The sequence below is a fragment of the Anthropogastromicrobium sp. genome (assembly GCF_037349415.1).
Taxonomy (GTDB): domain Bacteria; phylum Bacillota; class Clostridia; order Lachnospirales; family Lachnospiraceae; genus Anthropogastromicrobium; species Anthropogastromicrobium aceti.
Genome location: NZ_JAXWCK010000012.1, coordinates 57,672 through 115,342, shown reverse-complemented (window position 1 = coordinate 115,342; position 57,671 = coordinate 57,672). Strand labels below are relative to the sequence as shown.

Here is a 57,671-nt window from a genome sequence, read left to right as displayed (position 1 = left end):
TATGCTCGGTTCTGCACCGATGAAACTTCTGCTGGTTCAATGGGATGATACCATCGGAACAGTTTACAGCGACCTGAACTACGAAAATGATTATGGACATAAATACGATTTGTATGTTCCTTCCAACATTGATAAAGGAAAAGCACAGCAGCTCATTCTCTATATCCACGGCGGCAGTTTTAATTCAGGAACCAAAGAGGACGGCGAGGTTTGGTGTAAATACTACGCTTCAAAGGGCTATATTACGGCTTCACTTGACTATTCTTTGCAAACTGTTCAAGAGGACGCAAGCCTTGTGAGAATGAACACGGAAATCAAAGAATGTGTAAATGCAATAAATGAAAAATGCATAGAACTCGGATACACCCTTGATGGTATGGCAACCTGTGGTGTTTCAGCCGGTGGAACGCTGGCGATGAATTATGCCTACACTTGTGCAGATTCATCTGCCATACCTGTAAAATTTGTGTTCCAGCTTGCCGCACCTGCTGATTTCGAACCCGACGATTGGAATATTCTGAAAAAGGTCGACAATCTTGATACTGATGCAGAATTTCTTTCTATGATGACAGGCGTGGATATTACAGAGAAAGCCATCCACAGCGGCGAATATAAGCAGTATGTAGATATGATTTCACCGGCAAGGCTTGTGAGTGAAAACTCTGTTCCTACTCTGATGGGATATGGACTGAAAGACCACCTTGTGCCGGGGAAATTGAAATACAAGCTGGTTTCCGCATTGGAGGAAAATGGCGTACAATACGATTATTTTGAGTTCCCGCACTGCAACCACGGAATGTATCGTGATCTCAATATATTGGAACAGTTTTTGAAACAATCTCTGGTATATTGCAAAACATATTTTTGAAACAATATTCTTGACATTAAAGCAAACAATAGTTAAGCCATGGACAATGCTGATTTTTGCATCATCCATGGCTTTCTATTTAACAATAAATCAATTGGGCCCGTCGACAAAGTCATTCGTCGAAGCACCTTTCGGTAAAACTTCCGGGTTACACTGCTACACTTCTAATCGCTTTCATAAAACTTCCGGGTTGCATATTACTACAGTTCACCAGACGCCCATTCGCATATTTTAGTTGATTTTTAAAAGTCTGTATGGTAAGATACTGATATATGTATCTGGGTGAAACGATAACCAAAGATACAACCCACAGAAAGGACGAGACAAACATGGAAAAACAGCGCAGAGTTATGCTTAAGCTCAGCGGAGAAGCATTAGCTGGTGAAAAAAAGACTGGTTTTGATGAAGAAGTTGTAAAGGACGTTGCAAGACAGGTAAAGCTGTCAGTTGACCAGGGCGTACAGGTTGCAATTGTAATTGGCGGCGGAAACTTCTGGAGAGGCCGTTCCAGCAACGCAATTGATCGACCAAAGGCAGACCAGATTGGTATGCTGGCAACTGTTATGAACTGTATCTATGTATCTGAAATCTTCCGTACCACAGGCATGAAGACTGAAATCTTCACACCATTTGCCTGCAGCACCTTTACAAAGCTGTTCTCTAAGGATGCAGCAAATGAAGCACTTGCACAGGGAAAGGTTGTTTTCTTTGCAGGCGGTACCGGACATCCATATTTTTCTACTGACACTGGTGTTGTACTGCGTGCCATTGAGATGGAGGCAGACGTTATCCTTCTTGCAAAGGCAATCGACGGTGTTTATGACAGTGATCCGGCAAAGAATCCAGATGCTGTCAAGTATGATACCGTAACTATTAAAGAGGTCGTAGATAAGCGCCTTGCTGTTATTGATATGACGGCATCTATCATGTGTATGGAAAACCATATGCCGCTTGCTGTATTTGGCTTAAACGAAGAAAACAGCATTGCAAATGCATTAAACGGCAAGATTACAGGAACTCATGTAACAGCCTGAGAATTTAAAAACTATTAAATTTAAAAACCATAAAACCGAAGGAGCGTAACTATGAAGGAAGTTATTAAAAAATGTGAAGAGAAGATGACAAAAACCTGCGAAAATCTGGATGGCGAGTTTGCCAATATCCGTGCAGGACGTGCAAATCCAAATCTGTTAAACAGAATTATGGTTGAATATTATGGAACTCCGACTCCTATGCAGCAGGTAGGAAATATTTCAGTTCCGGAGCCGAGAATCATCCAGATCAATCCGTGGGAGAAGAGTCTGTTAAAGGCTATCGAGAAAGCTATTCTGGCATCTGATCTTGGAATCACACCAACAAATGATGGTACAAGCATTCGCCTTGTATTCCCAGAGCTTACAGAGGAAAGACGTAAGGAATTAGTAAAGGACATTAAGAAGAAGGGTGAGGCTGCAAAGGTTGCTGTCCGCAATGTTCGCCGTGATGCTAACGATACCTTAAAGAAGATGGAGAAGTCAACTGACATTACTGAGGATGAGCGCAAGGAAGGCGAAGAGAAAATCCAGAAGATGACAGACAAATATGTTGCAAAGATAGACAAGAGTGTTGAGAATAAATCAAAGGAAATCATGACTGTCTAATAATAAGAAATTTTCAGGGCAGGCGTTTTGCCTGTCCTGTTTTGTGTAACAAGATAAAATAAGATTATACCTGTGAGGTACTCATATGGATGAACAAAAAAAGATTCCGCGTCATGTCGCGATCATTATGGACGGAAACGGCAGATGGGCTGAGCGCAGAAAGCTGCCACGAAAAATGGGTCATGCAGAAGGCTGTAAGGTACTAGAGCAAACTGTGCGCGATGCAGCTGATCTTGGTATTGACTATTTGACTGTTTATGCGTTTTCCACTGAAAACTGGAAGCGCTCTGAGGAAGAGGTTTCGGCGCTTATGGTTCTTATGGGCTTTTACATTAAAAAGCTTTTAAAGGTAGCCGAAGAGGAGAATGTACGTGTTAAAATTATAGGAGAGCGAAGCCGCTTTGCACCAGATCTGGTGAATGGTTTAAATAAGCTTGAATATGAGACAAGAAATAATACACGCATGGTATTTGCCATTGCGATCAACTATGGTGCAAGAGACGAGATGCGCCGCGGAATGATTCGCATGGCAGAGGATGTGAAAGCAGGAAAGCTCGAGCCTACAGCTATTACGGAGCAGACAATTGGCTCTTATCTGGATACTGCAGATATGCCAGATCCAGATCTTTTAATTCGCACAAGCGGTGAGCTTCGTCTGTCAAATTTCTTGCTCTGGCAGCTGGCTTACACAGAAATTTATGTGACAGATGTTTTGTGGCCTGATTTTAACAAGGAAGAGCTGCAAAAGGCAGTAGATTCATTTGGAAAGCGTGAGCGCCGTTATGGAGGTCGTCTGACCAAATAAGATTTATATAACATTTTACTTACAGAAAGGCATAAAAATTTATGTTTATTACAAGAACAATCAGCGGAATTGTGCTGTTGGCAGTGACTATGTGTGCAATCATCGCCTCGGGCCCGCTTCTGTATTTATTTATGCTTCTGATCAGCCTGGTTGGCATGTATGAGCTGTACCGTGTTTTTCAGATGGAAAAAAAGATTCCTGCGCTTGTTGGTTATCTGACAGCAATCGGAATAGAATCTGTCATTCTGGCAGGAAAAAATGATCTTGTTGTTCTTATACTTGTCTTAGGATTTTTGGCAATGATGGTCTCATATGTGGCTACTTATCCAAAATTCACGGCAGAAGAGATTGCAAAAGCAACATTTGGAATGGTATATGTGGCATTGATGATGTCATTTATTTTCCAAACAAGAATAAGCAATGATGGTGCCTACACAGTATGGCTGATCTTTATCAGCGCATGGGGTTGTGATACATGTGCATATTTAGTTGGACGTGCGATTGGAAAACATAAAATGACACCTGTATTAAGTCCAAAAAAATCAATCGAGGGTGCAGTCGGCGGAATTATAGGAAGTGCATTAATTGGTGCGCTTTATGGAACAATTTTCAAGACAAATCTGACTGAATTTTCAAATCCGGCTGTTTTTTGTGCTATTATTGGTGCATGCGGTGGCTTTATTTCCATGTTTGGAGATCTTTCCGCTTCTGCGATCAAACGCCAGTACCAGATTAAGGATTATGGAAATCTGATTCCGGGACACGGCGGAATCATGGATCGTTTTGACAGTATTATTTTTACAGCACCGTTAATCTACATTCTCGTAACGCTACTTCAGCGTATTGCGTAAGCGAAGAATAATTAACGAAGAAAGGCAGGTTTTTATAATGAAAAAAATTGCCATTTTAGGATCTACAGGTTCTATTGGAACACAAAGCTTAGAGGTTATTCGCAGCCAGCCAGATATGGAAGCAACTGTGTTAGCCGCCGGAAGTAATGTTGAACTGCTTGAAAAGCAGATTCGCGAATTTCATCCAAAGCTTGTATGTGTTTATAAAGAAGATGCGGCAAAACTATTAAAACAGGCTGTTGCCGACCTTGATGTAACGATTGTAAGCGGAATGGATGGTCTTATTGAGGCAGCTGCATTCCCGGAAACACAGATCGTTGTTACTGCAGTTGTCGGAATGATTGGAATACGTCCGACTATAGCAGCTATTAAGGCAGGCAAAGATATCGCACTTGCAAATAAGGAAACACTTGTTACTGCCGGTCATCTGATTGTTCCAATGACCAAGCAGTACGGGGTGCGCCTGCTTCCAGTAGACAGTGAGCATTCTGCTATTTTCCAGTCACTTATGGGAAGCTTTCCAGAAGGATCAACTGGTCACAAGATTGATAAAATTCTTCTGACAGCATCTGGCGGACCGTTCCGTGGATGGACGAAAGAACAAATGAAAAATATTCGCCCTGAGGATGCATTAAAGCATCCTAACTGGGTAATGGGAAGAAAGATTACAATTGATTCTTCTACCATGGTAAATAAGGGATTAGAGGTAATGGAAGCAAAGTGGCTTTTTGGCGTTGAATATGATCAGGTTCAGGTTGTGATCCAGCCACAGTCTGTTATCCATTCAATGGTACAGTTTGAGGATGGTGCTATTATTGCCCAGCTTGGCACACCTGATATGAAGCTTCCTATTCAGTTAGCACTGACATATCCAGACAGAAGATATCTTCCTGGAAAACGCCTCGATTTTGCAGAACTTGGAAGCATCAGCTTCTTTGCACCTGATTTTGAAAACTTCCCTGGACTGGCACTTGCTTATAAAGTTGGAAAAGAAGGTGGAAACAGACCAACAATATACAACGCAGCTAATGAGTTTGCTGTCAGCCGTTTTCTTGATCACAAATTGTCATATCCGGGCATTATTGAGGCAATTGAAGCCTCTCTTGATCATGTTGGCTTTGTTCAAAATCCGAATGTCGACAACATTTTAGAGACTGAGGCAGCTGTATACGAATTTTTACAGTCAGCGTTGGCATAGATTACAACAGGGTAAGAAACTAGTACTAAAAGAAAGAGGAAAGTATGAATCCATTCAGCATTATTGCACTTTTTTTAATTATCGGATTGGTTGTATTCATCCATGAATTTGGCCATTTCCTTCTTGCAAAAAAGAACGGGGTAGGGGTAATTGAGTTTTCAATTGGCATGGGACCGAGACTTTTGAGCACTGTTCATAAGGGAACACGATATTCTCTTAAATGGATACCTTTTGGCGGCTCCTGCCTGATGCTGGGGGATGACAATGGAATAGTTGATCCGGACGCAGAAGAAATTACAGACAAGGCGCATAGTCTTGCTGAGAAGAATGTCTGGGCACGTATTTCAATTATTGCAGCAGGACCAATCTTTAATTTTTTGCTTGCCTTTGTGCTTGCTGTTATTGTGATCGGTTTTGCCGGAAGCGACAAACCATATGTGCAGGGAGTTATTGATAAGTATCCTGCACAGGAGGCAGGTCTTGAGAAAGGCGATTTAATCACCTCAGTGAATGGCTCACGTGTCCATTTGTTTCGTGAAATTCAGATCTATATGGCAATGAACCCTGGCAAATCACTTGACGTTACTTATGTAAGAGATAACCAGACTCATGAAACAACACTTGTTCCAAAGTATGACGAGGCAAATAATACGTATTACATGGGTATTTACTCTGGTGCTCGCTATGGCTTAAAATGGTATGAGACACTCCAATATGGTCTTTACGAGGTGAAATATAACGTTGTTACGGTAATCAAAAGTCTTGGTATGATATTTACCGGAGACCTTCCGATGACGAGCTTTTCTGGTCCTGTTGGCATTGCGACTACAGTAAATGATATGGTTGAAGAGGTCAATACCTCTATGGCCGATGAATCGTTTTCAGACCGTGCGATGACGATGTTTTTAACGCTTGCAAATTTTGTTGTCATGATCAGTGCCAACTTAGGCGTCATGAATCTGCTTCCGATTCCGGCATTAGACGGCGGAAGATTACTGTTTTTACTAATTGAAGCAGTGCGGGGCAAGCCGGTGCCAAAAGAAAAAGAGGCAATCGTTCACATCGCAGGAATTATTTTCCTCTTCATTTTTATGATATTCATTTTGTTTAGCGATATTATAAAGATTTTCCAGTGAGGAATCATTTATATGTGAGGGGTAAAAAATGGAACAAAATACAAAGCAAATTCGAGAACTTACAAAAGAAATACGAATAGGAAACCGTGTGATTGGCGGCAGTTATCCTATTTTGATTCAATCTATGACAAATACAAAGACACAGGATGTTGATGCAACTGTTGAACAGATTCTTCGTCTTGAAGATGCTGGCTGCGAGATTATTCGCTGTACAGTGCCTGATATGGAGGCAGCAAAGGCAATTGGTGAGATTAAAAAGCGTATTCATATTCCGTTAGTAGCCGATATTCATTTTGATTACAGGTTGGCAATTGCCGCTATGGAAAATGGTGCTGATAAGATTCGCATTAATCCTGGAAATATCGGAAGTGATGAGCGTGTGCGTGCTGTTGTCGAGAAGGCAAAGGAATATCATGTTCCTATCCGTGTCGGTGTTAATAGTGGTTCTCTTGAAAAAAAATATATTGAAAAATATAATGGCGTGACGGCAGAGGGTTTGGTAGAGAGTGCTCTTGAAAAGGTGGCAATGATTGAACAGTTTGGTTATGATCAACTTGTCATCAGCATTAAATCATCGGATGTTATGATGTGCGTAAAAGCGCATGAATTAATTGCCGATAAAACACCTTACCCGCTTCATGTGGGCATCACTGAGGCTGGAACAATTATTTCAGGAAATATTAAGTCATCTATTGGTCTAGCATTAATTTTAAATCAGGGAATTGGAAATACCATCCGCGTATCACTGACTGGTGACCCTGTTGAAGAGATTCGTTCAGCTAAGATCATTTTAAAGACACTTGGTATTCGAAAGGGTGGTGCAGAGATTGTATCCTGTCCAACCTGTGGACGTACACAGATTGATCTGATTCGTCTGGCAAATGAGGCAGAAACGCTTGTCAGCCGTTATCCATATGATATTAAGGTTGCTGTTATGGGCTGTGTTGTAAATGGTCCAGGTGAGGCAAAGGAAGCTGATCTTGGCATTGCAGGAGGTGTTGGCTGCGGTGTTATCATAAAAAAGGGTGAAATCATCCGAAAGCTTCCGGAAGAGGAGCTGCTTGCCGGATTAAAGGAAGAATTGGATAACTGGCAGGCATAATAATTCAGAAAGGAACTTTCATGGCAAAGCGCTTTTTTGAAACATTTCCAGCGCTTATCCTAGAAGATGAGCTGAAGGATCTGTTTGAATTTGCAGAAGTAACTGCATTAAAATATAATCGTGACAGGACGGCGATTCATGTATATCTGCTTTGTCGCCGTCTGATTTCAAAGCCGCAGATTTATGCGGTGGAATCTAAAATTGAAAAGCAGATGTTTCCTGATGGTGATATGAAGATTCGTATATTTGAATCTTTTTCACTGTCAGAACAATACACACCGTCATATCTTGTTGATGTCTATAAGGACAGTTTATTTGCAGAAATTAAGCGTCGAAGTGATCTGGATTATCATATTTTGATGCGCGCTGACTGGAAGGTAGCTGATGATGATTCTCTTTTGCTTACATTAGAGGATAGTCTTTGGGCTAGAAATCGTGCTGGCGAGCTGCGTGAATGGATTCAGATGGTTTTTTATGACCGCTGTGCAATATCAATTCCTGTAGCAGTATCATTTAAAGAGCGTGATACAACAGCAATTGAGGAAGAAAAAAAGCGCGCAGAGGCACAGGCTATCGCACGTATCATGAAAGCCAACAGCGTGGCTTCCAAAGAGAAAGAGGATGAATTTATTGATACAGCCTCTGCTGATACGAAAAAAGGCAGTGAAAAAACTACTCTTAGAAAAGGAGATCCCTCAAAAGCTACCAAATCAGCTGGCGAAAAAAACGTTCAGACACCGCGCGAAATTCCAGGCGGCAATTTTCAAAAATCATCCTATAACAAGGGTAATAAAGGCGGATACAGCGCCAAGCGTCCTCTTCGTTCAGACGATCCAAACATGGTATATGGACGCAATTTTGAGGATGTCACACCAATGAAAATTGTTGAGATTCAGGAGGAGATCGGAGAAGTTGTCATAAATGGAAAGATTATTGCTGTAACTGAGCGTGAGCTTAGAAATGGCGAGAAAACTATTATTTCCTTTGCTGTAACTGATTACACAGATACGATCATGGCAAAAATCTTTGTTCCAAATGAGTTTTTATCCGAATTAAAAAAGGATGTGGCTGTTGGCAAGGCTGTAACTGTTAAGGGCATCGCCATGATGGATAAGTTTGACCATGAAGTAACGATTTCCTCTGTATCAGGTATAAAGCGTGCGGAATGGAAGGAAGAAAAACGCGAAGATCACGCTCTTGTAAAACGAGTTGAACTTCACTGCCATACAAAGTCCTCAGAGATGGATGCTGTATCTGATGCGCAAGCGCTTGTAAAAACAGCAAAGGGCTGGGGACACACTGCTCTTGCCATAACAGATCATGGCTGTGCGTATGCTTTCCCAGAAGCTGCACATGCATTGTCAAAGGGTGATGATTTTAAGCTGATCTTTGGCTGCGAGGGATACTTAGTCGATGACTTAAAGGAAATCGTTGTAAATAGTAACGGTGCTTCTCTTGATGCTTCATATGTTGTATTTGATATTGAGACAACAGGATTTCATCCATCTAAAAATAAAATCATTGAGATTGGTGCTGTAAAGGTGATAAATGGTGAGATTACAGACCGCTTTTCTGAGTTCATCAATCCGCGTGTTCCTATTCCGTTTACGATTGAACGACTAACCGGAATCAATGATGCTATGGTTTGTGATGCACCAGGCGTAGAGGAAATTCTTCCTAAATTTTTGAGCTTTTGCGAAGGCTGTGTCCTTGTAGCGCATAATGCGTCCTTTGATACAAGCTTTATCCGCTATAATGCAGAGCAGCTTGGCATTGAATTTCCTCCAACTTACGTTGATACAGTTGGACTGGCACGTTTTCTTCTGCCGCATCTTGGACGTTTTAAGCTTGATACTGTTGCAAAAGAGCTTCATGTTTCACTTGAGAATCATCATAGGGCAGTAGATGATGCCGGGGCAACAGCAGAAATTTTTGTCAAGTTTCTTCCGATGCTTAAGAAGAAAGGCTTTGAAACACTTGATGATATTGTAGAAAAGGCTGTTATGACACCAGAGGCAATCATGCGAATGCCTACGTATCACATCATATTGCTTGCAGCAAATGAAGTAGGCCGAATAAATCTGTATCGTCTGATCTCAATGGCACATGTTAAATATTTTGCCAGAAGACCGAGATTCCCACGCTCAGAAATTATGAAATACAGAGAGGGACTGATTATTGGATCGGCGTGTGAGGCAGGCGAGCTGTTTCGTGCAATCACAGGAGGAGAGAGCGATGATGAAATTGCAAAAATTGTCTCCTTTTATGATTATCTGGAAATTCAGCCTACAGGAAACAATGAGTTTATGCTGCGTGAAGAGGATTCTCCTTATAAGACAAGAGAAGATCTTGAGGCTCTTAATAAAAAGATTGTTCAGCTTGGCGAGCTTTACGATAAACCTGTCTGCGCAACATGCGATGTGCATTTTTTAAATCCAGAGGATGAGGTTTACCGCCGTATTATTATGAGCGGTAAAGGCTTTAAGGATGCTGATTTCCAGCCGCCGCTTTATTACAGAACAACAGAAGAAATGCTAAAGGAATTTGAATATTTGGGAAGTGATAAGGCATATGAGGTAGTTGTCACAAATACGAATCTGATTGCAGATCGTATTGATCATCTGGCGCCTGTAAGACCTGATAAATGTCCGCCTGTTATTGAAAATTCAGATATAGACCTTAGAAATATGTGTTATGAAAAGGCACATTCAATGTATGGCGATCCGCTGCCGCCAATAGTAGAAGAACGCTTAGAGCATGAGCTTCACTCAATCATTTCAAATGGCTTCGCCGTTATGTATCTGATTGCCGTTAAGCTTGTTCATAAGTCAAACGAAGACGGTTACATGGTAGGCTCTCGTGGTTCTGTCGGATCATCATTTGTTGCAACTATGTCTGGAATTACAGAGGTAAATCCATTAAGTCCACATTATTACTGCAAGAAATGTCATTACAGTGATTTTGATTCGGAGGAAGTTAAAAAGTTTGGTGGTGGTGCAGGCTGCGATATGCCAGATAAAATTTGTCCTGTATGCGGTGAAAAGCTTGCAAAGGATGGCTATGATATCCCATTCGAGACATTCCTAGGCTTTTATGGTGATAAGGAGCCTGATATTGACTTAAACTTCTCTGGTGAATACCAGAGTAAGGCTCATGCCTATACAGAGGTTATTTTTGGCGCCGGACAAACCTTTAGAGCCGGCACTGTAGGTACACTGGCAGAAAAAACAGCATTTGGCTACGTGAAGAATTATTATGAAGAACATAACCAACATAAGCGAGAGTGCGAAATTAACCGCCTTGTCACTGGCTGTACTGGCGTAAAACGAACATCAGGGCAGCATCCCGGCGGAATAATTGTACTTCCAATCGGTGAAGATATTAACTCCTTCACACCAGTACAGCATCCGGCAAATGATATGACGACCAGCACAGTAACAACACACTTTGATTACCATTCAATTGATCATAACTTGTTAAAGCTTGACATACTTGGCCATGATGATCCTACCATGATCCGTATGCTTGAAGATTTAACAGGAATTGATGCAAGAGAAATTCCGCTCGACAGTCCAGAGGTAATGTCATTATTTAAGGACACATCTGCGCTTGGAATAAAGCCAGAGGATATAGGTGGCTGTAAGCTTGGTGCACTTGGTCTTCCGGAGTTTGGCACTGACTTTGCTATGGGCATGTTAATTGAAACACAGCCGCAGCATTTCTCAGATTTAGTTCGTATTGCGGGTTTGTCACATGGTACAGATGTATGGCTTGGAAATGCCCAGACACTTCTGCAGGAGAAAAAGGCGACCATTTCAACTGCTATATGTACGCGAGATGATATCATGGTTTACTTAATCAGCAAGGGCATTGAAAAAGGTCTTTCGTTTAAGATCATGGAGGCAGTTCGAAAAGGAAAGGGTCTTCAGCCAGAATGGGAGCAGACTATGGTTGAGCATGATGTGCCAGACTGGTATATATGGTCTTGTAAAAAGATTAAATACATGTTCCCTAAGGCACATGCCGCAGCTTATGTTATGATGATGTGGCGAATTGCATACTGCAAAATCTTTTATCCGCTGGCATTTTATGCTGCCTACTTTAGTATACGTGCCACTGCCTTTTCATATGAATTGATGTGTCAGGGCAAAGAAGCACTAGAACGTCATATGGCTGATTATGAAAGCCGAATGGACACGCTTTCACCAAAGGAGAAGGATTCCTATCACGATATGCGTATTGTTCAGGAAATGTATGTAAGAGGCTTTGAATTTACACCAATTGACTTGTTTAAGGTACAGGCAACAAGATTCCAGATTGTTGATGGAAAGCTAATGCCATCACTAAGCTCTATAGAAGGTCTTGGAAATAAGGCAGCAGAATCCATTGTAGAAGCAGCACTCGGAGGGGCGTTCCTTTCAAGACAAGATTTTCGAGAGCGCGCCAAAGTGGGACAGACAGTTAGTGATAAGCTTTTGGAGCTTGGAATTTTAAGCGATATTCCAGAGTCCAATCAGCTGTCGCTCTTTGACTTTTAACAAATATTAGAATAGAGGAAAACAAATGAAAATAGGATTTGATAATGAAAAGTATCTCAAAATTCAGTCAGAACATATCAAGGAGAGAATTGACCAGTTTGGCGATAAGCTGTATCTGGAATTTGGCGGAAAGCTGTTTGATGACTATCACGCTTCAAGAGTTCTTCCGGGATTTGCGCCAGATAGTAAGCTTCAGATGTTAATGCAGCTGTCTGATATGGCTGAGATCGTTATTGTAATTTCAGCGACAGATATTGAAAAAAACAAAAAGCGTGGTGATCTTGGAATTACTTATGATGTTGATGTACTTCGCCTTATATCAGAATATGAAAAAAAGGGTCTGTATGTTGGAAGTGTTGTGATAACACAGTTCGCAGGCCAGTCAGGTGCTGTTCAGTTCCAGAAACGTCTTGAAAAGAAGGGTATTGATGTATACCGTCATTACCTTATTGATGGCTATCCATCAAATGTTTCTCTTATTGTAAGCCCTGATGGTTTTGGTAAAAACGAATATGTCCGCACAACAAGACCGCTAGTTGTTGTCACTGCACCAGGACCGGGAAGCGGTAAGATGGCAACATGTCTTTCTCAGCTTTACCACGAAAATTTACGCGGAGTACGTGCCGGCTATGCTAAGTTTGAGACATTCCCGATCTGGAATATTCCTCTAAAGCACCCTGTAAATCTGGCTTATGAAGCTGCTACAGCCGATCTGAATGATGTTAACATGATCGACCCATTCCATTTAGAGGCATATGGTGTTACAACTGTAAATTATAACCGTGATATTGAGATTTTCCCTGTTTTAAATGCTATCTTCGAGCGCATTTATGGAGAAAATCACTATTACAAGTCTCCAACTGATATGGGTGTCAACATGGCGGGAAATTGTATTATCGACGATGAGGTATGCTGTGAAGCATCCAGAATGGAAATTATTCGCCGTTATTACACAGCCATGAATAAGATTGCAAAAGAGGATGGCGGTGAGAATGAGCTGTACAAGATTGAGCTTTTGATGAAGCAGGCAAAAATCACACCAGCTGACCGCAAGGTAACAGTAGCTGCCATGGACCGCGCAAACAAGCTTGGTGTTCCTACTGCTGCAATGGAGCTTCCAGATGGAACAATCGTTACCTCTAAGACAAGTGATCTTCTTGGTGCCTCTGCCGCACTTCTTTTAAATGCTTTAAAGCAGTTAGCACAGATTGATCACGACAGAAATCTGATCTCTCCAGAAGTTATTGAACCAATTCAGAAATTAAAGACAGGCTATCTTGGTGCAAAGAATCCACGTCTTCACACCGATGAAGTATTAGTTGCACTTTCTGTAACTGCTGCATCAGACCCGATTGCAAAACTTGCAATGGAGCAGATGCCAAAGCTGTCTGGATGCCAGATGCATACTTCTGTTATGCTTTCCGATGTAGACAGTAAGACACTTAAGCGCCTTGGTGTTGATCTGACATGCGAGCCTGTCCGCGAATCTGCAGCAAAAGGAGAGTTCTGATTTGTTAACAATCAGCTGATAAAAAACAGCAGGGAGGAAAAAATGGAACGCATTGAAATTGTTGAAAATGGCTTGTTTCTCGTATTTGAAATTGCTGATGATAAATGTTTTAAATTTCTTCATTTTGGGAAAAAGCCATTTAATGAAAAAGATATTATTGCGCGATCTACATCATATGGTTTTAGATTTGTTGAAATTAATCTGGCTGGTTATGATCGTCCCTATGAGCGCCATGGAAACAAATATATTGTAACGGCACCTGGCTGGCATATGCGTTATGAATCTATGGAAGACGGCCGTAATCAAAACGGCCGTATCGTGATGTTTGTTCTGCGTGATGAAATAACAGATGTAATAGTAAAAAGCTACATGCAGTTTTATGACGGACTTTCCATTATTCGATTCTGGAACATAGTTGAAAACACAGGCAGCCAGACGCAGGTGTTAGACTATATTTCATCTTTTAATTATGAGGGAATTGACAAGGAAGGATCACTTCCTGCTGATAAAAAGCTGCAAATTCGCATACCGCACAACGGATGGCAAAAAGAAGTCAATTGGAAAACGTATGATCTTTGTGACTTTGGTATGGAACGTATTCAGCCAGCGTGTGATCAGCGCTCCTCAAACCTTCTTACAGTAAGCAATACTGGAAACTGGTCAGCTAAAGAACACCTTCCAATGGGATATCTTGAGAACACGCAGACACATACGGGTATGCTCTGGCAGATTGAAAATAATGGTTCCTGGCACTGGGAGATTGGAGATCAGAATGGTCATCTTTATTTGGCAGCATCTGGTCCGAATGAAATTTATTCTCACTGGTTTAAAAATCTAAAACCAGGAGATACTTTTACAAGCGTGCCTGTTGCTGTAAGCCTAACTGATCAAGGCTTTGATGATGCAGTTGGAACAATGACAAAATATCGCCGTATTATCCGCCGTCCAAATGCAGATAATGAATCTCTTAAAATTATCTTTAATGACTATATGAATTGTTTGTGGGGGCATCCGACGGCAGCAGAAGAGTTTCCACTAATAGATGCGGCAGCAGAGGCCGGATGCGAGTATTTTTGTATTGATGCCGGCTGGTATGCAGATGGTGATTGGTGGGATGCGGTTGGTGACTGGAGAGAGAGCAAAAAACGCTTTCCGAACGGTGTACGTGAAATTACCGATTATATTCGCAGTAAGGGAATGATTCCAGGCGTATGGCTTGAGCTTGAAGTTATGGGTATTAATTGTCATATGGCACAGGAGGTTCCTGATGACTGGTTTTTCATGCGTCATGGAAAACGTGTATATGATAGAAGTCGATATCAGCTTGACTACAGAAATCCAGAAGTTCGTGCCTATGCAGATAGTGTGATAGATCGCCTGATTAAAGATTATGGCGTTGGCTATATTAAAATGGACTATAACATTGAGCCGGGAATTGGCACCGACTTACATGCCGATAGTGCTGGAGACGGTATGTTATCACACGAGAGAACTTATCTAAAATGGCTGGAAGCAGTATTTAAACGCTATCCGGATCTTGTAATTGAAAACTGTTCATCAGGTGGTCTTCGTATGGATTACGCTATGCTATCACGATACAGCATTCAGTCTACAAGTGATCAGGATGACTATCGTTATTATTGTACTATTGCAGCAAATTCGCCATCTGCATTGACACCAGAGCAAAGTGCGATTTGGTCATATCCACTTCGTGAAGGAGATCGGGAAGAGGTTGTCTTTAATATGGTTAACGCCATGCTGCTTCGCATTCATCAAAGTGGTCATTTAGCTGAACTTACTCAAGAACGCCGTGATCTGGTAAAGGAGGCACTCGATATTTACAAAACTATTCGAAAAGATATCAAAAATAGTGTTCCGATCTGGCCAATTGGATTATCGCAGTTTCATGATGAATGGACCTGTCTTGGTCTGCAATCAGAAAACAAAATTTATCTGGCTGTGTGGAGAAGAAATGGCAATAAACCTGTCATTGAAATTCCATTCGAACAGTTAAATAATAAAGAAGTGTCTGTCAGCTGTCTTTATCCATCATATTCAGAGGTTTTGTTTTCATGGAGCAAAGAAAGCAATGTATTGACCGTTACGATGGAAAAAGAATTTATGGCAAGACTGTTTTGTATTGAAATAAAATAAATAATCGTAAATAAGGCAATTGCCAAAAGGAGCTGTTATGGGAAAATTAGATCAGTATTGTTTTGATGGAACAAATGCACTTTCACTGAAAAAACTGCCGACAGACAGCAAAAAAGATCAGGTTGACAAGGAAAAAATTCTTGCCAAAACAGAAAAAAATCAGGAAAAAATTTTTGCACTTCAGGATAAGCTTTACGCAGATGCAAAAGAAGGACTAATTATTATCCTGCAGGCTAGAGATGCTGCAGGAAAGGACAGTACTATTCGTCATGTCATGGGCGGTATAAATCCGCAGGGTGTACAGGTTTTCAGCTACAAGCAGCCTTCTAAGGATGAGCTTGCGCATGATTATCTGTGGCGCTGCGTTACAAATCTTCCTAAGCGTGGAATGATAGCTATTTTTAATCGCTCTTACTACGAAGATGTATTAGTCGTAAAGGTTCATGAGCTTTACAAAGGCTACCATATGGCAGAACGTTGTTTAAATCCAGATACAATCATTGAGAATCGTTATCGCCAGATTCGCCATTTTGAGGAATATCTGTATGACAACAGCTACCGCGTCGTAAAGATTCTGCTTAATGTTTCTAAAGAAAAGCAAAAACAGCGTTTCCTTGAACGTATTGATCTTCCAGAGAAAAACTGGAAATTTTCCCAAAGCGATATGGCAGAGCGTGCTCTGTGGGATCAATACGATGATGCTTATGAGCGTGCTGTAAATGCAACTGCCACAAAGGAGAATCCATGGTATGTTATTCCGGCAGATCAGAAATGGTACAGCAGATATCTTGTATCAGAAATTATTCTTGATGTGCTGCAAAAAATTGATCCACAGTATCCAACTCTCTCACAAGAAGAAGCCGAGAAGCTTCCGCAGTATAAGGAGATGCTTCAAAATGAGAATATGAAGCATTCATGAAAATTAGATCTAGTATAAAAAGCCCGGCAGGAAGAGTAATCTTTCTGCCAGGCTTTTTTTAATATATTTTGATCTTTTTGATACCAGATTGCTACGTGCTTTGCACTTTCGCAATCTTCAAAAACATTCGTAATCCGCTCATTTTTCTTTGAAAAATGGCTACTTACTCATGTTTTTGACCCTGGTATCATTCAAATTGTTCTTTGTGCTTCTTTAACAATGTCTGAATCTTTTCTGTTGGAGATAAGCTGTTTCCAATCGGAACATCATGATTAAGTGTATTGATGATAGCAGCAGTAAACTTACTCATGTCAGCTTCAATGTACCAGCTTCTCTTAAGCAGCTCTGGAGAACGATAATTCAAGTTAGTTGTGATAACATAATCAAAGTAACCCTGAGAATTGAAATCATCAAACTTCTCTAATCCGTCTGTGAAAAGACCAAATGTACAACATACAACAACATTCTTTGCACCGCGGTCTTTCAGTTCCTTTGCTGTATCAAGCATACTCTCTCCGGAAGAGATCATATCGTCAATGATGATAACAGTTTTGCCCTTGATGTTTGCACCCAAAAATTCATGTGCAACAATCGGATTCTTTCCATTTACAACAGTAGAATAGTCTCTTCTCTTGTAGAACATACCCATGTCAATGCCAAGGTTATTAGCAAAGTAAACAGCACGTCCCATTGCACCTTCATCAGGGCTGATTGCCATTAAATGATCCTTGTCGATTATCATATTTGGCTCTTTCTTTAACAGCGCCTTGATAAACTGGTACGGAGGTGTAAAATTGTCAAATCCGTGAAGCGGAATTGCATTCTGAACACGTGGGTCATGAGCATCAAAAGTGATGATGTTGCTTACACCCATGTCGATAAGCTCCTCTAATGCCAGTGCACAGTCAAGAGATTCTCTTCTGTTACGCTTATGCTGACGGCCCTCATACAAAAACGGCATAACGACATTGACACGGCGTGCACCGCGGCAGGAGCCGATAAGACGCTTCAGATCCTGATAATGATTATCAGGAGACATGTGATTTACTTCACCGCACAGCTGATAAGTTAAGCTATAATTTGTTACATCGACCATTGCAAAAATATCAGAGCCGCGAACAGACTCTTTTAATACACACTTTGCTTCACCAGAGCCAAAACGTGGACAGGAAAAATCAAGCAGATAGGACTTACTGTCATAGCCACGGAAATCCAGCATCGACTGACGCTGAGCAAGTGCCTCTGCATCATGCTGACGGAAGGAAACGATATAGTCATCGACCTTCTTTGCAAAATCCTTGCAGCTGTCAAGTGCAGCAATCTTCAAAGGACCAATAGGAATACTGTTTTCAAATGAATAATCAATATTTGCCATTTATAGGACCGCCTTTTTATGTTAGTCTTGCAGTCAGAAATTGCCTCTTGCTTCATATACAATTTTTGACATACACAATCTATTATAACCGCAAAGAAAAGCATAAGTCAATAGAAAAAGTCGACAGAAAAAAATAGTTGCATTTTTGTTTTCTTTGTGATACACTGACTTAAGTGTTATTCTCGTGTGATAACCAATTATTTTAATAAGGAATGGGGTTTGGCATGTCAGCATTAAAGATTATCGTTACTGTTATTTATTGCATTGTTGCGATTGCATTTACAGCTTCTGTACTGATGCAGGAGGGAAAATCCGCAGGTCTGGGCGCAATTGGCGGTATGGCTGAGAGCTACTGGGGCAAGAATAAAGGTCGTTCCATGGAGGGAAAGTTAGAAAGATTCACTCTGATTGGAGCAATCATTTTCTTTGTTGGAGCAATTCTTCTGAACATGAACTTTTAAGTTACAGTTCACACGTCTGTTAATGAGCAAAACAGAGCTGCGAAGCAGCGACACACAAAACGTGTGGTTTTGTGAATTGGCGTCCTGTGAACAGTTACTTTATCAACAAAAGAAGCGGCTGTCGCAGATTGCGGCGGCCGTTTTGTGCCTTTTTATAAGATCAGCACCCCTTACACGACTAAAGCACTAACATATAAGAATATATAAGAAAGAAGTTTAATTTAAGTGAAGCTATATAAAGAAAAAAAGAAAAAATATTATCGAAAAAAACAGCAGTATAGCGAATCTAGTGAAGTGTTCGATACATCTGCTGATGAAGATTCTCTTAATTCAGAGCAGGATCATGACGATTCAAATCATGAAGGCAATAAAAAGAAGCTGCTGTTAGAGTTAATGTATGATAAAAATTACCGCCCGATGAAATTTAGGGAATTGTGTGTGCTGTTAGATGTCTCAAAAGCACGCCGTTATGAGCTTGAGACTGCTTTGAATCAGCTTGTTGATGAGGAGAAAATTGGTATTTCTGCTCATGGAAAATATGGTAAACCAGAGTTATTTACGCTTAAGGGTTCCTTTAGCTCCACATCAAGAGGCTTTGGCTTTGTTACAGTAGAAGAAAAAGACAATGATATTTTTATTGCGCCTGATAACACCTTAGGCGCCCTTCCTGGCGATGTTGTCTTAGTATCTGTAATTTCCCATGCCAATGGAAGCAGACGCGAAGAGGGACGTATTGTACGCATTTTAGAACACACGCTTACAAGTGTTGTCGGTACTTTTCAGAAGAACAAAAATTTTGGCTTTGTCCTTCCTGATAATCAGCGTATTCTTCGTGATTTCTTTGTTGAAAAAGGAAAGGATATGGATGCACAAAATGGAGACAAGGTTGTTGCTACAATACTTGACTATGGAAATGAGCATAAAAACCCACAGGTTGAAGTCACTGAAATTCTTGGTGCAAAGAATGAACCTGGTACTGATGTGTTAAGTATTGTGCGAAGCTATGGTATTCCAGAGGAATTTCCACAAGAGGTGCTAGATAGTCTTGATTCCATACCAGAAGAGGTTACAGAAGCAGAAAAAATTGGCAGACGCGACATGCGTGATTTCCATACAGTTACAATTGACGGTGAGGATGCAAGAGACTTAGATGATGCCATATCATTGACTTTTGAAAATGGTATTTATCATCTTGGTGTGCATATCGCTGATGTTACTCATTACGTAAAGGAAGGCTCCTTGCTTGATGAGGAAGCGAAAAATCGAGGCACAAGCGTGTATTTGGCGGATCGTGTAATTCCGATGCTTCCAAGAAAGCTTTCAAATGGCATATGCTCTTTAAATGCCGGGACAGATCGCTTGGCTTTGTCATGTCTTATGGACATCGATGAAGAGGGTACCATTGTCAATCATGAGATTTGTGAAACTGTAATTTGTGTTGACCGCCGCATGACATACACTATGGTAGCTGATATTCTCGATGGTGCAGAGGCACCTGAAGAATATAAAGACTTTGTTGATGATTTCAAGTTAATGAAGCAGCTTTCTGATTTGCTTCGCAAGAAACGCTCTGGACGCGGAGCCATTGACTTTGATTTTCCAGAATCAAAAATTATTCTCGATGAAAAAGGTCGTCCTATTGAGATTAAAGCATATGAACATTCTGCAGCGACACGGCTGATTGAGGATTTTATGCTGCTGACTAATGAGACAATAGCAGAGGAGTATTACTGGCTGGAGCTTCCGTTTGTTTATCGTATTCATGAGACGCCAGATGAGGAGAAGCTTAGGACATTTGCCACCTTCCTCAATAATTTTGGCTATTCGCTTCACCTTACAAACCACACCATTCATCCGAAAGAGCTGCAAAAGCTGTTAAGCCGCATTGAGGGAAGTGAGGCAGAGGGGCTAATCTCACGCATTTTGCTGCGTTCAATGAAACAGGCAAAATATTCACCAGAAAATCTTGGTCATTTTGGCTTGTCAGCGAAGTATTATTGCCATTTTACTTCACCGATTCGCCGTTACCCTGATTTGCAGATACACCGCATTATCAAAGAGCAGCTGCACGGAACACTTTCAAAATCACGTCAGGAGCATTATGAGCATATCCTTCCAAGCGTCTGTGACAGCTCAAGCAAGCTTGAACGGCGGGCAGACGAAGCGGAGCGTGAGACAGATAAGCTTAAAAAAGCCCAATATATGCGCCGTCATATTGGAGATATCTATGAGGGTGTAATTTCTGGCGTTACCGCATACGGCTTCTATGTAGAACTTACAAATACAGTAGAAGGACTTGTACGTGCTGCCAATTTAGATGATGATTATTATATCTATGATCAGGAGCATTATCAGCTGGTTGGTGAAATGACAGGACGTACCTTCAGCATCGGACAGAGTGTATCTGTTGTCGTAGTTGATGCGGACACGCTGACTAAACAAATTGAATTTTTACTCTACTATCCAGAGGAAGATTGGTCAAAGGGGGAAACGAGACATGGCAAAAGAAAGTCGAAAACTCATCGCAAATAATAAAAAAGCATTTCACGACTATTTTATCGAGGATACTTGGGAAGCAGGAATTGCACTGGTAGGTACTGAGGTAAAATCTCTTCGTATGGGAAAATGCAGTTTAAAGGAATCTTTTATCCAAATTCATAAGGGTGAAGTCTTTATCTACAACATGCATATCAGCCCGTATGAAAAAGGCAATATCTTTAATAAAGATCCGCTTCGTCCAAGAAAGCTTCTTGTTCATCGATATGAGATTAACAAGATTGTTGGAAAAATCGACCAGAAGGGCTATACATTAGTGCCGCTTCAGATTTATTTCAAGGGAAGTCTTGTAAAGGTTGAGTTTGCTCTTGCAAAGGGTAAAAAGCTTTATGATAAGCGTGCCGATATTGCAAAGAAGGACACAAGAAGAGAGGCTGAACGAGAATTTAAGGTATCAAATCTATATTAAGCAAAAAAAAGAGATCCTTGGAAAACCAAGGATCTTTTTTAGTGGAGCTGAGGGGAATCGAACCCCTGTCCGAAAGCCCATTCATTAAAGCTTCTCCCATCACAGTTGCTCTACATTCATTCCCTCATCCGACTGCCGAACAACAGGCTGCCAGATTCAGTAGCTTCATAAATCTCTTACCACCGCAAAGCTTAGGCGGTAAGGTGCCCTGCAAAGTCGATGCCAGATTCTTAAGCAGCAGGTGACTTAAGGCTGACAGCTGCCATTAGGCAGCGTATGCTAATTCGTTGTTAGCGTTTATATTTAAATCCGACTTTTAACGTGGATCCGGACCACGGATGGCTACTCTAACTTCAAAACCCCCGTCGAAACCAGTACAACCCCGGGAATGCATTCCGGTACAAATTTGCACGGTCACTAACAGTTGCATACTATTTTTATATGATATCACAATGTCATTTATCTGTCAACTGTACTTTTTTGAAAAATTATTAGCCTTTTTTTATATGGTATGCTAAAATAAAATCCAATAAACCCCACAATTTAACAGAAAGGATAAGGTGACACTCATGCCAAACAACTCTACTAAACTTGCACTGGAAGCTTCTTTGAAAAATTTGTTATTAAAAAAGCCTGTTGACAAAATTACCATTACAGATCTGACAAATGATTGCGGCATCACACGCATGGCTTTTTATTACCATTTTAAAGATATCTACGATCTCGTTGAATGGTCATGCTACGAGGACGCCTCAAGAGCCTTACAGGGAAAGAAAACCTATGAAACCTGGCAGGAAGGATTGATGCAGATCTTCGAGGCTGTTATGGAAAACAAACCTTTTATCATGAATGTGTATCATGCACTGAGCCGTGAGCAGATTGAAAACTATCTTTTCAGGCTGACGCGTGATTTAATTATGAATGTTATTAAGGAATGCTCTAAAGGCATGAACATAACTGCCAGTGAGCAAAGCTTTATCGCAGACTTTTATAAATACAGCTTTGTCGGTGTTATGCTTGACTGGATCAAAAAGGGCATGAAGGAGAATTATCATGAGATTGTAAACGATATATGTATCACAATGAGCGGAAATATTAAAAATTCACTTCAAAACTTCGCTGATAGTAAAAAAACAGCCTAAGCAATGATAGGTTAATAAGTCAACACAGAAGTTTTTTATCAAAATAGGGGGTTTGATTAGTTTTTTGTCATTATTCTTTTTTTGTATATGTATCTTTTTAATTTTATGAGTTAAGATAAGACCATAAAGAGAAAACAACAATGAAAGGTGGTACTGATGATGTCAGAAAAGAAAAATACATTAGGAAAAGCAGTAGCAGTTGCAGCAGGAGTAGGTGCAGCATATCTGGCACTAAAGAAGAAGGAAAACGAGAAGCAGGTTCTTGAACAGCAGGCTGCCCAGAACAGCAATTATAGAAACACTGAGCGCGGCAAATATGATAAGAACAGCAAGGGAATTTATTATACAAATGGTAATTACGAAGCATTCGCAAGACCTGAGAAACCAGAAGGCGTTGATGAAAAGCATGCCTATATCGTAGGAAGCGGACTTGCTGCTTTATCTGCAGCTTGCTTCTTAGTACGTGATGGTCAGATGCCTGGATCTCATATTCATATTTTGGAGGCTATGGATATTGCCGGTGGTGCATGTGATGGTATCTTTGATCCGTCCCGTGGCTATATCATGAGAGGCGGACGTGAGATGGAAAATCATTTTGAGTGTCTGTGGGATCTTTTCCGCAGTATTCCATCTCTTGAAGTTCCAAATGCATCTGTTCTGGATGAGTTCTATTGGCTGAACAAGCATGATCCTAATTATTCCCTGTGCCGTGCAACAGAGGACTGTGGAAAAGATGCTCATACCGATGGAAAGTTCAACTTAAGTCAGAAGGGCTGTATGGAAATTATGAAGCTTTTCATGACAAAGGATGAAGATCTGTATGATAAGACAATCGAAGATGTATTTGACGATGAAGTATTCAATTCTACATTCTGGCTGTACTGGCGTACCATGTTCGCATTTGAAAACTGGCACAGTGCACTTGAGATGAAGCTTTACTTCCAGCGTTTCATTCATCATATTTCTGGTCTGCCGGATTTCAGTGCACTTAAATTTACGAAGTATAATCAGTATGAATCTCTGATTCTTCCAATGCAGAAGTATCTTGAGGCTGCTGGCGTTGAGTTTAGATTTGGCGTTGAAGTAACAAATGTTATTTTCGAATTTAAGGATGGAAAGAAGATTGCATCTGCAATTGAGTGCAAGGAGCATGGTGTTGAGAAGGGTATTGTTTTGACAGAAAACGATCTTGTATTCGTCACAAACGGAAGCTGTACAGAAGGTACTATTTATGGTGATCAGAATCATGCACCGAATGGAGATGCAGAGGTTCGCACAAGTGGCTGCTGGAATCTGTGGAAGAATATCGCAAAGCAGGATCCGTCCTTTGGTCATCCGGAGAAATTCTGTTCCGATATTACAAAGACAAACTGGGAATCTGCTACCGTTACTACACTGGATGACAAGATTATTCCATATATCACTGATATCTGCAAGCGTGATCCGAAAACAGGAAACGTTGTAACTGGTGGTATTGTAAGCTGCGTAGATTCTAATTGGCTGTTAAGCTGGACAATCAACCGTCAGGGACAGTTCAAGACACAGGATAAGGACAAGGTTTGCGTATGGGTATATGGTCTGTTTACAGATAAGCCAGGCAACTTTGTTAAGAAGCCAATGAGAGAGTGTACAGGTAAAGAAATCACAGAAGAGTGGCTGTATCATTTAGGTGTTCCGACTGATCAGATTCCAGAGCTTGCTGAGAACAGTGCAGTCTGCGTACCGACTATGATGCCATATATCACTGCATTCTTCATGCCGCGTACAAAGGGCGACCGCCCGGATGTTATTCCGGATGGCTGCGTAAACTTCGCATTCTTAGGTCAGTTTGCTGACACACCTCGCGACACTGTATTCACTACAGAATATTCTGTAAGAACTGCTATGGAAGCTGTTTATGGACTGCTTGGTGTAGACAGAGGTGTTCCTGAGGTATGGGGCAGTGTATATGATATTCGTGAACTGCTTGACAGTTCTGTAAAGCTCATGGATGGCAAGTCTCCGCTTGATATCCAGCTGCCAGGACCGTTGAATGCATTAAAGAAGCCTCTGCTTCATGTCATTCATGGAACGGTAGTTGAGAAAGTGCTTCAGGATCATGATATTATAAGATGAGTTATTGCAAAATAGCAGCATCGAAGATGTGATTTTGCAAATATAATTTTGAATAGTTAGTAAAAAATCGGCATGATTATTCTTGCCGATTTTTTTCGTGATTCAGAAGAAAAATTTTTTCGCGGATTTGCCTTTCTTCCCTACTTGTGCGGATTTTAATCTCTAAGCTTTACCGCATTTCTTGCACCGCGTCGTCTATCATCTTCAAGAGCAGCGTAGTGCTTTTTTGTTGTATTTACATCGTTATGTCCAAGAACATCTGCCACCAAATAAATATCACCAGTTTCGCGATATAAATTTGTTCCGTAGGTACTGCGCAACTTATGAGGTGTGATATGTTTGACTGTCGTAACAGTTTGAGCATATTTTTTTACGAGCTTTTCAACAGCTCTTACACTGATTCGTTTTTTTTGAAGTGATAAAAACAAAGCTTCCTCATGACCAGCTACAGCCTCTGTTTTTTTACGTTCTTCAATGTATGAAAGAAGAGCACTTTCAACTTCATCTCCAAAATAAACAACAACCTCCTTGCCGCCTTTTCTATGAATGCGAATACCGTCATTTTTAAAATCAACATCATTAATATTTAGTCCTACGCATTCCGATACGCGGATGCCTGTTCCAAGCATTAATGTAAGAAGCGCTACATCACGCAATTTTGTCCTGTCATGGAAACGTTGTTCTCGCTCAGATAGTTTATCCCCACTTTCTGCCTGATCGAGCAGCAATGCCACTTCATCGATATCTAGCCTCGTAATTGCCTTATCATGTACCTTTGGCATAGTTACAAGATCAACAGGGTTATACATAATATCTTCATGCTGAATAAAATATCGATAGAAAGAGCGAAGAGAAGCAAGCTTTCGTTTTAATCCTAACTCATGATTTGTTTTTGTATTATTGCTTCCTTCACTTTTAGGATCCGTATATGCCTGCAGATACTCAAGATATTCCTCAATATCAGTGGGACGAAGCTTCTCCAAATCATCTAATGTAATATCACGAATTTCCTTTTGAGCAAAAATAGGATTATTTTCATGCAAATATGAAAAAAACACATTTAAATCATATGCATAAGCAATTCGGGTGCGCGATTCTGTATGAGGCTGGATACCACGAAAATAATCTTTTGCATAGGGCGGAAGAGTACTGATTAGCATTCGCAGGCGGTATGTATTATCAATATCAATCTGCTCACTGTATGAATTAACTCCCATTTACAATTCACCTCCTGTCTGATCTGTCTTTGAAGAATTTATTGTTTTTTCCTGCATTTTGCTGTTTTTGATCAGCTGTTTTACGTCCATATGTGTGCGTGCAGCTGTCCAGTCACCAATATTGCCATTTTCAATAGCATGAAAAAAGCGATCCTTGGCATCTGGATAGATGGATGTTAATTGTTTCATAAGTGGCTCCATATCACTTCTTGCAGAATGACCATCGCGCGGACAAAGGTTTTTAATAACGGGAAGCTGATACTGCTGTGCAAAGTTTTTAATTTCACCCTCGCTTACATAAATAAGTGGACGAATTACAGCAATTTGACTATCATCATATGCAGTATATGGTGATACGGCATAAAAACGCCCCTCAAACAGCATAGACATCATCATTGTATATATAATATCTTCTTTATGGTGACCAAGAGCCAGCTTGGTACAGCCAAGTTCTAATGCTTTTGAAATCAGTGCACCACGACGAAGATTTGCACAAAAAGAGCAAGATCCATTTGGATTTTCAGGATGAAATACAATATCTTTTATTTGCGTATGACAAATAAAAAATGGAACGTCAAGTTCATCACAAAGCCTCTGGACAGGCGTAAAATCCATTCCAAAGCCAATATCAATAGTAATTGCACAAATGGTAAAAGAAGCTGGATAGAAGCGTTTGAGACCTGCTAGCGCATATAATAATGCCAGACTATCTTTTCCACCAGAGACTGCCACTGCAATTTTATCTCCATCTTCAATTAAATTATATTCATCTGTTGCCTGACGTACATAGCGGTATAATTTTTGTAATTTCATAACTATATGTCTTACCTTTCATGAAATCTCCACACCCATACAGTGCGTAGCTCCTATGGACGTGGTATCTTAACATAGCTTCGCTCCGAAGTAATAACAACAGAGGAAGCTTGTCAACTCCATGACCTTCGAGTATTTTTAACTATACCAAAAAGTTGTCCATAGATCAACCAATCAAATGTATTTTTTTGATTTAGATGTGAAATAAGAGATATATCAATTTATTCGCGAAACCCTAGTTTAACGAATAAATATGTCTAGAAGTAAAATGATGGCCTGAAAAACACTTGTTACCATCATTTTACTCGTTGCTTTAATAAATTGTTGCATGCAGTTTTTCAATGGTTTCTGGCCATACAGGATCCAGATTTTCTCCATTTGAAGTATATAATCCGTCATAAGGAATACGATCCATTACCACTGTATAATTTCTGCACTCCAAAGCAAGCGCGGCCAATCCAGCGATTTGCTCAGCTGTAAAATTATGCTGAATTGACAAGCTTGTCATTGATGAACCTAATTTCAATATTTCTAATGCATTCATGGTTTTAAGCTTTTCAAGAAGTTTTTGCAGAACAATTCTTTGGCGTTCGGTTCTCTGAAAATCGTTGCTTCCTACATAACGATCACGCATATATCCAACTGCCTGCAAACCATTTAAATGTAATGTTCCAGCCGCTGAAAGCTGATATTCTGACGGATCAAATCCTCTCAATGTTGCCATTTCATTGATATAACCATTGATTACTGGAATCTCTGCATCTGTTATATCAAGATCAACGCCCCCGAATAAATCAATTATATCGGCCATGCTGACAAAATCAGTTGCGATGTAATTATCAATCGAGATTTGAAAATTTGATTCAAGTGTGCTTTGTAACAGCTTTGCTCCACCTTTGGCAAAAGAACAATTAAGTTTTCCATATCCAACATTTGGAACATTTACACCAGTATCTCGCATGAAAGAAATAAAAGAAATTGTCTTCTTGTTTCGATTTAATGAAGCTAAAATCATTACGTCAGAATTTCCATTCCAGGAACCATCACGTCTATCACTGCCAATTAAGAGTACTTGATACTGATCCGGAATTACAAGCGTTTGTGACTTCTCTTCTGCTCCATGTTTTGCAAGATTTTCAAACTTGGAAAATGTATTCTCCAGCCAATTCACAGATTTGGAAAATGTACTATCAGAATCTAGTTTTCCTGCAACAAAAATGGCAGTTGGACCGTTTTGGGAAAGAATTGTTTCAGTGCAGCCAGATAAAACTCCGACAACGGTGATTGTACATAAAAGTAATATTACCCGTTTTGCTATTTTTTTAAGCATAATCTTTAATTTTCTCCTTTATTAAGACTTGCATTGTCGTAGATTGTCATTTTTATACGTCAATCTTTCACAAGTGTATAGTTTACCACAAAACAAAAAGCGCGGCAACGGTAAATTTCTTTATGCCCCTCTCTTTTTGTGATAAAATTATCCTATTGAAATCTATGTGAACACATTTTCGCAAACTTTTGTTTGCATTTTCTTCTGATTTGTGCTATACTACTTTCAAGTATAAATCAATGCTTATCAATATATAACTAATAGCTTAGCTTGAAAAAGGAGGACTTATTTATGACATATGGAAAAATCACAAATAAGCAACGTGAAGTACTAGAATATTTAAAACAACAGGTTCTGCAGAAAGGTTATCCGCCGTCTGTACGTGAAATCTGTGATGCTGTCGGATTAAAATCTACATCTTCCGTTCATGGACATCTTGAATCACTTGAGAGAAATGGTTACATCCGCAAGGATCCAACAAAACCTAGAGCAATTGAAATTGTTGATGATGGCTTTAATCTTGTTCGCACAGAGACTGTCTATATTCCTGAGGTTGGAAAAGTCGCTGCCGGACAGCCGATTCTTGCCATTGAAAATATCGATGCCTATTTACCATTCCCGGCATATATGATTCCACAGGGAAAGGAGGTTTTTGTACTGACTGTTAAGGGTGACAGCATGGTTGAAGCAGGTATTTTTGATGGTGATAAGCTTGTTGTCGCTAAGCAAAGTACCGCACAAAATGGTGAAATTGTCGTTGCACTTGTAGATGATTCTGCTACTGTTAAAACTTTTTATAAAGAAGATGGTCATTATCGTTTACAACCTCAAAACAGCTCTATGGAACCTATTATCGTTGATAATGTTGAGATCATAGGAAAGGTAATCAGTCTGTTCCGTCCAAAGATTGTTTCTTAAAAGCTAAAAAGACCGTATCCTTAGAGACTTTTCTCCAAAGATACGGTCTTTTTGTGCTGTAAATTATAAAGCGGCCTCTTTAATGCCAAGCTGTTCCTTTGACACTGAGATTGCATCTCTCCAAAGACGCTCAAGATCATAGAATAAACGATCTTCCTTATTGAATATATGAACAATAATATCGCCAAAGTCAAGCAGTACCCAGCCAGATTCTGATTTTCCTTCAATACGGCAGTGATTGCCATTTTTCATCATCTGCTCTTCTACATTATCAGCAATTGCCTGCAGCTGATTGTTATTTTCAGCATCTGCAATTACAAAATAATCTGCCATAACAGAAATACCGCTGATATCAAGAACACTGATTCGGCTTCCTTTTTTATCCTCAATTGCATTGTAAATCAATGCTGCCTTTTGCTTTACTTCCATAAGTCAGTTCCTTTCTGTTTCATTTTCTACGTCTTTTTCACCACACAGCGCACGATAATAATCACAGGACTTTTTTGTCAGGCTGTCAATCGGAACTTTTTTTGCCTTCAGATAACGAAGCGTCTGATCCATAATTTCGTAAACGGTGCGATCAATATCAATAAACGCCATTTGACGCAGTTTGGACAGGTTTGACGCTTTATTTCTCCTTGGTTCAATATAGTCAGCAACAAAAACAATCTTCTCAAGAAGACTCATTGCCGGACGTCCTGTAGTGTGATTCTCAATAGCATTTAAAATATCCTTATCTTTAATCCTATAATGGTCAGCTGCAATAAAAGCGCCAAGCTTTGCATGAAGAAGAGATGGGCTTTGTTCTTGTGCCTTTGTGATCGGAATATTGTTGCGTTTGCATTTATCAAGTTTAATATCATCCGGGATACATTTTGCACAGTCATGAAGAAGACCCGCTAATTCTGCCTTGTGAAGATCTTCTCCATAACGCATTGCAAGACAAACAGATGTGTATGCAACACCAATGGTGTGCTCAAAGCGGTCTTCATCCATCTTCTTTTTCAAGCGTCTTCGGATGTAAAGAATTTCATCATTAACCATAAAATGGATCCTCCCGTATATTATGATGTTTGGGTCAAAAGGTATTTTGCCCCAAACTGATATCCACGAATTGCTCCGCCCCCTGCAACTTTCGCAATTCTAAAAACATTCGGATTCGCTGATTTTCCTTGAAAATCGCTGCATCCGAATGTTTTTGCGGGTCTCAAGCTCAAAAACCTAATCGTGCAAGCACGAACGGCTTTTGGAGCTTGGGACCCTAATATCATATTATTATTTTGGAAGAACGATCTTTCTCTTCTTCTCTTCTTTTGCCGGGCGATACAGTACGATCATCTTTCCGATTACCTGTACAACTTCTGCGCGTGTACGCTCTGCTAATACCTCAGCAATAGAAGAACCATCATCAAAGCAGTTCTTCAATACATGAATCTTAATCAGTTCACGTGCTTCTAATGCTTCGTCTACTGATCTGGTAATTTCTGGTGTCAAGCTGGACTTTCCAATCTGAAGGATCGCAGACTGATCCATAGCCAGACTCTTTAAATATGCTCTCTGCTTACTTGTCATTTAAAGTCTCCTTTTTCTTTACTCGTGATAATAATCAAAGTGCTGACCATACATCTTAACAGTATCGCCATCTTCGATTCCAAGATCCTCAAGCTCCTTTAAGATTCCTGTCTCCTTTAAGAAGCGCTGGAAGAAAGTAAATCCCTTCTCGGAATCTAAGTTTGTATAGCCAAGCATCTTTTCAATACGAGGTCCTTCAACTGTAAATAAATGTTCATCTGTTTTTTCTACTGTATAAGGAAGATTGCTTCCAAGATCGTATTCCGGAACATATTCCTTTTCATAAACAGTCGGTTCTGGATCCATTGTAGACAGAATCTGCCATACATGGTATAAAAGCTCTTTTAAGCCCTGATTTGAAGCTGCTGAAACTGGAAATACCTTTAAGCCTTCTGGTTCAAAAGTATTCTTTAAACGCTCAATAGGATCTTCATCGCCATCTTCTGTCTGAATAACGTCAACCTTATTGGCAGCAATGACAGCCGGTTTCTTTAACAGCTCTGGATCATATGATGCCAATTCATTCTGAATGGTGCGAATATCTTCAACTGGATCGCGGCCTTCAGTGGAGGCTGCATCTACTACATGAATGAGTACTTTTGTACGCTGAATATGTTTTAAGAACTGGAAGCCAAGGCCGATTCCTTCTGAAGCACCCTCAATAAGACCAGGAATGTCAGCAAGTGCAAAACCGTTTGTACCCTCAAGGTCTACAATTCCTACATACGGATCAAGCGTAGTAAAATGGTAATTTGCAATCTTTGGCTTTGCATTTGTTACCATTGATAAAATGGTAGATTTTCCAACATTCGGATATCCAACAAGTCCGACATCTGCGATAACCTTTAACTCTAAGCGAACCCAAAGCTCCATAGCCGGCTGACCTGGCTTTGCAAACTTAGGAACCTGCATGGTAGGTGTGGCAAAATGCATATTTCCGGCACCGCCTCTGCCACCTTTTAAGATTACTTCACGCATATTTTTTCCAGACATATCGGCAATAATCTTTCCGCTTGCATCGTCACGAATGATTGTTCCTTCTGGAACCTTTACAATCAAATCCTGTCCGTCTGCACCATGAGAGCGGCGTTTCTTTCCGTCCTCTCCAGACTGCGCAATATATTTGCGTACATGACGAAAGTCATTTAATGTATTCAGACCCTTATCTACTTCAAAAATAACGTCTCCGCCTCTTCCGCCGTCGCCGCCATCAGGACCACCGGCAGCAACAAAAAGCTCACGACGAAAGCTTACATGTCCATCGCCACCCTTACCGGATTTAATGAATATTCTGGCACTATCTATCATAAATACGTTACCAATGCCTTTCTTTTGATTTTCTTTTTATATATTGTTGCTTTTTTTCTTGTTTTTATCTACATTACCCAAAAGAGACCGTTGCGAACGGCAACGGTCTCTCCTCGTTTCATACTATTAATCTTACTCAGCCTTTGGATAAACAGAAACCTGCTTCTTATCCTTGCCCTTTCTCTCGAAACGGACAACTCCATCAACCTTCGCAAATAAAGTATCGTCTCCGCCGATACCTACATTGTTACCTGGATGGATATGGGTTCCACGCTGTCTGTAAAGAATGTTTCCAGCTAAAACGAACTGTCCATCTGCTCTCTTTGCACCAAGTCTCTTGGACTCGGAATCACGGCCGTTCTTTGTAGAACCAACACCCTTCTTATGTGCAAATAACTGAAGATTCATCTTGAACATGATTTACACCTCCCTGAATCGGATTTTAATATACTTCTTACCATACTCCTCGGCAATACTTGTCAAACCAAGTACCATCGAGTCCAACAATAGTCTGGAATCCTTCCCGACACCATGAGGAAACGAAACAGCAAGACTGCCAGTTTTCTCATCTATCTCACCGGAGAATGTATCATCCGTAAATTGCTCAATAGAATTTACGGTATTCTGCGCTAAAACGGAAACCGCTGCACAAATGATATCCTGCCCGTGCTCTGCATAGCCGGCATGTCCTTTTATAGAAAAACCAACATACGCTTTGGAAGCATCCCGGATAATCTCTACCTGAATCATTGATTAAGCGTTGATCTTCTCAATCTTTAACTCAGTATAGGACTGTCTGTGACCATTTTTCTTGTGATAGCCGGTCTTTCTCTTGTACTTGTATACAATAACCTTCTTAGCACGGCCCTCGCCCATAACAGTTGCGCTTACAGTTGCTCCAGCAACAGTCGGGGTACCAATGATCATCTCACCATTGTTTACAGCTAAAACCTGATCAAAGTTGTAGGTCTGTCCAGCTTCTACTCCAAGCTTCTCAACGCGAATGACATCGCCTTCTGCTACCTTGTACTGCTTGCCACCAGTTGCAATAATTGCGTACATATAGCACCTCCTAGATAATTACTCGCCAAGTACGGTGTCTGCTAAATTGCAGCGCTTAAACCTCATTGTGCGGCACACGATTAGTACTTTAACATATCTTTAATTGTTTGTCAAGTGGCTCTCTTATTTTTTTTCTCGTAATTTCAACAAGACCAAGTGCTGTTATATCAACGATTCTTGTATGCACAGGATCTTTACGTGCAAGAAGGGAAAGTTCTTCCATCAGTGCATCCTCAAGTGCATGATCAGTCATGTTAATAAAATCTACAAGAATCATACCAGATAAGTTCCTGAGTCGCAGCTGATACAAGATTTCCTTTGCTGCTTCTAAATTAATGCGATAAAAATAAGAATCCTGATTTTCCTTTTTGCGTCCTGATGCAATTGCTTTTCCTGTATTAACATCTATTGCTACAAGCGCTTCCGTCTGTTCAATAATTAAGTAGGCGCCTGATGACAGATATACTTTACTTTTTAATGCCTTTTCAATAGTAGTATCCAAGTTGTAACATTTTCGCATAGGATATGAAGAATCCTGATAAAGCAAATAAGTTAATCCCTCACTCCCTTTACATTCATCCAAGGCATTTTTTACTTCGTTTAAAAGTTCTTCATTATCACAGACAATTGATTCTAAGCCATTTAAAGAAGTATCACGGATGGCACTTATATAGGCTGGAAGCGGCTGCCAAAGCAAGCTTCCACTACTGCGAAAAGCTGCTGTTGACAGTACAGTCTGAAGCTGTCTGCAGCAGACTGATATTTCATCTAGTGCAAGATCAGATGATACCTCTGCCGCGTTTGTGCGTATCATCACAGATAATGAAAAGCCCCTAAGACTTACAGCTTCAAAAAGCTGCTTTACTTCTTCAAGAGCCTCTGCCTCCTCAGAAATCTTTTCACGAAATGTAGCCTCTGTAATCTTTCTCGACAAAAGAATCTTTGTCTTTGGCTGTTTTCCTGCCGGCTCCATCATAACGACACAATATCGTCCTTCAATTTGAAGGGCAGAACCAGCACCAGGTTCCTTTGTCTTTAGTGCTTCCTTTGTCACCTGTACAACAATCTCATCGCCTTGTGTAATCATTCCCTCACGCTTACATGAGACAGCAACAGGCAGCGGATTTTCTTTTAGTGAATAATAAAGCTTCTGATCACCCGCAGACAAAAATGCACCGCTAATGCTTGGCACTATATGATCTACCTTTGCCAGATAAATACGTCCTAAAAATGCAGGTACACGCTCGTCCACACTGCATTCTATAATACGTCCATCATCCCAGAGGGCCGTCAGCACACGGTCCCCCTGCATAGAAAGAAGTCGGCGGCTCATAATACGTTTCCCATCTCGCGAAGCGGCACAAACTGCGGTGCTACAATGCAGTCTGGCGCAGAGGCTGCCGTATTAGTATAAGTCTCAAGGCGGCAAATTGAAATGTCTCCAGGATTCCAGGAAAGACCAGTCTGCTCATGATATGCCTTTAATACAAGTTCAGGCTTTAAATTATCGGTGCTTCCAGTTGATACCTGCAAAAAGATTGCCGGACCGTCTCCTGTCTCACTTTTTTCCTGTAAACAAAAATCATAAATCAGCGGACGAATATCCATTTCGCGAGTGCCTTTTTTTGTTTCCTTAATAATTACAATAGATTCCTGCTGTAAAAACTCTTCAAAGCCTTTTAAATAAGCAGCAGATGTCATGCCAAACGTATCAAGCGGTGTGTGTTTCTCTCGAAATGTCAGGCAATAATCTGCAGCAGCCACACAGCTCATCGCGTTTTTTGCATCATCTGGCAATACACGATAGTCAATAATCTCCATTCCCGGAACCATGACTTCATTGAGACGTGCCAGCATTTCCTTAGAGGAACCGCTTGAATTAACCTCAAGATCAGCATACTCACCGCAGCTTGTAATGCCTACACCAAGAGGAGCCGCAAAAGATAAAATAGGATGCGGATTGTAACCCTGTGTATAGGCAAGATCTACATCTGCACGGCGAAGTGCCTTCTGAAAATAACGCATTATATCAAGATGTCCGATATAGATCATCTTTCCGTATTTAGCAAACTGAATTCTGATTTTCAAAGCAGACACCTCCTCCAAAACGCTTTGCTCCGCAGCCGGAACAGGACTGGCGGCAATTCGGCGTAATCTTCTCCTGCATTGCACGCTCCCATTCTCTCTTATAAAATGCCTTTGTCACGCCAGTATCAATGAAATCCCACGGGAATACCTCATCAAGACTGCGCTCTCTTGTATTATAAAAATCAATTGATAAGCCGCATTTTTCAAAAGCAGCTGTCCAAATCTCATAGTGGAATGTTTCTCCCCATGCATCATACAGTGCACCCATCTTATAGGCTGTCTCAATGGCATCAGCCACTTTTCTGTCACCGCGTGCCAAAACACCCTCGAGAACTGTTACATATGCTTCATGCCAGTTGTACTTGAGGCTCTTTTGGTTATGCTGCTGCTTCATTGTGTGATTTACAATTCTTGCGCGTCCCAAGTAATCCTCAGGAGAATACATTCTTGCCCACTGGAATGGTGTACATGGCTTTGGAACAAAGAAAGATGTACTCATGGTAATCTGACATTTTCCATTTCTTCTTTCCTTTGGGATCTCATAATAAGCCTCTGCCATGCGCTCTGCAAGCTCTGGTATGCCCTTCATATCCTCTTCTGTCTCAGTTGGCAGTCCAAGCATAAAATACAGCTTTACATGACTCCAGCCGCCCTCAAAAGCTTCTCTTGCACCCTGAAGAATTACCTCCTCAGTCAAGCCCTTGTTTATTACATCACGAAGACGCTGTGTACCTGCCTCTGGTGCAAATGTAAGACTGCTTTTTTTGACATCCTGCACCTTACTCATAACATCAAGTGAAAATGCATCAATACGAAGAGACGGCAAAGAAATATTGATTTTTCGCTTGCTGCATTCTTCAATTAAGAAATTTACAAGCTCAGGCAGCTTTGAGTAGTCACTAGAGCTTAATGAGCTTAATGAAATCTCATCATAACCGGTATTATGAAGCATTGTAACTGCAAGCTGCTTCAGACGCTCTACATCACGCTCACGCACAGGACGGTAAACCATACCAGCCTGGCAGAAACGACAGCCTCTGATACAGCCTCGCTGAATCTCTAACACAACACGATCCTGCACAGCACGAATATGAGGCACAAGCGGTCTTTCCGGATAGACTGCACCTGTCATATCGAGTACAATTTCCTTGCGTACTGTTTTTGGCACATCATCGTAGATTGGTGTCATTGCATCAATAGTTCCATCTTCCTTGTAGGTGACATCGTATAAAGAAGGTACATATATGCCAGGAATTTTAGCTGCCTCATGTAAAAAGTCTTCTCGTGAGCCGCCTTCTGCGCGCCACTTTTTATAAAGATCAAGAAGTGCACGATACTGAGTCTCACCCTCTCCCATATAGAAAAGGTCAAAGAATGGAGCAATTGGTTCTGGATTATAAGTACATGGTCCTCCTCCAATTACAAACGGATCATTAATATCACGGTCAGCGCTTCTAAGTGCAATACCACTTAAATCCAAAATCTGCAGGATATTTGTGTAGCACATCTCATATTGAAGTGTGATTCCAAGAAAATCAAAACTCTTTACCGGTTCCTGCGATTCTACTGCAAACAGCTTTATGTCTTGTTCTCTCATCATTTTATCAAGATCAATCCATGGAGAATACACGCGATCACAATATGTATCCTCAAAACGGTTAAACATATCATATAGAATCTGGATTCCAAGATGAGACATACCAATCTCGTAAACATCCGGAAAACACATACAGAAGGATACCTCTGCCTTTGATTTATCCTTATTTACCGCATTTACCTCATTTCCAAGATAACGAGCTGGCTGCTCTACCTTCATTAAAAGCTCATCGGACAGAGCCATCTTCACTGATGGCCTGCTAAATTGCTTTGTTATCATTCAAAATTCCTCACTTTAATCTTTTTGCTTTTCAGTAGTTCTTGTTTCTGAATATAGATTTCTAAATATCAGATTTCTTTAACTGCATACTTTTCAACAATTTTCTTTAAAATCTCAACACACAGCTCCATCTGCTCAATACATGCATATTCAAAGCGGCCATGATAATTAGCGCCTCCTGTGCAGAGGTTCGGACATGGAAGTCCCATAAAGGATAATCTTGCACCATCTGTACCACCGCGGATCGGAACACTCTTAGCATTTAATCCAAGCTCTCTCATAGCTTCCTTTGCATACTCAACCAAATGCATATGAGGAAGAATCATTTCCTTCATGTTTTGATAAGAACCGGTACGCACCACCTTAAAAGATCCCTCTCCATATTTAAAATTCAGATACTCCGAAGCCTTATCAATCTCAGCTAACTTCTGGTCAAGCTTTCCAGCGTCATGATCACGTACAATGTAATGCATTGTTGTATGATCTGAATCGCCTTCGATACCGCCAAGATGATGAAAACCCTCATAGCCATCTGTATATTCCGGGTTATCAAATACTGTCAGCATCTGCTCAAATTCCATTGCCATGCGGATGGCATTTTTCATTTTGCCCTTTGCGCTGCCTGGATGGATGCCATATCCCTGCACTTCAACACGCAGATTTGCAGCATTGAAGTTTTCATATTCAATTTCACCGACAGAACCGCCATCTACTGTATAAGCAAAGTCAGCACCAAAGCCCGGCACGTCAAAATATTCAACACCATTTCCCACTTCCTCATCTGGTGTAAATGCGATGCAGATATCACCGTGCTTTACTTCCGGATGTGCCAAAAAGAATGCTGCCATTGTCATGATCTCAGCAACACCGGCCTTGTCATCTGCGCCAAGAAGTGTTGTTCCATCTGTAGTAATAAGACTCTTTCCTTTTAATTCGGCAAGTGCCGGGAACTCATTTGGTCCCATAGAAAAGCCACTTTCACCAAGTTTGATTACACCTCCGTCATAATTTTGTATTATCTGCGGCTTAATATCTTTTCCGCTTAATGCAGGTGAAGTATCAATATGGGCGATAAAACCGATTGCCGGAACCTTCTTATCTAAGTTAGACGGAATCTTTGCGTACACATAGCAGTGATCGCTAAGACGTACATCAGAAGCTCCAATCTCCTCAAGCTCTTTTTTTAATACCTTTGCCAAGTCAAACTGCTTTTGTGTGCTCGGCACTTCACTGCTTTCATCCTTTGACTGTGTATCGTAGGAAACATAGCAAAGCAAACGCTTTACTACTTCAGAATTCATAACATTTGTTGTTTCAGACATTTTGTTACCTCCACTATTTAATATTATCTTTCAGTATTATACCTGTTTTTTGTCTGGAGAGCAACCAATATTATTTTGGAACTGCTGATAAAAGGGATCGCTTGAAAAAAACGTATTTGTCTGAGTTATATTTTCTTTAGATAATCCTTCACAGTCAAAAAAAATAGAAAGCGATGGAAGTGTATTAGAAACTGTATTGTCTATGCAGCGATTTAAAAACTGTTCTGTCTTTTGTTTTGTCCAGCCAATGCCGCGCTGAATTGGATAGGGATTAATTTTCCATAAAATATAGGTAGAGCAGGCAAGTGCCAAAAACCAAAGTATCGTTGTGACTATTTTCTCTTTTCTCCTTGGATGAAAGCTTCTATACATTTCTAAAATCCTTTCTTATTTTCTGGCCTATTCTATGCATCAGCCAGTTTTCTTTATTACAGCATTTTATCGTTTACATATTACTTGTGACAATGACGCTGCAAGTAAGCTGCTCATCGTATCTAATTCTTCATCAAGGTTTTTAGGCATCACAAAGAGACTCCCAAGCTCTGGCGCAAACACTTCTGATATAAGCTGATAATATTCCTCTTTATCAAGCATCGCAATACTTCCAAGAATCGTTTCATTATAGCCTATCTGCTTTAAAGAATCCATTGCATCAGATACAATTGCTGCGGCACTTACAACTGTTGGAATCCCAATGGCAATCACAGGAATCTTCATATTTTCCTTAGTTATGCCCTTTCTTGCATTTCCGACACCAGATCCTGGACGAATACCTGTATCGGTAAGCTGAACTGTTGTACCAAGCCGAAATGCACTTCTTGCTGCAAGCGCATCAATAGTTATGATGCAGTCTGGAGAAGTTTGTTGTACAATGCCCTGTATGATTTCACAGCTTTCCATTCCAGTCTGCGCAAATACACCGGGAACGATCATTGAAGTATATGAAGCCATTCCTGACTGAGCCATTTTCTTAATTGTTAATGGTCCGAGTGCATCTGCTGTCATATTGGCATTTCCAAGACCAACAATCAAAAAAGAATGAGCCGATGACGGAAGCAGCCCATTTATATAGGATGCAAGAAGATTTGTATCAGGAAGCTTTGTTCCAGAAAGATTTTTATCGGAATGTTCATCAGAATGTTCTTTATCTGCAGACTCAAGTGTCATGTAATTTCCTATGGGCCGCCCCATGCGTTTTGCTCCATCTGCCGTTTGGATTTGTATTTTTGTGACACGGATACCTTTGCCATCTTCTTTGTATTGTTCCAGTACAACGCCTGGAATCTCACCTTGCCTGCCACTGCATTCTTCCTGAATTTCAACAGCGAGATCAGTATACATCATTGTTTTGTTGTCTTTTACATTGAGCATTATATTTTCACCTTCCTTAGTTAAAATGGTTCATGAAATTATTCAAAGTTTTACATGTAAAACTTTATTAGAAGTTCCTACTTGTTTTACATGTAAAACTTTTTTGTATTTTTTGCATTTTTTTTGAAAATATGTATTGACAGATCAATGTTTTTAGGCTATGATACCACTTGTGTTGAAACGGTGTTTTCGAGTGATACACAGTATCGTTTTCAAACTATAAAAAGATTAAAAAACAAGAAATTTTGGAGGTGCCCCATGGCAAATATTAAGTCCGCAAAGAAGAGAGTTTTAGTTAGTCAGGCAAAGGCAGAGAGAAACAAGTCTGCTCGTTCTAAGGTAAAGACCTACATCAAGAAGGTAGAGAGCGCTGTTGCTGCAGGTGATAAGGCTGCTGCTCAGGCTGCAGTTGTTGAGGCTGAGTCCGTAATGAGAAAGGCTGCATCCAAGGGTGTTTATCATGATAACACTGTATCCAGAAAGATCAGCCGTATGAACAAGGCTGTTAACGCTATGAACTAATTTGTGTCTTGTACACATAAAAAGCTGTCTGCTTCATGCAGGCAGCTTTTTTTAGTCAGGCATGATATTCACGATTTGCAATTGATAATAAAACCATCTCAACAGCAATCCTTTCATTCATATTTCCTCTTTTTACAGCTTCTTCAAGCTCAACACAGCGCTCAACACAGCGTATCAGCTGATCAATTGTGAATTGTCTTGCCTGTCCAAGCAATTTGTTAACTACAAACGAACGAACCTTTAAAGCAGCTGCAATTTGATCCTTATTCTGACGTCCGACTTCCATCTCCTTTACACATAAAAGTTGGTTCATCTGACGTGCAATCAGAAATAAAATACGCATTCCCGGCTCTTTCAATGCTAATAGATCAGCATATAACTCAAGAGCATACTGTGTCTTTCCCTCTGCTACGGCCTGTGTCATATCAAAGATTCTATTTTCAATCTGTTCCGTACAGACAAAATCAACATCTTCTTTTGTGATGCCTTCTTTTCCCATACAAAAAGAAGCCAATTTTTCCATCTCATTTCTGATGTTTTCCATGTCATCACCTGTTTTTTCAAGAAACGAATCAAGTGCAGACTGTGTGATTTTTAACCCATAACGCCCAAATCCCTTTAAAATCCATTGTGTACGCTGCTGCATTGAAGGATGCGTCATCTCTGCGCAATAGCCACATTCCTTTACAGCCTTATACATTCTGCTTCGCTTATCTACCTCCTGCTCAACAAAAAGGACATGGCAGCTATCCGGAATTGTTTTAACAAGATTACTCCACTGCTCATCACTGCTTTTAAATAATCCTGTATCCTCTAGCAGAACCAAACGTCTGTCTGCAAAAAACGGCATTGTCATTACCGCATTTTCCACCTCTTGTACAGGCAGACCTTTCCCGGTATATTGATTCAAATTCATCGTATCATCGCCGATGATTGCTTTTTTTAACTGATTCTTATACATCTGAACCAGATATCGTTCCTCACCATATAAAAGATATACGCGCTCAAACTGATTGGCACGAATATCTTGTCTGAGTTTTTCCATAAAGACTCCTATTAATGTTTTGTATGATACCAGATTGCTACGTGCTTTGCACTCTCGCAATCTTCAAAAACATTCGTAATCCGCTCATTTTTCTTCAAAAATGGCTACTTACTCATGTTTTTGGCGAGTCAAGAGATCAAAAATCCTCTTGCAAGCAAGCTTGCATCGGATTTCTGACCTTTTGACCCTAGTATCTTTGTATTATTGTATCATTCTTTTTGCCGTCAATCAAGCAAATGGTGTTTACTTTACATCGTCAAGGAATTATAATCTCTTTGTGACAGTAAAGAAAAAATATAAGGAGATTTACCCAATGCAATCATCAATGCCTAAAATTTTATTGATCGGCAGTACATGTGTCGATGTAATCATTGAAATTGATCATCTACCCAAAACAGCAGAGGATATTCAGCCAAAGCGCCAGACACTCGCACTTGGCGGCTGTGCCTATAACGCAGCTAATATTGTACGTCAGTCAGGTGTCCCGTATATGTTTGTGACACCTATTGGAACTGGTGTATATGGCGATTATATAAGAAAGTCGTTTCAGGCACGTAAACTTCCTATTCATGTGAATGTAGATGCAGAAAATGGATGCTGCTACTGTCTTGTCGACGAAAACGGAGAACGTACATTTTTATCGGTGCATGGTGCAGAATATACCTTTAATCATGAGTGGATGGAAAATATTGACATTTCACAGATTTCTATGATCTATGTATGCGGCCTTGAAATCGAGGAGCCAACAGGTGACGATCTAATTTCATGGCTTGAACAGCACCGCGGTCCGCAGATCTTTTTTGCACCAGGTCCTCGTATTCGACAGATCGGTGAAAAGAAAATGAAGCGCCTATATAATCTAAATCCTATTCTTCATATAAACGATGAGGAGGCATTTGAGCTAAGCAGCTTAACGGTCTCTGATTTTAAATGTGGAGTAGATGAATTTAGCGCTGTATCTCTTTTAGAAGCGGCAAAGATTCTTCAAAATGCAACATCTAATACTGTAATTATCACAAAAGGTAAGGATGGCTCCTGCTGTCTGGAGGCAGGAAAAGATAATTTAACAGAGGTTGATGGCATAAAGACAACTGTTGCAGATACAATTGGTGCCGGAGACAGTCATATTGGTCAGATCATGGCCAGCCGCGCAAATGGCTGCTCTTGGGCAGAGGCACTCTCACAGGCGAATAAGGTTTCTGCCCATGTTGTTGCTAAAAATGGTGCCGGACTGACAGACAGCGAATATCAAGACTGCTTTGCCAGATAAGTTTCCACTTCTACACGATAACCGTCAGTTTGTATTATGATTGCACCGCAGTCTTTTGTAATCAAAACTGACGGTATTTTTGCCTCTTCTAAGCGTTTTAAAAGCTGTTTTCCAGGATGACCATACCTATTATTTTCGCTGCAGGAAATCACGGCAAGCTGCGGTGTTATTTGCTGCAGAAATGTTTTAGTTGTTGAATAATCAGAACCGTGATGTGCGACTTTTAAGACAGTTACTGGCTTTAAGCTGACAAGCTCATCCTCGCAGTCACCTGGAAGATCTCCCGTAAAAAGCATAGAAAAGTCATGATAATTAAGGCGCCACACTAGTGATGATTCATTTGTGTCATCTGATTTTTTGTTTTCTGACGGCCACAGCACTTCAAAAGACAAATCTGGCAGCGTTTTTAATGAAAAAACATCTCCTTTTGAAATCCACTTAACGGGAATCTGCTTCTTTTTTGCTGCTGTTAACAGCTGTTCAAACTGCTTTTTTGATGACTGGCTCTGCGGCAGCATAAGCGTTCCTATCCGATCTGCGTCATTTTCAATCAATCCTATGATCCCATTAATATGATCACTGTCGGCATGCGATACAAAAACATAGTCAATCCGGCGAATGCCTTGTGAGTTTAAAAAAGGTTCTAATACATACGTATCAAGCATAGATTTGCTCGTGCTTCCGCCATCTGAAAGAATTGTCGTATGATCAGGAAGCATTAAAAAAATACCATCTCCCTGACCTACATCAAGCACAGTAATTTCCAATTTGTTTGTGTGATCTGCATGTAAAAAAACGCAGCCGAATATATAGCAGCCTGTGGCAAGAAAAACAGCAGCAATCTGACAACGGCGTCTGTTTTTTTTCCTTTTTTCCTTATCATCATCTGTCTGTTTTCTTTTTTGCTTCTCATATATAAGCCTAGTTCCCATGTCTATTGTAAATAACAGTGTAACATATAATACAATTCGCCATAAAGCTGGTCTTCCAGTATACTGTGCTGATTCTGGAAGGCTTTTTGAAAGTTTGCAAAGCACAGTGTAAAAATAAATGACAAGATGGCCTGCCTTTAAGCATACAGCACCAAAAGCCGGTGCAAATAAAGAAAGTACAAGTGCCACGGCCGGTGATACAAGTAAAATACCAGCAAAAGGTATGACAAGCTGATTAAGTAAAATTGCATAAAGAGGATATTGGTAATAATGATATAACAGCACAGGAAGCATTGCAATAGAAAGTCCCATAACACTGCAGAATCGGTTAATCCTTACAGTTGTTTTATCAGAAGAAGGCATTAAAATTTTTTTAAAAATATCTCCAACAAGGCTTATTCCAAGCACTGCGCCAAATGAAAGCTGCATAGAGGCCTGAAAAATGGCAAGCGGCTGAAAAATAAGAAGGCAAAGGGCTGCTGCTGCCGCTGCCGTCGGCATATCATAAATACGGCCTTTTTGTCGCCCGATCATTAAAATAAGATACATGACACAAGCACGAATCGTCGAGACTGCATTTCCAGTAAAGGCAGAATAAAAAAGAACAATAATGCTTCCAGCCATACCGGAAATGGCAAATGATCCTGTTAATTTCATAAGCAAACCGCATGCAGCTAGTCCAACTACTGATATATGAAGTCCTGATACCGAAAGGATATGAGCTATTCCCTGATCTTTAAAAAGTTCTTTCTGTTCTTTGTCTAATTCGCTTTTGTCGCCCAAAAGCACGGCACAGTAAATGCCATAATCAGCAATATTTCCTTCTAAAAGCCGTGAGAGTCTCATCTTTATGGCATCTTTTAGCTGCCACAGGCACTCAGCAATGGGATCATATCGGCTACCTTTTTGTGTCCACGTCTTACCACTAAGGCAAAAATCATACCCTAAGTTATGATAATAACTTCTTGAATCAAATTCGCCTGGATTTGAAGCCTGTGAAAATAATGATAATTTCCCATAAACAGAAATTTTACTTCCGGCAAGAGGACGCTTTTGGTTGGAATGTGCCGAGACAGGAATCTGCACAATAACACCCTCCCCTGCTGCCTTTTTATTAATAGAGGCATTTTTTAAGTAAATCCAAAGCTTCGATTTTTCCTCTACCTTTGTCACGTTGCCTTCGACAAGCACGTCATCCAATGTATTTTCTTTTGAGTGCTGCATTGATAAAAGTGTATCATAAATATGACTATGTGCATTTGCGCTAAAACAGCAGACTGCCCCTGTAAAAAAAGAAAAAGCGCAGATACACAAAAAGAAAGGCATTTTTTTGAAAAAGACATTTTTGCATACAATTTGTATCAGCATAAAAATAAGCGCCAGCATCAAAATGCCGGCGCTTAAAATAATTGATATTATAAGGCTCTTTATACAAAGAAGTTCTCCTGCAAGAAAAAAAGCTACAAGAACAAGGAGTGGTCGTTTCAATAGTTTAAATTCCTTTCTAGTGGACTGCTCAGTGATATATCGCGAAATACGATATTACTGTCGCCGTCCACCATGATCTGAACACGCTGGATATCTGGCAGCTCCGTCAATGAATTTACAATCGAATATACAATCAAATTGCCATCAATAGAAAGCGCATCAGTCAGAAATGACGAATCAAAATTGACATAACAAATTTTGTCTTTAACGCTTATACTGATCACCTGCAGATTAGCAGGCAGTGTTCGAAAATATCCATCTTCAAAAGGTCCCTGAATCAGGCGGTTGATTACATCTTTTTCAATGGAATAGGAACTCTCATATACAACATTTTGAATCTTTTTTACAAGAGCATCCCCTTTCTCATTTGCATAGTATAAAGTAAGTGTGGTCTTTTTTTGACTGCTAAGTCCGTTTTCTATAATATCCACATAATCAGAAGCTGTCTGAGCACCAAGAGGTGCAAAGGAACTATTTGTAAGTGGCTTTTCGTCTACAAAAAATGTTACCGACTCCACACCTTCAACCTGACAAAAGGTTCGTACTATACCTGCCCTAAATAACAGCTCTGACACAGTGTCCATATTTTGATAGGAACTGTCAAAATAAAGCCCAAGGCTGCTGTTTTCCACTGAAAAACGCACAAGCTTTAAATCAGACGGAATAAGACTTATACGTGCTTTTTCAGTATCACTTTTAATCAGCTTTGCCCACAGTTCATTTATAACTGTTTCCTGATCGGTACCTGTCGGCTTATAATAATAGGAGCTAATGCCATTTTCTGACAGAGCCCTATAGTAAATACGGATTCCATCTGTTGACACAGTTTTTTTATCGCATCCAGCTGCCATACATAAAAGCAAAAGAAAAAGCACCAGATTTAATTTTTTCTTCATATTCTGTTTCCTTTCCATTTACTTAATTTACTCAATATATTTGAGCGGTATTCTAACAAGAAAGGTTGTTCCCTCTCCTGGTGTACTGTTTAGCTTAATACCACCATGGTGCAGCTTCACTACATTTTGTGTGATAGCAAGACCAAGACCTGTTCCGCCAGTCTCACGTGAACGAGCCTTGTCTACGCGATAAAAACGCTCATAAATTCTTGTTTGCGCATCCTTTGGAATACCCACACCTGAATCAGATACCTTAATATAAAAATATTTATGATCAGCATTCACAGATACTCGTACCCATCCGCCGTCATTGTTGTACTTTACACCATTTTCCACAAGATTTGTAACAGCAAGACTAAGCTTCGTCTCATCAACATCTGCCGTTACAGGACGAAAGCTTTCGAAAATGATTTCAATTGAACGCGTCTTTGCGATTGGACGCACGCGCTTTAAAATCTGTTCGACAAGATTATTAATATTAACTTGGCTGATATTAAGCTCAGTTGCATTTTTATCCATACGAACAAGTGTAAGCAAATCATTGATAATTTTTGTTTCTCTGTCAATCTCGTCTGAAATATCCTGCATAAACTCGCGATAAATATCAACAGGCACATTGTCACCTAAGATCAACGAATCAGCTAACACACGCATTGATGTGATAGGTGTTTTTAATTCATGAGAGACATTAGAAACAAATTCCTGTCGCGACTGGTCAATTGCACGCAGACGCCCCAATACCTGATTAAATGTATTAATGATCTCTTTTGTTTCATTATAGCCGCCTTCTGTCGAAAATGTAACATCGAGGTTTCCATCAAGCACCTGATTGAGTGTCGTTACAAGATTTTTCCACGGTGTTGAACTGGTCCAAGCAAAAATAAAGCTAAGTGCGAACAAAATCATAGAGCCTGTGATTTCAATCAAAAGGACCTGTCGATTCATGGAATTTATCATTTTGGCAATCCAAGCACCAGACGAGCTAAGAAGCAGCACTCCTGTAATACTATCATCACCATCTGTGAGCATCGTCCTTGTCCGAAGCGGCACAGCCAGCTCCAGATACTCTGTCTTTTGTGAATAATGTTCATACGGACGACTGCTGAATGTATCAATAATCTGCTCAGAAATGCAGTATTTATTTTGCGTTACACCGTATGTATCAAATAAAATACGATAAGAGCTGTCTACAAGAAGAAGACGTCCACCGCAGTATTCCGCAAGGAAATTTAATTCCCGTGTCATCTCATCATCTACTGCTTCCGCCAGAGAATTTCCGCTCATTTGTCCTGCTACAGTCTGACATGTATAACGCAGCTCCGAAAGCTTCTGATCAATAATGGAACTTCGATAAGAACGCTTAATCATCTCAGAGCCTGCAAGAAGCGGAAGCAATCCCATAATCATGAGAAGAAAAAATATACGAAAGCGAAAGCTTCCCCAGAAAAAATTATGATCCCGTTTTGCTATCATGCCTTATAGTAATATCCCACTCCCCATTTTGTAAATACATATTTCGGTTCACTTGGATTACGCTCAATCTTCTCACGCAGCCTTCTGATATGTACATCAACAGTACGCACATCACCAGGATATTCATACCCCCAAACAAGGTTTAACAGTTCTTCACGGCTGTAGACCTTATTTGGATTAAGCACTAGAATTTTAAGAAGATCAAATTCTCTTGAAGTTACATTGATCTCACTGCCTAAAATAAACAGGCGGCGGCCCTGAACATCAAGACGCAGATCACCAGTGACAATATCTGTACTGTTTTCCGGTGGCTGCGGCGGATGAATCATAGTATTGCTGCTTCTTCGCATAATGGCTTTGATGCGTGCTTTAACTTCAAGAATATTAAATGGCTTTGTAACATAATCATCTGCACCATATTCAAGACCAAGGATCTTATCCATATCGTCTCCCTTTGCTGTCAGCATAATAATAGGCATATTGGAAAACTCACGGATTGCCTGACACACCTGAAAACCATCAAGCTTTGGCAGCATTACGTCAAGAAGAACCACATCGTATTCTGTGTTTCTTGCCATCTCGACTGCCTGCTCTCCGTCATAGGCGCAGTCTACTTCCATTTGATCCTGAAGCAGACTGAACCGGATGCCCTTTACTATAATCTTTTCATCGTCTACCACTAATATCTTTGCCACCTTCGAGCCACTCCTGTTCTGTCTTACCTAAAAAACTGTAATCATGCCTTTGATTTTCTCAAAGGCTGCTTCTTTTATCCCCGGTACATTTTTAATTTCCTCGATAGAAGAAAACGGACCATTGCTGTTTCGATATGTCACAATTGCCGCGGCTTTAACCTGACCAATCCCAGGAAGCTGCATCAGCTCAGATTCAGATGCCTGATTTATATTAAGTAAGCCATCCGATGATGCAGAGGGAACTGCTGCTGCAGATGATATGACATTTTGTGTCTCGTTTTCAATCTGGTCGATTGATTCTGAAATATTTGGAATATAAATCTGTTCCGAATCTGCAAGAATCCGGGCGAGATTTACTGCCTCTGCCTGAGCATTTGCAGTCAGTCCACCTGCTTCTTCTACTGCCTGATAAAGACGTGATCCTGCCTGCAGTACATAGACACCAGGCTTACAAACTTCACCGCACAGATAAACAGCAATCGTCTCGACTGCTGCTTGTGTTGTTTCATGCAAACTGGATTCGGACACCTGACTTGTCTGTGCTTCTTCCTGAAAAAATTGCGTATCTTCTTTGGAATCGTCCATCTTTTGTATCTGTGTTGTCTGATAAAAGACAAGCTTTTCTTCTTTTTTTGTGCATGCCAAGATTTCAGACACAAAAAACAGAAAAAGAAAAAACAGCATCCACTGATGTGTCTTTTTCATCCTATCCCGCCTTTCGGCAGGCATACTGCTGCACCGATACTATCATTCTACAAAAATATGCGTCAGTATGCAAGGGGCTTTTGCAATTTTCTGAAAAACTTTCGTTTTCTTATTTTAAGCCTTCTCCCATCGAAACAACACGATCCCCGCAATGGCAATCAAAAGTCCAAGGATTTTCCTCCATGAAAATGATGCCTGACTGCTGCCAAACAAGCCAAACAGCTCTATCAGATATGCAACTGCTACCTGCGAAGTTACAATAATAATGACAGCCTGAGCGGGGCCTAGTGATCCCATACTCTGAACAACTGTTATCGTAATAAAGGCTCCCAAAATACCGCCAGTAAGAAGATACCATGGGCGAACTTCTGTAAGAAGTGCCACATTTTCACGTCCTGTACAAAGCCACGCAATAACGCACACGAAAAATGCTGTTAACTGGACAAAGCCTGTGGATACCCACAGGCTTGTTTGCTTTGTCACTTCTGTATTAAATACCCCCTGAATACTCATCAGTGCCCCTGAAATAAGAGCAAGAATGATACCCCACATAATACCTCACTTTCCATCGGATACACTTTCTAATTGATTTTGCTGCTTAATAAGAGTGTATCCGAGAAAGGAAAAATCATGTATTTACTGGAGACATTTTTTTAATTTTGCAATCATCTCATCAACATGCTTTTTTTCAATGACAAGCGGCGGAACAAAACGAATTACGTTTCCTGACGCAGAAATAATAATTAAGCCCTCTTTTTGAGCCTTTTTGATCACATCACCTACAGGAATTGTAAGCTCAATTCCCTGCATAAGTCCAATGCCACGATGATCCTTAATACAGTCAAATTCAGCTGTTAACTGCTCTAATTGCTCATACAAATATGCACCCACTTCTTTTACATGCGCAGTCAGGTTCAATTCTTCAAACTGATCCATAACTGCATTAGCAGCAGCACACACAAGTGGATTTCCGCCATAAGTAGAACCGTGATCGCCAGGTACAAGTGCTGCACATTCTTCACGGCATAAAAATGCACCGATTGGAAGACCATTTCCAAGAGCCTTTGCTACACAGACAACATCTGGCAAGATATCATAGCTCTGATAACAGAACATATTTCCAGTACGTCCCATTCCACACTGAATTTCATCGCAGACAAGTAAAATATCATGCTCATCGCAGAGGGCACGAAGTCCCTGCATAAATTCCTTTGATGCCGGGTAAATTCCGCCTTCTCCCTGAAGTGCCTCTAAGATAATACCGCAGGTACGGTCTGTAATCAGTGATTTTACACTTTCAAGGTTATTATACTCAGCAAAACGAACACCACCAATAAGCGGCTTGAATGGTGCCTGATAAGCATCATTTCCTGTTACTGAAAGAGCTCCCATACTTCTTCCATGGAATGAATGCTTCATGGCAATAATTTCATGATCTGTGCGTCCATCTTTATTATAGGCATATTTACGAACAAGCTTGATAGCTCCTTCAATTGCCTCAGTTCCACTATTAGTAAAGAATACACGGTCCATTCCTGTCAGCTGTGTGATTTTTTTTGCTGCCTTGGCCGCTGGCTCATTGTAAAACAGATTAGAGGTATGTACAAGCTTATCAACCTGCTCTTTAACTGCCGTTTTGTATGCGTTATTGCTGTAGCCTAGTGCAAATACAGCAATTCCTGCTGCAAAGTCAAGATATTTTTTCTGATCAGTATCATACAGATAAACATCCTCGCCATGATCAAGAACGATCGGAAAGCGATTGTAGGTATGAAGCAGACTGCTTTCTGCTGTCTGAATAATTGTCTGTGTTTCCATAATTAAAGTGCCTTTCTGTGAAATAAATTACTTTTCGTCAGGTGTGTAAAAATGGTCATCGCCTGCCTTTAAAATAGCGGTACCAATGCCCTTATTTGTAAAGATCTCAAGAAGCAGGCAATGAGCAATTCGACCATCCATGATATGAACTCTTGATACACCATTTAAGACAGCATCAAGACAATTTTGAAGTTTTGGTAGCATACCGCCTCCAATATTGCCGCTGTTTAACAACTCTTCCATATGATCAGTTGTCAGCTCAGAGATTAACGTATCTTTATCCTTTGGATCTGCATAAACACCTTCAACATCTGTTAAAAATGCAAGCTTTTCAGCTTTAACGGCACGTGCAATTGCACAAGCTGCATCATCTGCATTGATGTTATAGCTTTGACAGTTATCATCAAATCCGATTGGGCAAATGATCGGCAAAAAGTCTTTTTCAAGAAGATCAAATAAAATCTTTGGATTTACTTCTTTAATATCACCTACAAAACCGATATCCTGTCCATTAGACAGCTTCTTATCACAGCGAAGCAGCTGACCATCCTTGCCAGAGATACCGACAGCCTTTACTCCAAGCTCATTTACCATAGAGACAAGACTTTTATTAACCTTATTCAATACCATCTCTGCAATTTCCATCGTATCAGCATCGGTTACGCGAAGTCCATTTACAAAGCGCGGCTCCATGCCCACTTTAGATACCCAACGGCTGATTTCTTTGCCTCCTCCATGCACAATGATAGGTTTAAAACCAACCAGCTTTAACAAAACAACATCTTTAATGACGTTTCGCTTTAACTCCTCATCTGCCATTGCACTTCCGCCATACTTTACGACAATAATCTTTCTGTTGAATCTCTGTATATAAGGCAGTGCCTCAATCAAGGTAGCGGCCTTTTCCATAATTTTGCTGTCTAATTCCATTTTGTGTTCTCCTCTTTTTTATGGGTAGTCGTTGTTACAAGCTTTTTATCAGCTGCGGTAATCGCCGTTGATCTTTACATATTCATAGGTTAGATCACAGCCAAATGCTGTTGCTGTCTCATTTCCCTCTTTAATATCCATTTTTGCAATTACTTCTTCCTCAGAAAGAATCTTTGTTGCAGTTTCCTCACTGTAATCTGTTGCAACTCCGTTTTCTACGATTTTAATAGTACCAGCCTTGCTCTCTAACCAGATATCAACCACTTCAGGATCAAACTGTGCACCTGAGTAGCCCATTGCGCAGAGGATACGTCCCCAGTTTGCATCATGACCAAATACAGCTGCTTTTGTCAGACTAGAACATACAACAGACTTTGCGATTGTTCGTGCCTGATTTTTGTCCTTTGCGCCAATTACAGTTGCCTCAAACAGACATGTACAGCCCTCTCCGTCTCCGGCAATTTTCTTTGACAGCTCAAGCATAATAAAATGAAGTGCCTCACAGAAAGTCTTGTAGTCTTCACCTTCCTTTGTGATTGGTGTATTTTCCGCCTGTCCATTTGCCATTACAAGTACAGTATCATTTGTAGAAGTATCACCGTCAACAGAAATCATATTGAAGGTATCAACTACATCTTCACTTAATGCTTTTTGAAGCAGCTCATGAGAAATTGCCACATCTGTTGTTACAAAACAAAGCATAGTACACATATTAGGATGAATCATGCCTGAGCCCTTGCACATACCTGCAACTGTAACCTGCTTACCGCCTAATTCCAATGTGCATGCAACCTCTTTGCTCTTAGTATCAGTTGTCATAATTGCCTCTGCTGCAAGCTTGGCATCTTCTCTGCTACTTCCAAGTACCTTAGAAAGAGCTGTTACACCAGACTTAATCTTATCAATAGGAAGCTGTTTGCCAATTACACCTGTTGATGCGACAAGAACTGCAGTTTTAGGAATGTTTAAAGCTGATGCTGCCTCTGCTGCTGTATCTGCACAATAGCCAAGCCCCTCTGCGCCTGTACATGCATTTGCAATACCACTGTTTACAACGACTGCCTGTACATAAGGAGATGTTGTTACAATTTCCTTATCCCATTTGACAGGTGCTGCTTTTACAAGATTTGTGGTAAATACACCAGCTGCTGCACATGGTGTGCTGCTGAAAACCATTGCCATATCTTTTTTTGTCTGATTCTTAATGCCGGCATTTAATCCGGATGCCAAAAAACCTTTTGGAGCTGTTACGCCTCCATTTATCTTTGTAATTGCCATTTTTGTATCCTTTCTTTGATTTTGTAATTTCTATGCCAAGTATAACACACTTTGAGGTCAAATCAAGTATAATCCACTATTTTACTTTACTATGATAAAATAGTCATGTGCTATAATTTTATACACAGCAGTTGAATATATACACCGTGTTATCGGCTAATATTCAGTATTATACGCATATATTTGCATTTATGCAAGAGCTTTTTTGACTTTTTTTGTTTTTTCTATTGCATTTCAAAAAGTAATGTTGTATAGTGGTGTACAGAAAACAAACAACGCATATCGTTTTGATATGGTTTTCAACAAAAAGTGAAAAAACAGAGGAGATACTATTATGAAAGAAAAAGTTGTTTTAGCATATTCTGGCGGTCTTGATACTACTGCTGTTATTCCGTGGCTGAAGGAAAATTATGATTATGATGTTGTATGCTGCTGTGTTAATGTAGGACAGGGCAACGAGATTGATGGTCTGCAGGAACGTGCAAAGCTCTCTGGCGCTGAGAAGCTTTATATTTTAGATGTAGTAGATGAGTTTTGCGATGAGTATGTTGCTCCATGTGTTCAGGCAAACGCTACATATGAGAATGAATATCTGTTAGGTACTTCTATGGCACGTCCGCTTATTGCAAAGAAGCTTGTTGAGATTGCAAGAAAAGAAGGCGCTGTTGCTGTATGTCATGGTGCTACAGGAAAGGGAAATGATCAGGTTCGTTTTGAGCTGGCATTTAAGGCACTTGCTCCTGATTTAAAGATCATCGCTCCTTGGAGATGTAATGAAACCTGGAATATGAAATCACGTGAAGATGAGATTGAATACTGCAAGAAGCATGGCATTAATCTTCCATTCTCCTCTGTTGATAACAGCTATAGCCGTGACCGCAATCTGTGGCACATCAGCCATGAAGGTCTGGAGTTAGAGGATCCGTCTCAGGCACCAAATTATGATCATCTGCTTGTTCTTGGCGTATCTCCTGAGAAGGCACCAGATGTTGCTACTGAGATTTCTATTTCTTTTGAGAAGGGTATTCCGGTTGCATTAAACGGAAAAGAAATGAAGTATTCTGAAATCGTTACTGAATTAAATAAGATTGGTGGTGCAAACGGAATAGGAATCGTTGATATCGTTGAAAACCGTGTTGTTGGTATGAAATCTCGTGGTGTTTATGAAACACCTGGCGGAACTATCCTTATGGCAGCTCATAAGCAGCTTGAGGAGCTGATTCTTGACCGTGATTCCATGGCATTCAAGAAGACTGTTGACAACCGTTTTGCAGATATTGTTTACGAGGGCAAGTGGTTTACACCTTTATGTGATTCTCTTCGCGCTTACATAAAGGCGAGCCAGGAATATGTAACTGGTACTGCTAATCTTAAGCTGTATAAGGGCAATATCATCAAGCAGGGAACTACTTCTCCATACAGCCTGTACAATGAAAGCATTGCTTCCTTTGCTACTGGAGATATGTATGATCATCATGACGCAGAGGGCTTCATTAACCTGTTCGGTCTTTCCTTAAAGGTTCGCGCAATGAAGCTGGCAGAGGCTGAGAAGAAGAAATAATTATTATGTCACTGCTTCAATATGTAAAAAACATTATTTATAAAGCAAAGGGCTTTGATAACGTAAGGATTCCACAGGCATATGACAGCTTTGGAATCCTTATGCCGGAAGCTTCATCAAGTGTACAGGGCATTCGCCCATTTCCACTTCCAGAGGATGAGCATTTATTTGCTCTCCTCTGGAATATTCATGATGGTCATTTATTGTCGGCTACAATTCTTCCGACACCTTACCCATTTTGTTATGAAAGAAGTTTCCTGTCTGGAACACGCACACAGCTGCACTCTCACGAATATCTTGAATTTTTCTATGTTTTGGAAGGCGAATATCACCAGAAGATTCTGGAAACAGAATATATTTTTCATCCTGGTGAATTTTGTCTGATTGATAAAAATTGTCTGCATCAGGAAATTTTAGATGAAAATGAGTGCACGATTGTATTCTTTGGTATTACAAATGCAATGTTTACAAGTATCAGTGATAATCATACCGCACCAGAAGATATTGCATCATTTCTTCATATGGCACTATTGGAGCAAAAAGCATTACAGCAGTTTTTAACCTTCCGACCGCGTGAAACACATGTAATTCAAGATATGGAAGATACGCTGCGTTCTGTATTATATGAGCTGTCACGTCATGACATTGCAACACCGATTATTTGCAGCGGACTTATGACACGCGTTTTTCAGATGTTGGGTTCCCAATATGAATTTTCACTTTCTAAAAAGCAGCGCCAACGTATGAATGTCATTCTTTTTAATCAGCTTACTGATTTCATAAAGCTTCACTTAAATCATATCTCAATTCAGATGCTGACACAGGAATTTCATTTTTATGAAGATTATTTTAATCGTCTTTTGAAGGTTCAAACAGGAATGACATATATCGAGTATTTGCAGATGCTTCGTTTAGAACGTGCAGAGTTGCTGCTTACCGAGACAAATAATACTATTGAACAGATTGCTGAAGAGGTCGGATATCATAACAAGGGATATTTTTACCGTATATTCATAGAGCGAAACAATTGTACGCCGGCTCAATATAGAAAAAAGAGACAGGAAAGACTATAATACTTCCCTGTCTCTTTTTATTTGATTTATAATCGTAATTATTCAGAGCCGCACCTCGATTCCACTACGCTTCATCTCGTTGTGGCTTCTCGCCATATGAAATTGCTAGAAAACGTACTCGCTCATGCAAGCATGACTCGTACTTTTCTGCAATTTCGCATGGCTCTGAATAATTACAAGTTCCACTTCCAGTCGCGAATCTCTGGCATATCAATACCATACTCATGGATATACTGCTTATGCTCTACTAATTTATCATTCATCTTCTGAATCAGATAAGCACCACGATTTCCTAACTGTGGCAGATTCTGGATTGCATTCTTTACCAGATGGAAGCGGTCGATCTCATTCTGAACACGCATATCAAATGGTGTTGTGATGGTACCCTCTTCTTTGTAGCCGTAAACATGGATGTTGCGGTTTGTTCTGGTATAGGTTAACTCATGAATCAGTGTATGATAACCATGGAATGCGAAGATAATCGGCTTGTCCTTTGTGAACAAAGCATCATAATCAGCATCAGTAAGACCATGTGGATGCTCAGTTGCCGGCTCTAACTTCATAAGATCGACAACATTGATAACACGAATTTTGATCTCTGGAATTGCCTCTCTTAAGATCGTAACAGCTGCTAATGTCTCGAGTGTTGGTGTATCACCGCAGCAAGCCATAACGATATCCGGCTCAGAGCCCTGATCATTGCTTGCCCACTCCCAGATGCCGATACCCTGTGTGCAGTGCTTTACAGCCTGCTCCATGGTCAGCCACTGCTGTCTTGGATGCTTGGATGTTACAAGTACGTTTACGTAATCACGGCTTCTGATGCAGTGATCGAAGCATGATAACAGACAGTTTGTATCTGGCGGCAGATAAAGACGAACAACATCTGCTTTCTTATTTGCAATATGATCTAAGAAGCCTGGATCCTGATGAGTAAATCCATTGTGATCCTGCTGCCATACGTTTGAGGAAAGGATCAGGTTCAAAGATGCAATAGACTGTCTCCATGGCAGCTGATTGCAAACCTTTAACCACTTTGCATGCTGAGCACACATGGAATCTACAACACGAATAAATGCTTCATAGCTTGCAAAGAATCCATGACGTCCTGTTAACAGATAACCCTCAAGCCATCCCTCGCACATATGCTCACTTAACATAGAGTCCATAACACGGCCATCAGCAGCTAAGAACTCATCTGTATCATACTTTTCATCGTTCCAGTCACGATTTGTAACTTCAAATACCTTGCCAAGACGGTTTGACATAGTCTCATCTGGTCCAAAGATACGGAAGTTTTTAGAATCATCATTCATCTTGAAGATATCTCTTACAAATCCTCCAAGCTCGATCATATCCTGTGCCTCAACAGCACCTGGCTTTGGCACATCAATACCATACTTACGGAAATCCGGAAGACGAAGATCTCTAAGAAGCTTTCCGCCATTTGCATGTGGGTTAGAACCGATTCTTCTGTCACCCTTTGGTGCCAATTCTCTTAATTCTGGAATCAGTCTGCCGTTTTCATCAAACAGTTCTTCTGGATGATAGCTCTTTAACCAGTCATTTAACATCTGAAGATGCTCAGGCTGATCCATCATAATCGGAACCTGATGAGCACGGAAGGAACCTTCAATCTGCTTTCCATCAACTACCTTTGGTCCTGTCCATCCCTTTGGTGTACGAAGAACGATCATTGGCCATTTATGTCTTGTTGTATCATTATTTTCACGGGCATTCTTCTGGATTGCCTTGATCTCGTCCATTGCCTGATCAAGAGCATCTGCCATCTTTCTGTGCATTTCCATCGGATCACTGCCTTCTACGAAATATGGCTTCCAACCACATCCATCAAAGAAGTGCTCTACTTCCTCATGAGTGTTACGTGCGAAGATGGTAGGATTGCTGATCTTATATCCATTCAGATGAAGAATTGGAAGAACGGCACCATCATTAATTGGGTTTAAGAATTTGTTGCACTGCCATGATGTTGCAAGAGGACCTGTCTCAGCCTCTCCATCACCAACTATACATGCAGCAATAAGATCTGGGTTATCAAATACAGCACCAAATGCATGTGCCATGGAATAACCAAGTTCACCACCTTCATTGATGGATCCTGGTGTTTCAGGAGCGACATGACTGGAGATACCACCTGGAAATGAGAACTGCTTGCACAGCTTCTTTAATCCATCCATATCCTCACCGATATTCGGATAAACTTCGCTGTAAGTACCCTCCAGATATGTATTTGCTACAAAGAAATTTCCACCATGTCCAGGACCTGAAATTAAAATCATATCCTGATCATATTTCTTGATTACACGAT

The 57,671-nt window shown here is 40.4% G+C and carries 50 protein-coding genes and 1 other RNA gene (2 of these 51 cut by a window edge); 22 read left to right on the top strand and 29 right to left on the bottom strand.

What is annotated here, in order from left to right; genetic code table 11:
- The 12 genes from WJP93_RS01315 to WJP93_RS01260 form a co-directional block, all read left to right on the top strand.
- On the top strand, positions 1-868 hold the 3' portion of the coding sequence (locus WJP93_RS01315; RefSeq protein WP_082868646.1) for an alpha/beta hydrolase. 80 nt of this gene lie to the left of the window's left edge; the window shows 868 of its 948 coding nt (coding positions 81-948); its start codon lies beyond the left edge, outside the window; its stop codon occupies positions 866-868.
- A 329-nt stretch (positions 869-1,197) separates the two neighbouring features.
- On the top strand, positions 1,198-1,902 hold the full coding sequence (gene pyrH / locus WJP93_RS01310; RefSeq protein ID WP_066561863.1) for a UMP kinase: 705 nt from the start codon (positions 1,198-1,200) through the stop codon (positions 1,900-1,902).
- A gap of 51 nt (positions 1,903-1,953) precedes the next feature.
- Positions 1,954-2,508, top strand: a complete 555-nt coding sequence (gene frr / locus WJP93_RS01305) for a ribosome recycling factor (protein WP_066561861.1) — start codon at positions 1,954-1,956, stop codon at positions 2,506-2,508.
- A gap of 85 nt (positions 2,509-2,593) precedes the next feature.
- A complete protein-coding gene (locus WJP93_RS01300; RefSeq protein WP_337546414.1) occupies positions 2,594-3,313 on the top strand; it encodes an isoprenyl transferase in 720 nt (239 codons plus the stop codon).
- Positions 3,314-3,354: 41 nt separating this feature from the next.
- Entirely contained in the window at positions 3,355-4,164 is an 810-nt protein-coding gene (locus WJP93_RS01295) for a phosphatidate cytidylyltransferase (RefSeq protein WP_262535839.1), read from the top strand.
- A gap of 37 nt (positions 4,165-4,201) precedes the next feature.
- Complete coding sequence (locus WJP93_RS01290; protein ID WP_337546412.1) at positions 4,202-5,362, top strand: 1-deoxy-D-xylulose-5-phosphate reductoisomerase; 1,161 nt, start codon at positions 4,202-4,204, stop codon at positions 5,360-5,362.
- A 44-nt stretch (positions 5,363-5,406) separates the two neighbouring features.
- Entirely contained in the window at positions 5,407-6,498 is a 1,092-nt protein-coding gene (locus WJP93_RS01285; protein ID WP_118612817.1) for a M50 family metallopeptidase, read from the top strand.
- A 28-nt stretch (positions 6,499-6,526) separates the two neighbouring features.
- The gene (gene ispG / locus WJP93_RS01280) at positions 6,527-7,600 is read left to right on the top strand and encodes a flavodoxin-dependent (E)-4-hydroxy-3-methylbut-2-enyl-diphosphate synthase (RefSeq protein ID WP_337546411.1); all 1,074 of its coding nucleotides are present in this window, start codon (positions 6,527-6,529) and stop codon (positions 7,598-7,600) included.
- 20 nt (positions 7,601-7,620) lie between these two features.
- Positions 7,621-12,138, top strand: a complete 4,518-nt coding sequence (locus WJP93_RS01275) for a PolC-type DNA polymerase III (RefSeq protein ID WP_337546410.1) — start codon at positions 7,621-7,623, stop codon at positions 12,136-12,138.
- A gap of 25 nt (positions 12,139-12,163) precedes the next feature.
- Positions 12,164-13,648 carry a DUF1846 domain-containing protein gene (locus WJP93_RS01270; RefSeq protein WP_337546409.1) on the top strand — a complete coding sequence of 495 codons (1,485 nt, stop codon included), beginning with the start codon at positions 12,164-12,166 and terminating at the stop codon, positions 13,646-13,648.
- A 42-nt stretch (positions 13,649-13,690) separates the two neighbouring features.
- A complete protein-coding gene (locus WJP93_RS01265; RefSeq protein ID WP_337546407.1) occupies positions 13,691-15,802 on the top strand; it encodes a glycoside hydrolase family 36 protein in 2,112 nt (703 codons plus the stop codon).
- Positions 15,803-15,839: 37 nt separating this feature from the next.
- Positions 15,840-16,721 (top strand): PPK2 family polyphosphate kinase, encoded by an 882-nt coding sequence (locus WJP93_RS01260; RefSeq protein WP_337546405.1) that lies wholly within the window; start codon positions 15,840-15,842, stop codon positions 16,719-16,721.
- 187 nt (positions 16,722-16,908) lie between these two features.
- Here the strand turns inward: WJP93_RS01260 and WJP93_RS01255 are convergent, their stop codons facing one another.
- Positions 16,909-18,096 carry a ribose-phosphate pyrophosphokinase gene (locus tag WJP93_RS01255; RefSeq protein WP_227100476.1) on the bottom strand — a complete coding sequence of 396 codons (1,188 nt, stop codon included), beginning with the start codon at positions 18,094-18,096 and terminating at the stop codon, positions 16,909-16,911.
- Between the two features lie 224 nt (positions 18,097-18,320).
- Between WJP93_RS01255 and secG the strand changes: the two genes are divergently transcribed.
- The 3 genes from secG (at position 18,321) to smpB (ending at position 21,522) form a co-directional block, all read left to right on the top strand.
- Positions 18,321-18,557, top strand: coding sequence for a preprotein translocase subunit SecG (gene secG / locus WJP93_RS01250; RefSeq protein WP_118612813.1), 237 nt, complete (start codon positions 18,321-18,323; stop codon positions 18,555-18,557).
- A gap of 378 nt (positions 18,558-18,935) precedes the next feature.
- On the top strand, positions 18,936-21,089 hold the full coding sequence (gene rnr, locus WJP93_RS01245) for a ribonuclease R (protein WP_337546518.1): 2,154 nt from the start codon (positions 18,936-18,938) through the stop codon (positions 21,087-21,089).
- The gene (gene smpB / locus WJP93_RS01240; protein ID WP_066561839.1) at positions 21,055-21,522 is read left to right on the top strand and encodes an SsrA-binding protein SmpB; all 468 of its coding nucleotides are present in this window, start codon (positions 21,055-21,057) and stop codon (positions 21,520-21,522) included. Before rnr ends, smpB begins: the two co-directional genes overlap by 35 nt.
- 39 nt (positions 21,523-21,561) lie before the next feature.
- Here the strand turns inward: smpB and ssrA are convergent.
- Positions 21,562-21,906, bottom strand: a transfer-messenger RNA (tmRNA) gene (ssrA, locus tag WJP93_RS01235).
- Between the two features lie 185 nt (positions 21,907-22,091).
- Between ssrA and WJP93_RS01230 the strand changes: the two genes are divergently transcribed.
- Positions 22,092-22,664 carry a TetR-like C-terminal domain-containing protein gene (locus WJP93_RS01230; protein WP_337546401.1) on the top strand — a complete coding sequence of 191 codons (573 nt, stop codon included), beginning with the start codon at positions 22,092-22,094 and terminating at the stop codon, positions 22,662-22,664.
- Positions 22,665-22,823: 159 nt separating this feature from the next.
- Positions 22,824-24,779: an oleate hydratase gene (locus WJP93_RS01225; protein WP_262535873.1), complete on the top strand. Its 1,956-nt coding sequence runs from the start codon at positions 22,824-22,826 to the stop codon at positions 24,777-24,779.
- 155 nt (positions 24,780-24,934) lie between these two features.
- On the opposite strand, the gene WJP93_RS01220 is transcribed toward WJP93_RS01225, so the two are convergent.
- The 3 genes from WJP93_RS01220 to WJP93_RS01210 all read right to left on the bottom strand — a co-directional run bounded on the left by WJP93_RS01220 (position 24,935) and on the right by WJP93_RS01210 (position 28,139).
- On the bottom strand, positions 24,935-25,996 hold the full coding sequence (locus WJP93_RS01220) for a tyrosine-type recombinase/integrase (RefSeq protein ID WP_337546400.1): 1,062 nt from the start codon (positions 25,994-25,996) through the stop codon (positions 24,935-24,937).
- Complete coding sequence (locus tag WJP93_RS01215) at positions 25,997-26,809, bottom strand: ATP-binding protein (protein WP_337546399.1); 813 nt, start codon at positions 26,807-26,809, stop codon at positions 25,997-25,999.
- Positions 26,810-27,122: 313 nt separating this feature from the next.
- Complete coding sequence (locus WJP93_RS01210; RefSeq protein ID WP_337546397.1) at positions 27,123-28,139, bottom strand: LCP family protein; 1,017 nt, start codon at positions 28,137-28,139, stop codon at positions 27,123-27,125.
- A 291-nt stretch (positions 28,140-28,430) separates the two neighbouring features.
- On the opposite strand from WJP93_RS01210, the gene lexA reads away from it, so the two are divergent.
- Complete coding sequence (lexA, locus tag WJP93_RS01205) at positions 28,431-29,057, top strand: transcriptional repressor LexA (RefSeq protein WP_337546396.1); 627 nt, start codon at positions 28,431-28,433, stop codon at positions 29,055-29,057.
- Positions 29,058-29,120: 63 nt separating this feature from the next.
- Here lexA and rsfS read toward each other — a convergent pair whose 3' ends face one another.
- From rsfS to gpr, 13 genes are all read right to left on the bottom strand, one after another.
- Positions 29,121-29,486 (bottom strand): ribosome silencing factor, encoded by a 366-nt coding sequence (gene rsfS, locus WJP93_RS01200; protein WP_118612807.1) that lies wholly within the window; start codon positions 29,484-29,486, stop codon positions 29,121-29,123.
- A 3-nt stretch (positions 29,487-29,489) separates the two neighbouring features.
- Positions 29,490-30,101 carry a bis(5'-nucleosyl)-tetraphosphatase (symmetrical) YqeK gene (yqeK, locus tag WJP93_RS01195; protein ID WP_337546395.1) on the bottom strand — a complete coding sequence of 204 codons (612 nt, stop codon included), beginning with the start codon at positions 30,099-30,101 and terminating at the stop codon, positions 29,490-29,492.
- A 231-nt stretch (positions 30,102-30,332) separates the two neighbouring features.
- Positions 30,333-30,629 carry a ribosome assembly RNA-binding protein YhbY gene (yhbY, locus tag WJP93_RS01190; protein ID WP_118612805.1) on the bottom strand — a complete coding sequence of 99 codons (297 nt, stop codon included), beginning with the start codon at positions 30,627-30,629 and terminating at the stop codon, positions 30,333-30,335.
- A gap of 18 nt (positions 30,630-30,647) precedes the next feature.
- Positions 30,648-31,937: a GTPase ObgE gene (obgE, locus tag WJP93_RS01185; RefSeq protein WP_337546394.1), complete on the bottom strand. Its 1,290-nt coding sequence runs from the start codon at positions 31,935-31,937 to the stop codon at positions 30,648-30,650.
- A gap of 132 nt (positions 31,938-32,069) precedes the next feature.
- Positions 32,070-32,354: a 50S ribosomal protein L27 gene (gene rpmA / locus WJP93_RS01180; protein ID WP_066561810.1), complete on the bottom strand. Its 285-nt coding sequence runs from the start codon at positions 32,352-32,354 to the stop codon at positions 32,070-32,072.
- A gap of 3 nt (positions 32,355-32,357) precedes the next feature.
- Positions 32,358-32,687, bottom strand: a complete 330-nt coding sequence (locus tag WJP93_RS01175; RefSeq protein ID WP_118612803.1) for a ribosomal-processing cysteine protease Prp — start codon at positions 32,685-32,687, stop codon at positions 32,358-32,360.
- A gap of 3 nt (positions 32,688-32,690) precedes the next feature.
- Positions 32,691-32,999, bottom strand: a complete 309-nt coding sequence (gene rplU / locus WJP93_RS01170) for a 50S ribosomal protein L21 (protein ID WP_066561806.1) — start codon at positions 32,997-32,999, stop codon at positions 32,691-32,693.
- Positions 33,000-33,087: 88 nt separating this feature from the next.
- Entirely contained in the window at positions 33,088-34,332 is a 1,245-nt protein-coding gene (locus tag WJP93_RS01165) for a ribonuclease E/G (protein ID WP_337546392.1), read from the bottom strand.
- A complete protein-coding gene (locus WJP93_RS01160) occupies positions 34,329-35,087 on the bottom strand; it encodes a TIGR03936 family radical SAM-associated protein (protein WP_337546390.1) in 759 nt (252 codons plus the stop codon). Before WJP93_RS01160 ends, WJP93_RS01165 begins: the two co-directional genes overlap by 4 nt.
- Positions 35,062-36,963: a TIGR03960 family B12-binding radical SAM protein gene (locus WJP93_RS01155; protein WP_337546388.1), complete on the bottom strand. Its 1,902-nt coding sequence runs from the start codon at positions 36,961-36,963 to the stop codon at positions 35,062-35,064. The genes WJP93_RS01160 and WJP93_RS01155 overlap by 26 nt, the downstream gene beginning before the upstream one ends.
- 68 nt (positions 36,964-37,031) lie before the next feature.
- Positions 37,032-38,285 (bottom strand): peptidase T, encoded by a 1,254-nt coding sequence (gene pepT, locus WJP93_RS01150; protein ID WP_337546386.1) that lies wholly within the window; start codon positions 38,283-38,285, stop codon positions 37,032-37,034.
- Between the two features lie 36 nt (positions 38,286-38,321).
- Positions 38,322-38,657, bottom strand: coding sequence for a hypothetical protein (locus tag WJP93_RS01145; protein WP_118612799.1), 336 nt, complete (start codon positions 38,655-38,657; stop codon positions 38,322-38,324).
- Between the two features lie 66 nt (positions 38,658-38,723).
- Positions 38,724-39,656: a GPR endopeptidase gene (gpr, locus tag WJP93_RS01140; protein WP_337546384.1), complete on the bottom strand. Its 933-nt coding sequence runs from the start codon at positions 39,654-39,656 to the stop codon at positions 38,724-38,726.
- Positions 39,657-39,914: 258 nt separating this feature from the next.
- Here gpr and rpsT point away from each other — a divergent pair, with 258 nt between their 5' ends.
- Entirely contained in the window at positions 39,915-40,178 is a 264-nt protein-coding gene (rpsT, locus tag WJP93_RS01135) for a 30S ribosomal protein S20 (RefSeq protein WP_227100493.1), read from the top strand.
- 55 nt (positions 40,179-40,233) lie between these two features.
- Here rpsT and holA read toward each other — a convergent pair whose 3' ends face one another.
- A complete protein-coding gene (gene holA, locus WJP93_RS01130; protein ID WP_118612797.1) occupies positions 40,234-41,223 on the bottom strand; it encodes a DNA polymerase III subunit delta in 990 nt (329 codons plus the stop codon).
- A 313-nt stretch (positions 41,224-41,536) separates the two neighbouring features.
- On the opposite strand from holA, the gene WJP93_RS01125 reads away from it, so the two are divergent.
- The gene (locus tag WJP93_RS01125; protein WP_337546380.1) at positions 41,537-42,493 is read left to right on the top strand and encodes a PfkB family carbohydrate kinase; all 957 of its coding nucleotides are present in this window, start codon (positions 41,537-41,539) and stop codon (positions 42,491-42,493) included.
- On the opposite strand, the gene WJP93_RS01120 is transcribed toward WJP93_RS01125, so the two are convergent.
- The 9 genes from WJP93_RS01120 to argJ form a co-directional block, all read right to left on the bottom strand.
- A complete protein-coding gene (locus tag WJP93_RS01120; RefSeq protein ID WP_337546379.1) occupies positions 42,472-44,913 on the bottom strand; it encodes a DNA internalization-related competence protein ComEC/Rec2 in 2,442 nt (813 codons plus the stop codon). The genes WJP93_RS01125 and WJP93_RS01120 overlap by 22 nt on opposite strands.
- A complete protein-coding gene (locus WJP93_RS01115) occupies positions 44,910-45,809 on the bottom strand; it encodes a GerMN domain-containing protein (protein WP_337546378.1) in 900 nt (299 codons plus the stop codon). Before WJP93_RS01115 ends, WJP93_RS01120 begins: the two co-directional genes overlap by 4 nt.
- A 27-nt stretch (positions 45,810-45,836) precedes the next feature.
- Complete coding sequence (locus WJP93_RS01110; RefSeq protein WP_337546377.1) at positions 45,837-47,282, bottom strand: ATP-binding protein; 1,446 nt, start codon at positions 47,280-47,282, stop codon at positions 45,837-45,839.
- On the bottom strand, positions 47,279-47,977 hold the full coding sequence (locus WJP93_RS01105; RefSeq protein WP_227100498.1) for a response regulator transcription factor: 699 nt from the start codon (positions 47,975-47,977) through the stop codon (positions 47,279-47,281). The genes WJP93_RS01110 and WJP93_RS01105 overlap by 4 nt, the downstream gene beginning before the upstream one ends.
- A gap of 27 nt (positions 47,978-48,004) precedes the next feature.
- Positions 48,005-48,682: a helix-hairpin-helix domain-containing protein gene (locus tag WJP93_RS01100; protein ID WP_308732083.1), complete on the bottom strand. Its 678-nt coding sequence runs from the start codon at positions 48,680-48,682 to the stop codon at positions 48,005-48,007.
- Between the two features lie 114 nt (positions 48,683-48,796).
- Positions 48,797-49,234 carry a DMT family transporter gene (locus WJP93_RS01095; protein WP_227100500.1) on the bottom strand — a complete coding sequence of 146 codons (438 nt, stop codon included), beginning with the start codon at positions 49,232-49,234 and terminating at the stop codon, positions 48,797-48,799.
- A gap of 84 nt (positions 49,235-49,318) precedes the next feature.
- Positions 49,319-50,500 carry an aspartate aminotransferase family protein gene (locus WJP93_RS01090; protein WP_337546373.1) on the bottom strand — a complete coding sequence of 394 codons (1,182 nt, stop codon included), beginning with the start codon at positions 50,498-50,500 and terminating at the stop codon, positions 49,319-49,321.
- Positions 50,501-50,527: 27 nt separating this feature from the next.
- Entirely contained in the window at positions 50,528-51,430 is a 903-nt protein-coding gene (gene argB / locus WJP93_RS01085; RefSeq protein ID WP_066561776.1) for an acetylglutamate kinase, read from the bottom strand.
- 48 nt (positions 51,431-51,478) lie between these two features.
- On the bottom strand, positions 51,479-52,708 hold the full coding sequence (gene argJ / locus WJP93_RS01080) for a bifunctional glutamate N-acetyltransferase/amino-acid acetyltransferase ArgJ (protein ID WP_337546371.1): 1,230 nt from the start codon (positions 52,706-52,708) through the stop codon (positions 51,479-51,481).
- Between the two features lie 334 nt (positions 52,709-53,042).
- Here argJ and WJP93_RS01075 point away from each other — a divergent pair, with 334 nt between their 5' ends.
- Both WJP93_RS01075 and WJP93_RS01070 read left to right on the top strand, forming a co-directional pair.
- A complete protein-coding gene (locus WJP93_RS01075) occupies positions 53,043-54,269 on the top strand; it encodes an argininosuccinate synthase (RefSeq protein WP_227100503.1) in 1,227 nt (408 codons plus the stop codon).
- Between the two features lie 5 nt (positions 54,270-54,274).
- A complete protein-coding gene (locus tag WJP93_RS01070; RefSeq protein ID WP_227100504.1) occupies positions 54,275-55,342 on the top strand; it encodes an AraC family transcriptional regulator in 1,068 nt (355 codons plus the stop codon).
- A 173-nt stretch (positions 55,343-55,515) separates the two neighbouring features.
- Here the strand turns inward: WJP93_RS01070 and WJP93_RS01065 are convergent, their stop codons facing one another.
- Positions 55,516-57,671, bottom strand: partial view of a phosphoketolase family protein gene (locus tag WJP93_RS01065; RefSeq protein WP_227100505.1) — the 3' portion only. 220 nt of this gene lie beyond the right edge of the window; 2,156 of the gene's 2,376 nt are visible here — the last part of the coding sequence; its start codon lies off the right edge, out of view — the gene reads right to left on this strand; it ends in the stop codon at positions 55,516-55,518.

Bases quoted from the DNA above. Each gene is read 5' to 3' on its own strand.
- obgE (WP_337546394.1), bottom strand. From the start codon at position 31,937: ATGATAGATAGTGCCAGAATATTCATTAAATCCGGTAAGGGTGGCGAT.
- WJP93_RS01175 (WP_118612803.1), bottom strand. From the start codon at position 32,687: ATGATTCAGGTAGAGATTATCCGGGATGCTTCCAAAGCGTATGTTGGT.
- WJP93_RS01285 (WP_118612817.1), top strand. From the start codon at position 5,407: ATGAATCCATTCAGCATTATTGCACTTTTTTTAATTATCGGATTGGTT.
- rsfS (WP_118612807.1), bottom strand. From the start codon at position 29,486: ATGGAAGTAAAGCAAAAGGCAGCATTGATTTACAATGCAATTGAGGAT.
- WJP93_RS01145 (WP_118612799.1), bottom strand. From the start codon at position 38,657: ATGTATAGAAGCTTTCATCCAAGGAGAAAAGAGAAAATAGTCACAACG.
- pyrH (WP_066561863.1), top strand. From the start codon at position 1,198: ATGGAAAAACAGCGCAGAGTTATGCTTAAGCTCAGCGGAGAAGCATTA.
- WJP93_RS01275 (WP_337546410.1), top strand. From the start codon at position 7,621: ATGGCAAAGCGCTTTTTTGAAACATTTCCAGCGCTTATCCTAGAAGAT.
- argJ (WP_337546371.1), bottom strand. From the start codon at position 52,708: ATGGCAATTACAAAGATAAATGGAGGCGTAACAGCTCCAAAAGGTTTT.
- rplU (WP_066561806.1), bottom strand. From the start codon at position 32,999: ATGTACGCAATTATTGCAACTGGTGGCAAGCAGTACAAGGTAGCAGAA.
- secG (WP_118612813.1), top strand. From the start codon at position 18,321: ATGTCAGCATTAAAGATTATCGTTACTGTTATTTATTGCATTGTTGCG.
- WJP93_RS01115 (WP_337546378.1), bottom strand. From the start codon at position 45,809: ATGAAGAAAAAATTAAATCTGGTGCTTTTTCTTTTGCTTTTATGTATG.
- WJP93_RS01255 (WP_227100476.1), bottom strand. From the start codon at position 18,096: ATGGCAAATATTGATTATTCATTTGAAAACAGTATTCCTATTGGTCCT.
- WJP93_RS01070 (WP_227100504.1), top strand. From the start codon at position 54,275: ATGTCACTGCTTCAATATGTAAAAAACATTATTTATAAAGCAAAGGGC.
- WJP93_RS01295 (WP_262535839.1), top strand. From the start codon at position 3,355: ATGTTTATTACAAGAACAATCAGCGGAATTGTGCTGTTGGCAGTGACT.
- WJP93_RS01265 (WP_337546407.1), top strand. From the start codon at position 13,691: ATGGAACGCATTGAAATTGTTGAAAATGGCTTGTTTCTCGTATTTGAA.
- ispG (WP_337546411.1), top strand. From the start codon at position 6,527: ATGGAACAAAATACAAAGCAAATTCGAGAACTTACAAAAGAAATACGA.
- WJP93_RS01290 (WP_337546412.1), top strand. From the start codon at position 4,202: ATGAAAAAAATTGCCATTTTAGGATCTACAGGTTCTATTGGAACACAA.
- frr (WP_066561861.1), top strand. From the start codon at position 1,954: ATGAAGGAAGTTATTAAAAAATGTGAAGAGAAGATGACAAAAACCTGC.
- WJP93_RS01095 (WP_227100500.1), bottom strand. From the start codon at position 49,234: ATGTGGGGTATCATTCTTGCTCTTATTTCAGGGGCACTGATGAGTATT.
- WJP93_RS01075 (WP_227100503.1), top strand. From the start codon at position 53,043: ATGAAAGAAAAAGTTGTTTTAGCATATTCTGGCGGTCTTGATACTACT.
- yqeK (WP_337546395.1), bottom strand. From the start codon at position 30,101: ATGGTTAATGATGAAATTCTTTACATCCGAAGACGCTTGAAAAAGAAG.
- WJP93_RS01230 (WP_337546401.1), top strand. From the start codon at position 22,092: ATGCCAAACAACTCTACTAAACTTGCACTGGAAGCTTCTTTGAAAAAT.
- lexA (WP_337546396.1), top strand. From the start codon at position 28,431: ATGACATATGGAAAAATCACAAATAAGCAACGTGAAGTACTAGAATAT.
- pepT (WP_337546386.1), bottom strand. From the start codon at position 38,285: ATGTCTGAAACAACAAATGTTATGAATTCTGAAGTAGTAAAGCGTTTG.
- WJP93_RS01090 (WP_337546373.1), bottom strand. From the start codon at position 50,500: ATGGAAACACAGACAATTATTCAGACAGCAGAAAGCAGTCTGCTTCAT.
- WJP93_RS01100 (WP_308732083.1), bottom strand. From the start codon at position 48,682: ATGAAAAAGACACATCAGTGGATGCTGTTTTTTCTTTTTCTGTTTTTT.
- argB (WP_066561776.1), bottom strand. From the start codon at position 51,430: ATGGAATTAGACAGCAAAATTATGGAAAAGGCCGCTACCTTGATTGAG.
- smpB (WP_066561839.1), top strand. From the start codon at position 21,055: ATGGCAAAAGAAAGTCGAAAACTCATCGCAAATAATAAAAAAGCATTT.
- WJP93_RS01225 (WP_262535873.1), top strand. From the start codon at position 22,824: ATGTCAGAAAAGAAAAATACATTAGGAAAAGCAGTAGCAGTTGCAGCA.
- WJP93_RS01260 (WP_337546405.1), top strand. From the start codon at position 15,840: ATGGGAAAATTAGATCAGTATTGTTTTGATGGAACAAATGCACTTTCA.
- rpsT (WP_227100493.1), top strand. From the start codon at position 39,915: ATGGCAAATATTAAGTCCGCAAAGAAGAGAGTTTTAGTTAGTCAGGCA.
- WJP93_RS01110 (WP_337546377.1), bottom strand. From the start codon at position 47,282: ATGATAGCAAAACGGGATCATAATTTTTTCTGGGGAAGCTTTCGCTTT.
- WJP93_RS01165 (WP_337546392.1), bottom strand. From the start codon at position 34,332: ATGAGCCGCCGACTTCTTTCTATGCAGGGGGACCGTGTGCTGACGGCC.
- WJP93_RS01155 (WP_337546388.1), bottom strand. From the start codon at position 36,963: ATGATAACAAAGCAATTTAGCAGGCCATCAGTGAAGATGGCTCTGTCC.
- WJP93_RS01210 (WP_337546397.1), bottom strand. From the start codon at position 28,139: ATGCTTAAAAAAATAGCAAAACGGGTAATATTACTTTTATGTACAATC.
- WJP93_RS01270 (WP_337546409.1), top strand. From the start codon at position 12,164: ATGAAAATAGGATTTGATAATGAAAAGTATCTCAAAATTCAGTCAGAA.
- WJP93_RS01300 (WP_337546414.1), top strand. From the start codon at position 2,594: ATGGATGAACAAAAAAAGATTCCGCGTCATGTCGCGATCATTATGGAC.
- yhbY (WP_118612805.1), bottom strand. From the start codon at position 30,629: ATGACAAGTAAGCAGAGAGCATATTTAAAGAGTCTGGCTATGGATCAG.
- WJP93_RS01220 (WP_337546400.1), bottom strand. From the start codon at position 25,996: ATGGGAGTTAATTCATACAGTGAGCAGATTGATATTGATAATACATAC.
- gpr (WP_337546384.1), bottom strand. From the start codon at position 39,656: ATGCTCAATGTAAAAGACAACAAAACAATGATGTATACTGATCTCGCT.
- holA (WP_118612797.1), bottom strand. From the start codon at position 41,223: ATGGAAAAACTCAGACAAGATATTCGTGCCAATCAGTTTGAGCGCGTA.
- rpmA (WP_066561810.1), bottom strand. From the start codon at position 32,354: ATGTTCAAGATGAATCTTCAGTTATTTGCACATAAGAAGGGTGTTGGT.
- WJP93_RS01215 (WP_337546399.1), bottom strand. From the start codon at position 26,809: ATGAAATTACAAAAATTATACCGCTATGTACGTCAGGCAACAGATGAA.
- WJP93_RS01125 (WP_337546380.1), top strand. From the start codon at position 41,537: ATGCAATCATCAATGCCTAAAATTTTATTGATCGGCAGTACATGTGTC.